63 protein-coding genes (1 of these 63 running past the window's edge) are annotated in these 50693 nt (G+C 71.7%); 18 read left to right on the forward strand and 45 right to left on the reverse strand.

Annotated elements, in window-relative coordinates; genetic code table 11:
• Positions 1 to 1712 (forward strand): DUF2637 domain-containing protein (locus tag ACSIH6_RS08920; protein WP_435107752.1); only part of this gene is annotated, 1712 nt, incomplete at its 5' end.
• Positions 1713 to 2095: 383 nt separating this feature from the next.
• Here ACSIH6_RS08920 and ACSIH6_RS08925 read toward each other — a convergent pair.
• Complete coding sequence (locus ACSIH6_RS08925) at positions 2096 to 2899, reverse strand: SDR family oxidoreductase (protein ID WP_435107753.1); 804 nt, start codon at positions 2897 to 2899, stop codon at positions 2096 to 2098.
• 86 nt (positions 2900 to 2985) lie between these two features.
• Between ACSIH6_RS08925 and ACSIH6_RS08930 the strand changes: the two genes are divergently transcribed.
• Positions 2986 to 3759, forward strand: coding sequence for a helix-turn-helix transcriptional regulator (locus ACSIH6_RS08930; protein ID WP_435107754.1), 774 nt, complete (start codon positions 2986 to 2988; stop codon positions 3757 to 3759).
• Between the two features lie 18 nt (positions 3760 to 3777).
• Here the strand turns inward: ACSIH6_RS08930 and ispF are convergent, their stop codons facing one another.
• From ispF to phoU, 3 genes are all read right to left on the reverse strand, one after another.
• Positions 3778 to 4248, reverse strand: coding sequence for a 2-C-methyl-D-erythritol 2,4-cyclodiphosphate synthase (ispF, locus tag ACSIH6_RS08935; RefSeq protein ID WP_082768648.1), 471 nt, complete (start codon positions 4246 to 4248; stop codon positions 3778 to 3780).
• 33 nt (positions 4249 to 4281) lie between these two features.
• A complete protein-coding gene (locus tag ACSIH6_RS08940; RefSeq protein WP_013155315.1) occupies positions 4282 to 4764 on the reverse strand; it encodes a CarD family transcriptional regulator in 483 nt (160 codons plus the stop codon).
• A gap of 488 nt (positions 4765 to 5252) precedes the next feature.
• On the reverse strand, positions 5253 to 5915 hold the full coding sequence (gene phoU / locus ACSIH6_RS08945) for a phosphate signaling complex protein PhoU (protein WP_017563721.1): 663 nt from the start codon (positions 5913 to 5915) through the stop codon (positions 5253 to 5255).
• A 124-nt stretch (positions 5916 to 6039) separates the two neighbouring features.
• On the opposite strand from phoU, the gene ACSIH6_RS08950 reads away from it, so the two are divergent.
• Together ACSIH6_RS08950 and ACSIH6_RS08955 are read left to right on the forward strand one after the other, a co-directional pair.
• Positions 6040 to 7239, forward strand: a complete 1200-nt coding sequence (locus ACSIH6_RS08950; protein ID WP_435107755.1) for a sensor histidine kinase — start codon at positions 6040 to 6042, stop codon at positions 7237 to 7239.
• Positions 7236 to 7931, forward strand: coding sequence for a response regulator (locus ACSIH6_RS08955; RefSeq protein WP_013155318.1), 696 nt, complete (start codon positions 7236 to 7238; stop codon positions 7929 to 7931). Before ACSIH6_RS08950 ends, ACSIH6_RS08955 begins: the two co-directional genes overlap by 4 nt.
• A 119-nt stretch (positions 7932 to 8050) precedes the next feature.
• Here ACSIH6_RS08955 and dtd read toward each other — a convergent pair whose 3' ends face one another.
• Both dtd and ACSIH6_RS08965 read right to left on the reverse strand, forming a co-directional pair.
• Positions 8051 to 8476 carry a D-aminoacyl-tRNA deacylase gene (gene dtd, locus ACSIH6_RS08960; protein WP_435107756.1) on the reverse strand — a complete coding sequence of 142 codons (426 nt, stop codon included), beginning with the start codon at positions 8474 to 8476 and terminating at the stop codon, positions 8051 to 8053.
• 28 nt (positions 8477 to 8504) lie between these two features.
• Positions 8505 to 10346 (reverse strand): DUF2207 domain-containing protein, encoded by a 1842-nt coding sequence (locus ACSIH6_RS08965; protein ID WP_435107757.1) that lies wholly within the window; start codon positions 10344 to 10346, stop codon positions 8505 to 8507.
• Positions 10347 to 10499: 153 nt separating this feature from the next.
• Here ACSIH6_RS08965 and ACSIH6_RS08970 point away from each other — a divergent pair, with 153 nt between their 5' ends.
• The gene (locus tag ACSIH6_RS08970; RefSeq protein ID WP_435107897.1) at positions 10500 to 11393 is read left to right on the forward strand and encodes a neutral zinc metallopeptidase; all 894 of its coding nucleotides are present in this window, start codon (positions 10500 to 10502) and stop codon (positions 11391 to 11393) included.
• A 75-nt stretch (positions 11394 to 11468) separates the two neighbouring features.
• Positions 11469 to 12473 carry a neutral zinc metallopeptidase gene (locus tag ACSIH6_RS08975; RefSeq protein WP_435107758.1) on the forward strand — a complete coding sequence of 335 codons (1005 nt, stop codon included), beginning with the start codon at positions 11469 to 11471 and terminating at the stop codon, positions 12471 to 12473.
• Positions 12474 to 12558: 85 nt separating this feature from the next.
• Here the strand turns inward: ACSIH6_RS08975 and ACSIH6_RS08980 are convergent, their stop codons facing one another.
• Positions 12559 to 13521 (reverse strand): alpha/beta hydrolase family protein, encoded by a 963-nt coding sequence (locus tag ACSIH6_RS08980; protein ID WP_435107759.1) that lies wholly within the window; start codon positions 13519 to 13521, stop codon positions 12559 to 12561.
• A gap of 166 nt (positions 13522 to 13687) precedes the next feature.
• On the opposite strand from ACSIH6_RS08980, the gene ACSIH6_RS08985 reads away from it, so the two are divergent.
• Complete coding sequence (locus ACSIH6_RS08985) at positions 13688 to 14278, forward strand: TetR/AcrR family transcriptional regulator (RefSeq protein WP_435107760.1); 591 nt, start codon at positions 13688 to 13690, stop codon at positions 14276 to 14278.
• 250 nt (positions 14279 to 14528) lie between these two features.
• A complete protein-coding gene (locus tag ACSIH6_RS08990) occupies positions 14529 to 17027 on the forward strand; it encodes a hypothetical protein (RefSeq protein ID WP_435107761.1) in 2499 nt (832 codons plus the stop codon).
• Between the two features lie 13 nt (positions 17028 to 17040).
• Here the strand turns inward: ACSIH6_RS08990 and ACSIH6_RS08995 are convergent, their stop codons facing one another.
• The 3 genes from ACSIH6_RS08995 to ACSIH6_RS09005 form a co-directional block, all read right to left on the reverse strand.
• The gene (locus ACSIH6_RS08995) at positions 17041 to 17337 is read right to left on the reverse strand and encodes a DUF2516 family protein (protein ID WP_435107762.1); all 297 of its coding nucleotides are present in this window, start codon (positions 17335 to 17337) and stop codon (positions 17041 to 17043) included.
• Positions 17338 to 17503: 166 nt separating this feature from the next.
• Entirely contained in the window at positions 17504 to 18448 is a 945-nt protein-coding gene (locus ACSIH6_RS09000) for a M56 family metallopeptidase (RefSeq protein WP_435107763.1), read from the reverse strand.
• A gap of 5 nt (positions 18449 to 18453) precedes the next feature.
• A complete protein-coding gene (locus ACSIH6_RS09005; RefSeq protein ID WP_013155328.1) occupies positions 18454 to 18816 on the reverse strand; it encodes a BlaI/MecI/CopY family transcriptional regulator in 363 nt (120 codons plus the stop codon).
• Positions 18817 to 19051: 235 nt separating this feature from the next.
• Here ACSIH6_RS09005 and ACSIH6_RS09010 point away from each other — a divergent pair, with 235 nt between their 5' ends.
• Positions 19052 to 20443, forward strand: a complete 1392-nt coding sequence (locus ACSIH6_RS09010; RefSeq protein ID WP_435107764.1) for a winged helix-turn-helix domain-containing protein — start codon at positions 19052 to 19054, stop codon at positions 20441 to 20443.
• Between the two features lie 105 nt (positions 20444 to 20548).
• Here ACSIH6_RS09010 and ACSIH6_RS09015 read toward each other — a convergent pair whose 3' ends face one another.
• Both ACSIH6_RS09015 and ACSIH6_RS09020 read right to left on the reverse strand, forming a co-directional pair.
• Positions 20549 to 20740, reverse strand: a complete 192-nt coding sequence (locus tag ACSIH6_RS09015; RefSeq protein ID WP_435107765.1) for a DUF397 domain-containing protein — start codon at positions 20738 to 20740, stop codon at positions 20549 to 20551.
• Positions 20741 to 20751: 11 nt separating this feature from the next.
• Entirely contained in the window at positions 20752 to 21591 is an 840-nt protein-coding gene (locus ACSIH6_RS09020) for a helix-turn-helix domain-containing protein (protein WP_435107766.1), read from the reverse strand.
• Between the two features lie 168 nt (positions 21592 to 21759).
• Between ACSIH6_RS09020 and ACSIH6_RS09025 the strand changes: the two genes are divergently transcribed.
• Genes ACSIH6_RS09025 through ACSIH6_RS09035 form a run of 3 tightly spaced genes read left to right on the forward strand, consistent with a single transcriptional unit; the run spans position 21760 to position 22777 of the window.
• Positions 21760 to 21906, forward strand: coding sequence for a hypothetical protein (locus ACSIH6_RS09025; RefSeq protein ID WP_435107767.1), 147 nt, complete (start codon positions 21760 to 21762; stop codon positions 21904 to 21906).
• A complete protein-coding gene (locus ACSIH6_RS09030) occupies positions 21903 to 22343 on the forward strand; it encodes a hypothetical protein (RefSeq protein ID WP_435107768.1) in 441 nt (146 codons plus the stop codon). The genes ACSIH6_RS09025 and ACSIH6_RS09030 overlap by 4 nt, the downstream gene beginning before the upstream one ends.
• Positions 22340 to 22777 carry a hypothetical protein gene (locus ACSIH6_RS09035; protein ID WP_435107769.1) on the forward strand — a complete coding sequence of 146 codons (438 nt, stop codon included), beginning with the start codon at positions 22340 to 22342 and terminating at the stop codon, positions 22775 to 22777. The genes ACSIH6_RS09030 and ACSIH6_RS09035 overlap by 4 nt, the downstream gene beginning before the upstream one ends.
• A gap of 42 nt (positions 22778 to 22819) precedes the next feature.
• On the opposite strand, the gene ACSIH6_RS09040 is transcribed toward ACSIH6_RS09035, so the two are convergent.
• Positions 22820 to 23116, reverse strand: coding sequence for a hypothetical protein (locus ACSIH6_RS09040; RefSeq protein WP_435107770.1), 297 nt, complete (start codon positions 23114 to 23116; stop codon positions 22820 to 22822).
• Between the two features lie 47 nt (positions 23117 to 23163).
• Here ACSIH6_RS09040 and ACSIH6_RS09045 point away from each other — a divergent pair, with 47 nt between their 5' ends.
• The 5 genes from ACSIH6_RS09045 to ACSIH6_RS09065 all read left to right on the forward strand — a co-directional run bounded on the left by ACSIH6_RS09045 (position 23164) and on the right by ACSIH6_RS09065 (position 25890).
• Complete coding sequence (locus ACSIH6_RS09045; protein ID WP_435107898.1) at positions 23164 to 23298, forward strand: DUF7577 domain-containing protein; 135 nt, start codon at positions 23164 to 23166, stop codon at positions 23296 to 23298.
• A 213-nt stretch (positions 23299 to 23511) separates the two neighbouring features.
• Positions 23512 to 23700, forward strand: a complete 189-nt coding sequence (locus ACSIH6_RS09050; RefSeq protein ID WP_435107771.1) for a hypothetical protein — start codon at positions 23512 to 23514, stop codon at positions 23698 to 23700.
• A 172-nt stretch (positions 23701 to 23872) separates the two neighbouring features.
• Positions 23873 to 24634, forward strand: coding sequence for a helix-turn-helix domain-containing protein (locus ACSIH6_RS09055; protein WP_435107773.1), 762 nt, complete (start codon positions 23873 to 23875; stop codon positions 24632 to 24634).
• A gap of 66 nt (positions 24635 to 24700) precedes the next feature.
• A complete protein-coding gene (locus ACSIH6_RS09060; protein ID WP_435107775.1) occupies positions 24701 to 25321 on the forward strand; it encodes a hypothetical protein in 621 nt (206 codons plus the stop codon).
• Positions 25322 to 25404: 83 nt separating this feature from the next.
• A complete protein-coding gene (locus tag ACSIH6_RS09065) occupies positions 25405 to 25890 on the forward strand; it encodes a ribbon-helix-helix domain-containing protein (RefSeq protein WP_435107777.1) in 486 nt (161 codons plus the stop codon).
• A 398-nt stretch (positions 25891 to 26288) separates the two neighbouring features.
• On the opposite strand, the gene ACSIH6_RS09070 is transcribed toward ACSIH6_RS09065, so the two are convergent.
• The 24 genes from ACSIH6_RS09070 to ACSIH6_RS09185 all read right to left on the reverse strand — a co-directional run bounded on the left by ACSIH6_RS09070 (position 26289) and on the right by ACSIH6_RS09185 (position 45696).
• A complete protein-coding gene (locus tag ACSIH6_RS09070) occupies positions 26289 to 26534 on the reverse strand; it encodes a hypothetical protein (protein ID WP_435107778.1) in 246 nt (81 codons plus the stop codon).
• Between the two features lie 3 nt (positions 26535 to 26537).
• Positions 26538 to 27395, reverse strand: coding sequence for a peptidoglycan recognition protein family protein (locus ACSIH6_RS09075; RefSeq protein WP_435107780.1), 858 nt, complete (start codon positions 27393 to 27395; stop codon positions 26538 to 26540).
• Positions 27396 to 27456: 61 nt separating this feature from the next.
• The gene (locus tag ACSIH6_RS09080; RefSeq protein ID WP_435107781.1) at positions 27457 to 27831 is read right to left on the reverse strand and encodes a hypothetical protein; all 375 of its coding nucleotides are present in this window, start codon (positions 27829 to 27831) and stop codon (positions 27457 to 27459) included.
• The gene (locus ACSIH6_RS09085; RefSeq protein WP_435107783.1) at positions 27828 to 28076 is read right to left on the reverse strand and encodes a hypothetical protein; all 249 of its coding nucleotides are present in this window, start codon (positions 28074 to 28076) and stop codon (positions 27828 to 27830) included. Before ACSIH6_RS09085 ends, ACSIH6_RS09080 begins: the two co-directional genes overlap by 4 nt.
• Positions 28077 to 28089: 13 nt before the next feature.
• Complete coding sequence (locus ACSIH6_RS09090) at positions 28090 to 28563, reverse strand: hypothetical protein (RefSeq protein ID WP_435107785.1); 474 nt, start codon at positions 28561 to 28563, stop codon at positions 28090 to 28092.
• 19 nt (positions 28564 to 28582) lie between these two features.
• Complete coding sequence (locus ACSIH6_RS09095; protein WP_435107786.1) at positions 28583 to 32293, reverse strand: hypothetical protein; 3711 nt, start codon at positions 32291 to 32293, stop codon at positions 28583 to 28585.
• A 14-nt stretch (positions 32294 to 32307) separates the two neighbouring features.
• Positions 32308 to 32688, reverse strand: coding sequence for a phage tail fiber protein (locus tag ACSIH6_RS09100; RefSeq protein ID WP_435107787.1), 381 nt, complete (start codon positions 32686 to 32688; stop codon positions 32308 to 32310).
• A 27-nt stretch (positions 32689 to 32715) separates the two neighbouring features.
• A complete protein-coding gene (locus ACSIH6_RS09105) occupies positions 32716 to 34944 on the reverse strand; it encodes a phage tail tape measure protein (RefSeq protein WP_435107788.1) in 2229 nt (742 codons plus the stop codon).
• A 20-nt stretch (positions 34945 to 34964) separates the two neighbouring features.
• On the reverse strand, positions 34965 to 35294 hold the full coding sequence (locus tag ACSIH6_RS09110) for a phage tail assembly protein T (RefSeq protein WP_435107789.1): 330 nt from the start codon (positions 35292 to 35294) through the stop codon (positions 34965 to 34967).
• Between the two features lie 41 nt (positions 35295 to 35335).
• Positions 35336 to 35737 (reverse strand): phage tail assembly chaperone, encoded by a 402-nt coding sequence (locus ACSIH6_RS09115; protein WP_435107790.1) that lies wholly within the window; start codon positions 35735 to 35737, stop codon positions 35336 to 35338.
• Positions 35721 to 35936, reverse strand: coding sequence for a hypothetical protein (locus ACSIH6_RS09120; protein WP_435107791.1), 216 nt, complete (start codon positions 35934 to 35936; stop codon positions 35721 to 35723). Before ACSIH6_RS09120 ends, ACSIH6_RS09115 begins: the two co-directional genes overlap by 17 nt.
• Entirely contained in the window at positions 35936 to 36364 is a 429-nt protein-coding gene (locus ACSIH6_RS09125) for a phage tail tube protein (protein WP_435107792.1), read from the reverse strand. The genes ACSIH6_RS09120 and ACSIH6_RS09125 overlap by 1 nt, the downstream gene beginning before the upstream one ends.
• Before the next feature lie 2 nt (positions 36365 to 36366).
• Complete coding sequence (locus ACSIH6_RS09130) at positions 36367 to 36765, reverse strand: DUF3168 domain-containing protein (protein WP_435107793.1); 399 nt, start codon at positions 36763 to 36765, stop codon at positions 36367 to 36369.
• 10 nt (positions 36766 to 36775) lie between these two features.
• Positions 36776 to 37147 carry an HK97-gp10 family putative phage morphogenesis protein gene (locus tag ACSIH6_RS09135; RefSeq protein ID WP_435107794.1) on the reverse strand — a complete coding sequence of 124 codons (372 nt, stop codon included), beginning with the start codon at positions 37145 to 37147 and terminating at the stop codon, positions 36776 to 36778.
• Complete coding sequence (locus tag ACSIH6_RS09140; protein ID WP_435107795.1) at positions 37147 to 37488, reverse strand: head-tail adaptor protein; 342 nt, start codon at positions 37486 to 37488, stop codon at positions 37147 to 37149. The genes ACSIH6_RS09135 and ACSIH6_RS09140 overlap by 1 nt, the downstream gene beginning before the upstream one ends.
• Entirely contained in the window at positions 37485 to 37817 is a 333-nt protein-coding gene (locus tag ACSIH6_RS09145; protein WP_435107796.1) for a hypothetical protein, read from the reverse strand. Before ACSIH6_RS09145 ends, ACSIH6_RS09140 begins: the two co-directional genes overlap by 4 nt.
• Positions 37818 to 37831: 14 nt before the next feature.
• Positions 37832 to 38425: a head-tail connector protein gene (locus ACSIH6_RS09150; protein WP_435107797.1), complete on the reverse strand. Its 594-nt coding sequence runs from the start codon at positions 38423 to 38425 to the stop codon at positions 37832 to 37834.
• A 10-nt stretch (positions 38426 to 38435) separates the two neighbouring features.
• The gene (locus ACSIH6_RS09155; protein ID WP_435107798.1) at positions 38436 to 39674 is read right to left on the reverse strand and encodes an SU10 major capsid protein; all 1239 of its coding nucleotides are present in this window, start codon (positions 39672 to 39674) and stop codon (positions 38436 to 38438) included.
• A gap of 43 nt (positions 39675 to 39717) precedes the next feature.
• Positions 39718 to 40506: a hypothetical protein gene (locus tag ACSIH6_RS09160; protein ID WP_435107799.1), complete on the reverse strand. Its 789-nt coding sequence runs from the start codon at positions 40504 to 40506 to the stop codon at positions 39718 to 39720.
• On the reverse strand, positions 40503 to 41513 hold the full coding sequence (locus ACSIH6_RS09165; RefSeq protein ID WP_435107800.1) for a VG15 protein: 1011 nt from the start codon (positions 41511 to 41513) through the stop codon (positions 40503 to 40505). The genes ACSIH6_RS09160 and ACSIH6_RS09165 overlap by 4 nt, the downstream gene beginning before the upstream one ends.
• Positions 41510 to 43036, reverse strand: a complete 1527-nt coding sequence (locus tag ACSIH6_RS09170) for a phage portal protein (protein WP_435107801.1) — start codon at positions 43034 to 43036, stop codon at positions 41510 to 41512. The genes ACSIH6_RS09165 and ACSIH6_RS09170 overlap by 4 nt, the downstream gene beginning before the upstream one ends.
• 6 nt (positions 43037 to 43042) lie before the next feature.
• On the reverse strand, positions 43043 to 44704 hold the full coding sequence (locus tag ACSIH6_RS09175; protein ID WP_435107802.1) for a terminase large subunit domain-containing protein: 1662 nt from the start codon (positions 44702 to 44704) through the stop codon (positions 43043 to 43045).
• Entirely contained in the window at positions 44688 to 45176 is a 489-nt protein-coding gene (locus tag ACSIH6_RS09180; protein WP_435107803.1) for a phage terminase small subunit, read from the reverse strand. Before ACSIH6_RS09180 ends, ACSIH6_RS09175 begins: the two co-directional genes overlap by 17 nt.
• A 148-nt stretch (positions 45177 to 45324) precedes the next feature.
• Positions 45325 to 45696, reverse strand: a complete 372-nt coding sequence (locus tag ACSIH6_RS09185; RefSeq protein ID WP_435107804.1) for an HNH endonuclease signature motif containing protein — start codon at positions 45694 to 45696, stop codon at positions 45325 to 45327.
• A gap of 134 nt (positions 45697 to 45830) precedes the next feature.
• Here ACSIH6_RS09185 and ACSIH6_RS09190 point away from each other — a divergent pair, with 134 nt between their 5' ends.
• On the forward strand, positions 45831 to 46211 hold the full coding sequence (locus ACSIH6_RS09190; protein WP_435107805.1) for a hypothetical protein: 381 nt from the start codon (positions 45831 to 45833) through the stop codon (positions 46209 to 46211).
• A gap of 12 nt (positions 46212 to 46223) precedes the next feature.
• On the opposite strand, the gene ACSIH6_RS09195 is transcribed toward ACSIH6_RS09190, so the two are convergent.
• The 8 genes from ACSIH6_RS09195 to ACSIH6_RS09230 form a co-directional block, all read right to left on the reverse strand.
• The gene (locus tag ACSIH6_RS09195; RefSeq protein ID WP_435107806.1) at positions 46224 to 46391 is read right to left on the reverse strand and encodes a hypothetical protein; all 168 of its coding nucleotides are present in this window, start codon (positions 46389 to 46391) and stop codon (positions 46224 to 46226) included.
• A gap of 122 nt (positions 46392 to 46513) precedes the next feature.
• Positions 46514 to 47050 (reverse strand): hypothetical protein, encoded by a 537-nt coding sequence (locus ACSIH6_RS09200; protein ID WP_435107807.1) that lies wholly within the window; start codon positions 47048 to 47050, stop codon positions 46514 to 46516.
• 313 nt (positions 47051 to 47363) lie between these two features.
• Complete coding sequence (locus ACSIH6_RS09205; RefSeq protein WP_435107808.1) at positions 47364 to 48092, reverse strand: hypothetical protein; 729 nt, start codon at positions 48090 to 48092, stop codon at positions 47364 to 47366.
• Between the two features lie 82 nt (positions 48093 to 48174).
• Positions 48175 to 48423 carry a hypothetical protein gene (locus ACSIH6_RS09210; protein WP_435107809.1) on the reverse strand — a complete coding sequence of 83 codons (249 nt, stop codon included), beginning with the start codon at positions 48421 to 48423 and terminating at the stop codon, positions 48175 to 48177.
• Between the two features lie 61 nt (positions 48424 to 48484).
• Positions 48485 to 48904, reverse strand: coding sequence for a DUF6248 family natural product biosynthesis protein (locus tag ACSIH6_RS09215; protein ID WP_435107810.1), 420 nt, complete (start codon positions 48902 to 48904; stop codon positions 48485 to 48487).
• Complete coding sequence (locus tag ACSIH6_RS09220; protein WP_435107811.1) at positions 48901 to 49635, reverse strand: hypothetical protein; 735 nt, start codon at positions 49633 to 49635, stop codon at positions 48901 to 48903. Before ACSIH6_RS09220 ends, ACSIH6_RS09215 begins: the two co-directional genes overlap by 4 nt.
• Entirely contained in the window at positions 49628 to 49915 is a 288-nt protein-coding gene (locus ACSIH6_RS09225; RefSeq protein WP_435107812.1) for a hypothetical protein, read from the reverse strand. Before ACSIH6_RS09225 ends, ACSIH6_RS09220 begins: the two co-directional genes overlap by 8 nt.
• Positions 49912 to 50693, reverse strand: the 3' portion of a protein-coding gene (locus ACSIH6_RS09230) for a helix-turn-helix domain-containing protein (protein WP_435107813.1). Its footprint extends 547 nt past the window's final position; 782 of the gene's 1329 nt are visible here — the last part of the coding sequence; its start codon lies off the right edge, out of view; it ends in the stop codon at positions 49912 to 49914. Before ACSIH6_RS09230 ends, ACSIH6_RS09225 begins: the two co-directional genes overlap by 4 nt.

Consider the following 50693-nt stretch of genomic DNA (forward strand, 5'->3'; position numbering starts at 1 on the left):
CGTGGGGGAACCCCGCTCCCCTGTCCGCCTCGGAGGGCGGCGCGCTCAAGGCGCGGCTGCTGCGCCTGGGTTCCGACGACCGGGACGAGGAGGAGACCGAGGCGTTCGCGCCGGTCGCCCGTCCTGGCCGGGACGAGGACGGGGGCGGCGAGGACCCGAGGCCCGCCGGGGACCCGGAGACCTCCGGAAGGTCGGAGGCGTTCGGGGTGCCGGAGGCGTTCGAGGAGCGGCGGGCGCGCGAGAGGGATCCGGAACCCGGCGGCGTCTGGGACCGGGACGAGCCGGGCCGGGACGAGGACGGCTGGGACGACGAGGAGTTCGCCGCCGAGCCGCTGCCCGGCGCGGACACCGACGCTCCGGAATCCGACACGGAGGACGACGGGGACGGGGTCGAGGCTTCCGTTCCGACGCTGCGCCTGCCCCGGCGCTCGCGGGACGGGCACAACCCGATCAAGCGGGCCGCCGAGGAGGCCCCGGTGGTGCCCGGTGCGGCGTCACCCGCCGACGTCGAGCCGGAGCCGGAAGCGGAGCCGGAAGCGGAGCCGGTCGCGGTGGTCCCCGACCACCTGGCCGACGAGGGTTTCGAGCACGAGCCGCCCTTCGGCGACCCGGTGTCGGACGAGGCCGACGCCCCGCCGGTGGCCGCCGAGCCCGCGGCGGAGCCCGAGCCCCACGTGGAGCCCGATCCCCACGTGGAACCGGAACCGGAACCGGGAACCGGGGCCGTCACGGCCTTCGGGCCGGAGCCCGGACCGTTGGAGGAACCCGCGGAGTTCCGGCGGGAGTCCGCTCCCGTCGTGGCACCCGGACCGGAGCCCGCGGCTGGGTCAGAGGACGCGGTGACCGGGTCCGTCCCGGAGCCCACCCCCATGTCGGCGTTCCGGAGTACGCCGTCCGAGCCGGACCCTGAGCCCGAACCCGGACCGGCCACAGAACCCGAACCCGTGGCGGCGTACGTCCCCGTCGGCGCCCCGACGGCCGAGGAGCCCCGGGAGGCGCAGCCCTCCACAGCGGCCGCCGAAAGCCGCACGTCCGGGCACGGCACGGGGCACGGGGCACCGGCCGCCACCGCGTCCGACCGGGCGGACGACCCGGACACCGCGCACTGGGAGCCGCCCGAGGACGACTCGGGCGCCCACGCCCTCGCGGACTACGTACCGCCGGTGTGGACGCCGCCGGAGGACGACGCCTCCCCCTTCGCGGAGGAGCCGGAACCGGAACCGACACCCGTGCTGGACCACGACACCGGTCCCACGGTGCGGGCGGCGTTCCGGATCAGCGACGTGCCTCCGGAGGCGGCGCGCCCCTCGGACGAACCCGTGGAGCCCGCGCCGGGGTTGGAGGAGGCCCGGGCCCGCCACGAGGCCGACGAGGACCGGTTCCAGGAGGAGGACCCGCTCCAGGAACCGGAACCGCTCGGGGGGCCCGAGCCCTCCGTGCCCGACGCCGACCTCCCGCCCGAGGCGGAGGACCTGCCCCCGACCGTCCAGGAGGAGAGCGGGGACGGGCAGGCCCCCTCTTCCCCGGCGCACCCGGCCGAACCCGTGCCCGCGCCCGATGCCGGGCGTCCCGCGCCGGAGCGACGCGGGCCCCTCACACCGGTGGAGAAGCGCCCCATGGTGCTCAAGCCGCCGCGGCCGCCGATGCCGGACTTCGCGTCGGGTCCGCCCTCGCGGCGCGTGCGCAGCGAGCCGCTCCGCCCAGATGAATAGACACTGTGAATAGGCACCGTGAGTAGACACGGCGAGTAGGCAGGACGAGCAGACACACCCAGCAGACAAGCTGAGTGGACACACGACGGGGCTGTGCACGAGTTGTGCACAGCCCCGAAGTCGTTCTGGTGCCCCGTGGCCTCCGCGGCCTAGCCTGAAGACAAGGGGGCCCTCGGACGCCGCCGACACCGTGCTGCCCCGGACCCCGGCCCCGGACTCGCTGCCCTCGGACCCGCAGGCCCCGGACTCTCCGTGCTCCACCGGAGCGCGCCTGACGGCGGCGGATGTCGGCGGACGGCGCCTGACGGCGGCGGGCGGCAGCGGACCGCGCCTGACGGCGGCGAACCACGGCGGTCCTCCCCCTCCACCGCGGGCGTCCGCCGTCAGATGATCTGCTCGGTCGGCAGGATCGTGATCTCGGTCAGGTTGACGTGCCTCGGCACAGCCGCGACGAAGGAGACCGTCTCAGCGACGTCCTCGGACCGCAGTACGTCGATCTGCTCGATGAGGTCCGCCATGAGCTTCGAGGCGTCCGGGTCGGTGACGTGGTCGGGCAGCTCGGTGTCGACCATGCCGGGCTCGATGGTGCACACGCGGACCCGCTTGCGCCCGAGCTCCGTGCGCAGCAACCGCGACAGCTGGGTGACGTAGGCCTTGGTCGCCGAGTAGACCTGGAACTTCTCCAGGACCCGCACCGCGGCGATCGAGGAGGTCGTGATCAGGTCGGCGGGCCGTCCAGCCTCCGCCGCGGCCTCCAACGAGCCGACGAAGGCCTGGATGGTGTTCATGACGCCGACGACGTTGGTGTTGAGCTGGGTGTCCCAGTCGTCCACCGCCAGGTCGGTGATCTCCGCGATGAGCTGGACTCCCGCGTTGGCGAAGACCAGGTCGACGGGCCCGAGCTCGTCCTCGACCCGCCGGGCGGCGGCGAGAACGGCCGCGCGGTCCGTGACGTCGGTCGGCAGCGCCAGGGCCGTGCCGCCGTTCGCGCGAACACGGTCCCGGAGCGCTTCGAGCCGGTCGCCGCGGCGGGCGATCAGCGCGACCTTCGCTCCCAACTCGGCGAACCGGAGCGCGGTCGCCTCACCGATGCCGCTGGAGGCACCCGTGACGACGGCGACCCGTCCGGTGAGCGGCGTGCCGGAGACGACCTGTGCTGTGGGCAGAGTGTTCGGTGTGGTGTTCATGGACACCATGCTCAGGCCGGGGCGCCGGATGAGGGAGGCCGTGACGCGGCCCCCCTTGTCCGGCGCCCGGCTTCTAGACTCCACCCATGGCGAAGACGGATTTGGGCGAGTTCCTGCGCACCCGCCGCGCGAAGGTCACGCCGGACTCCCTCGGTCTCCCCTCGGGCGGCCACCGCCGGGTCCCGGGGCTGCGGCGTGAGGAGGTCGCCCAGGACGCCGGCCTCAGCATCGACTACTACCGGCGCCTCGAACAGGGGAAGGAGCCACACCCCTCGGAACCGGTGCTGGCGGCGCTGTCGGCGACCCTGCGGCTGAGCCAGGCCGAGGAGAGGCACCTGTACGCACTCGCCGGTGTGGCGCGGCGGCTGGACGAGGAGGCGACGGTACGCCCCGTCCCGACCGAACTGCTCACCCTTCTCGACTCCTGGCACGAGGCCGGGGCCATCGTGCTCGACCCCGTGCTCGACGTCATCGCCATGAACACCGAGGCACGCGACCTGTTCAGCGGGTTCGCCGACACCGCGAACCTGCTGGAGATGGTCATGCTCGACCCCGAGGGCCCGCGCTTCTTCGTCGAGTGGGAGGCGTCGGCGGAGGCCACCGTGGCGAACCTGCGCGCCAGTGCCGACTTCAGCCGCACACCGGCGAGACTCGCCGAACTCCTGGAGACGCTCCGACACGGCAGCCCCGCGTTCCCCGGCCTCTGGGCCAGACACGACGTACAGCCGAAGACCCACGAGACCAAACTGCTCCGCCACCCGGAACGGAGCCTGCTGACGGTGGACTTCCACGCCTTCAACGTCGCCAGCGCCCCCGGCTACCAGCTGCTCGTCTACCAGGAGCGCGGACGCGCGTCGTGACGGGGGCCTCTCCGGCCTTCAGTCCACTGCCGCGCACAGGGCCGTGGCCACGGCCGCGATGCCCTCTCCGCGGCCGGTGAGGCCCAGGCCGTCGGTCGTGGTCGCCGAGATGCTCACGGGCGCCCCCACGACCTCCGAGAGCGTCTTCTCCGCCTCCGCGCGGCGCGGCGCGAACTTGGGGCGGTTGCTGATGATCTGGACGGCCACGTTGCCGATCTCGAAACCGGCCGCGCGCACGCGCGCCGCGGTCTCGGTGAGCAGGGCGGCCCCGGAGGCGCCTTTCCAGCGCGGCTCCGAGGTGCCGAAGTTGGATCCCAGATCGCCCAGCCCGCAGGCGGACAACAGCGCGTCGCACGCCGCGTGGGCGGCGACATCGCCGTCGGAATGGCCGCTGACGCCGTCTTCTCCCGGCCATTCCAAACCGGCCAGGAAAAGGGTGCGCCCAGGAGAAAACGGGTGGACGTCCGTTCCGACGCCCACCCGAGGCATATTCGTCATCAATTACGTGTTTTCAGAACCAGGTCAGGTCGTGAGAACCTCGTCGAGGAGGGCCTCGGCCTTGTCCTCGTTGGTCTTTTCGGCGAGGGCGAGTTCGCTGACGAGGATCTGCCGCGCCTTGGCGAGCATCCGCTTCTCGCCGGCGGACAGGCCGCGCTCCTTGTCCCGGCGCCAGAGGTCCCGAACCACCTCGGCGACCTTGTTCACGTCACCCGAGGCCAGCTTCTCCAGGTTGGCCTTGTAGCGCCTGGACCAGTTGGTGGGCTCCTCGGTGTGCGGCGCGCGAAGCACCTCGAAGACCTTGTCCAGGCCCTCCTGCCCCACCACGTCGCGAACGCCGACGTCCTCGGCATTCGCGGCGGGCACGCGCACCGTCAGATCGCCCTTGTCGACCCTCAGAACGAGGTAGATTCTGTCCTCGCCCTTAATGTTGCGCGTCTCGATCGCTTCAATACGAGCAGCCCCATGATGGGGGTAGACAACAGTGTCGCCGACCTTGAAAGCCATGTGACAGGTACCCCTTCCGCTACCACAAGGATACCACGAATCTGTGACTTAACGTACCTATTAGGTTTGCGAACACGCAGGTCAAGCCCCACTTTTCAGGGCTTGACAAAGTGTACCCGAGGCCTGCTGCGTACCTGGTCAGACCCCGTACGGAAGGGCTTGCGGACGCCGTGCCCGCACCTTCACCAGGACTTGGGCACAGCGTTACGGACACGCCCGCGAAGCCTTCCGAGAGGGACCGGAGCGACGGATCTCACGATGCCGCGTCGACTGGCGCACGTCGTCCGAAAGGGGTGCCCGGCACCCCGCGGGAACGGCCGCCGCACGGCCCGTCTCCGGCCGCGGCGTGATCCCTTCCGACCGGCCAGCCCCCGCCTCCCGGCTCCCCGGCGCTCGTCCCTGCGGCACCGCGCGCTCTGCACGGCACCGCAGGGGGGCACAGCCGGAGGGGCGCCCGCGACGCGTTCGGTGAGGGGCCCTCGTCGGACTCAGCTCTCGGGGTCGTAGTCCTCGCGCTTCTCCCCCGTCACCATGTAGACGAGGTTGTCGGCGACGTGCACCGCGTGGTCACCGAAGCGTTCGTAGAACCGGCCGACCAGGGTGACGTCCATGGTCGCCTCCACCCCGTACTCCCACCCCGGGGCGAGGATGCGCTGCAACAGCTTGCGCCGCAGCCGGTCCATCGTGTCGTCGTCCTTGTCCAGCTCCAGGGCGGTGTCCGGGTCGCGGTCCATGATGACCTCGCCCGCCTTGGTGACCAGCAACTCCGCCTGGTGGCCCATCTCCAGCACGATCGACCGCACCGGCTTGGGGATCGCCGAGTCGGGGTGGCGCCGCCGCGCGACCTTGGCCAGGTGGACGGCGTGGTCGCCCATCCGCTCCAGGTCGCCGCGCATGTACAGCGAGGTGATGATGGTCCGCAGGTCGGAGGCGACCGGCTGCTGCCGGGCCATCAGGCTGAACGCGGTGTCCTCGATGTCCTGGTCGAGCCGGTTGATCTGCTCGTCACCGGAGATGACCTCCTGCGCCGCGTTGAGGTCACTGTCCAGCAGCGCCGTGGTCGCACGAGCGACGGCGTGCCGGGCGAGCCGCGTCATCTCGACGAGGCGTTCACTCAGGCTGTCAAGGTCCTCGTGGTAGGTATCGCGCATGGCGTCAATGCTCCCAGTGGTTGTTTGAAGAGTCGGCCAAGAATTGGTGAACGATGCAAGAACCTCGGTTGTGTCACATGCCCTGACCGGGTAAAGCCCCAGCCCGCACGTTTACGATCGAACCGTGCAAGGGGAACTTCTCGCCGCGGTGACCGGCATCATCGGACTCGTCACAGGCGTCGTCATCGGCGTCCTGGCCGGTCCTTTCTTCCGTACGGGTACCGCCGCACGGCAGCGGCAGGATCCGGAGCCGCAGAACCGCGAAGGCGGCGTGCTGCCGTCAGGCATAGCCGAGGTGCTCTCCGCGATCCCCTCCTCCGCCGTCGTACTGGACTCGGCCGACAGGGTCCTGCGCGCCTCGTCCGCCGCACGCGCCTTCGGCATCGTCCGGGGCGAGGAACTGGTCATAGGCGAGCTCCTCACCCTGGCCCGGCAGGTGCGGCGGGACGGCGTCATCCGGGAGACGGACATCGAGGTCGCCGTGCGCAAGTTCGGCCCCGACGCCACGTCCTTCGCCGTGCGGGTGGCCCCCCTCGGAGGGACCGGGCTGGTGCTGGTGCTGGCCGAGGACCAAACCGAGCACCGACGCCTGGAGGCAGTCCGCCGCGACTTCGTCGCGAACATCTCGCACGAGCTGAAGACTCCGGTGGGCGCTTTGTCCCTGTTGGCGGAAACCGTACAGGACGCCAGTGACGACCCGGAAGCGGTGCGTCGCTTCACCGAGCGCATGCAGATCGAGGCCTCCCGGCTGACCGCGGTGATCCAGGACCTCATCACGCTCTCGCGTATCCAGGGCGCCGAGCCGATGGCCGAACCCGCCCGGGTCGACCTCGGCCCCGTCGTGGAGGAGGCGCTGGACTCGGTGCGCATGCCCGCGGACGCCAAGGGGATCGAGCTGGTCGGCAGCGGCGCCGAGGGCGTCACGGTCATGGGCGACGGTGGGCTGCTGGGCACGGCCCTGCGCAACCTGGTCGCCAACGCCGTGGCCTACAGTCCCAAGAACACCCGGGTCGCCGTGTCCGTGGTGCTGTCCAGGTCGAGTGTGGACATCAGCGTCGCCGACCAGGGCATCGGGATCCCTCAACAGGATCTGGAAAGGATCTTCGAGCGGTTCTACCGTGTGGACGCCGCTCGGAGCCGGGCCACCGGAGGTACCGGTCTGGGCCTGGCGATCGTCAAGCACATCATGACCCACCACCGTGGAGAAGTGACCGTGTGGAGCAAGGAGGGGTCGGGGTCGACGTTCACTCTGCGTCTGCCCCGTTCCGAGAGCCGGGGGCCCGAGGCCGCCCGGAACACCGACCGTCAGGAGGCGGCACAGTGACGCGCGTACTCGTTGTCGAGGACGAGGAATCCTACAGCGACGCCCTGTCGTACATGCTGCGCAAGGAGGGCTTCGAGGTCGCCGTGGCGCCCACCGGGACCGTGGCGTTGGAGACCTTCGACCGTACCGGGGCCGACCTGGTGCTGCTTGACCTGATGCTGCCGGGGCTGTCGGGCACCGAGGTGTGCCGGACGCTGCGGCAGAAGTCCAACGTCCCCGTGATCATGCTCACCGCCAAGGACTCCGAGATCGACAAGGTCGTCGGTCTGGAACTGGGTGCCGACGACTACGTGACCAAGCCCTTCTCCTCACGCGAGCTCGTGGCCCGCATCCGCGCGGTGCTGCGCCGCCGCGGCGAGGACGAGGTCGTGCTGCCCGCCGCCCTGGAGGCCGGTCCCGTCCGGATGGACGTGGAGCGGCACGTGGTGACGGTGCGCGGCGACAACGTGCAGCTCCCCCTCAAGGAGTTCGAGCTGCTGGAGGTGCTCCTGCGCAACGCCGGACGGGTGCTCACCAGGATGCAGCTCATCGACCGCGTGTGGGGCGCCGACTACGTCGGCGACACCAAGACCCTCGACGTGCACGTCAAGAGGCTGCGCGCCAAGATCGAGGAGGACCCCGGCAGCCCGCGCTACATCGTGACCGTCCGCGGTCTGGGATACAAGTTCGAGCCGGTGACCGTCGACGTCTGAGGAGTACGGAATCTCTCCGGGGATTCCCCCTCCCGCGTCGTCTCCCGTGCCCCGGGCCGTGGCGGCGTCCACAGCCCGGGGCGGCGCCGTGCGCGGGGACCGGCCCGCACCAGGCCCTCTCAGGCCTCCAGGACGACCGTGAACGGCCCCTCGTTGGTGAGGGAGACCGACATCCTCGCGCCGAACACCCCCGTGGCCACCACGGCGCCGAGCGAGCGCAGATCCTCGACGACCGCGTCCACGAGGGGCTCGGCGACGGGACCGGGCGCGGCGGCCTGCCAGGTGGGGCGGCGGCCCTTGCGCGCGTCGCCGTAGAGCGTGAACTGGCTGACGACGAGCAGCGGCGCGCCGGTGTCGGAGCAGGACTGCTCGTCCTCCAGGATCCTCAGCGTCCACAGCTTCCTGGCGATCCTGGCCGCCTCGGCGGCGGTGTCGGTGTGGGTCACCCCCACCAGCGCCATCAGGCCCGGTTCGGTGATCCGTCCGACCACCTCGCCGTCCACCGTCACCGACGCGTGCGACACGCGCTGCACGACCGCGCGCATGGTGCCTCCCCTCGTGGTCCGCCGCGGCCTACCGCCGCTGGAACTGGTTGAGCGCCCGCAGCCGCCGGGCGTTGGTGATGATGCCGGTCAGCGTCACCACGAACGTGGTGATGGAGTCCGCGAAGTCCTCGATCCGCCACTCCCTGGGCCCCGTGTACCAGGCCAGGCCGTCACCGGTCAGCTCCTCGGGGGTCAGGTCGGTGAGCGCGGCCGAGGCCAGGATGTTGGCCCAGTGGTCGACGTCGTCGAAGATCACCGCGTAGGGCAGGTAGCGCGAGTACAGCTCCACCCGCTGCCCCGGGGGCGCGGTCGCCGAGCGCGGGCTCAGCAGGTAGTCGCGGAAGCCCACCGTGTGGGCGTACACCGAGCTGCCCAGGGCGGTCTTGGCGGGCATGTACTGCGCCCCCGCCGTGACGGCGGCGCCCGCGATGATGACGGCCAGCCCGGTGAACGCCGCGCTGGTGAAGACCGCCAGGACCCCGGTCAGGACCACGCCCGCGGCCGTCACCGCCATGCCGACGGCGCTCCAGCGGGTGCGCACCTTGCTGGGCGAGCGGGCGAACCACTTCAGCCGCACCATGTCCCGGTACAGCTCCTCGCGCACCCGGTCGATGCGCGCCGGGAAGTCGGCGGAGGTGCGGGGCGACCCCACTTGGGACAGGCGCACGGTCCGGCGCCCGCCGAAGAGCGCGTCCAGCAGCAGCCACTCGTAGGAGCGGAGGGTGTCCTCCGGCGGACCGTCCAGCCGCACCAGCCGCCAGTCGACGGACGTGAAGTGCTCGTGCGGCAGTTCCTCCAGGCGCACGTAGCCGCGCACCGCCAGGTCGACCACGGCGCCGGTGAGGTCGGTGATGTCCACGGTCTCGTTGACGAGCGTGCCGATCTGGCCGGGGTGCACGTCGTCCGGCGGGGCGAACCGCAGGCGCCCGTGCTCGCCCTCGGCCACCGGCGCGTGGTCCCCGGCCGAGGCCTCGTCGCGCAGCGCCCGCTCGTCGCGGCCCCGGACGCGGATCAGCACCACCAGGCCGCCCAGCAGCACCGCCAGCAGAAGCCCGAACACGCTGGCGGTGGCCGGGGTGACCGCGAACGCGGAGGCCAGCGACCAGCGGCGGGTGAGGATGGGCTCGCCCTCGGCGGTGCCGGGCGGGTAGTTGACGACGATGTCGAGCCGGTCGCTGGGCTCCATGTCGGCCTGGAGGAAGTGGGCCACGCCCGCGTCGGCTCCCATGTCGGAGGCCGTGCAGTACATGGCGCTGCGCGGCTCCCCGGCCAGGCAGGACAGCGCCCCGGGCGGCAGGGGCGCGGTGACGGTCACGTCGGTGGTCTCCACGGTGTGGCTGTAGGCGCCGACGGCCCGCCACTCCATCTGGACGCCCTGGGAGACCTCGCTCACGGTCCCGCTCACCCGGTAGGAGAGCACGACCCCGGAGGTGGCCTCGGTGGGGATCTCCACGGACAGGGACCCGTCGTCCCTGCTCACCCGGGCGTCCAGGGTGTCGCCGTCCAGGTCGGTGGCCCGCACACCGGTGACCTCGAACTTCCGGTCGTACTCGGTGTCGTAGATCATCGTCTCGGTCAGGGAGCGGGTGAAGGTGGCCGGGGCGCCGCCGGAGAAGGAGATGGTCTCCTCGCCGTGGAGGACGCCCGCGTGGTCGAGTTCGAGGCGGACGTCGTTGGTGATCACCGGGCCCGACCGGTCGCTGGCGGCCGCCATGGAGCCCCCCGGTACTGTGGGGACCGGTGCCGCTGCCGTCGCGGCGTGGGCCTCCCCACCCGGCCACGCGACGACAAGCGCCGTGACCAGTGAGGACAACACGAAGACGGCCGTCGCGACCGCGACGGCCGGGCGCCAGGAGCCAACCCACCACATGTCGCGAGAGCCTATCCGGTCCCCCGGTGCGCCGTTCCCCCCGGGCACGGCGGCCGACGTCGTGCGCCGGCGCCGCGAGGAGCTGCCGTGGTGAGCCGCGGACCCGTCAGGGGGCATGATTTCTGGCCCGAGGACCCCGGATTCCTCCAGCGGTTGGGGCTCGGGGTCTCGCTCACACTGGGCACCGGGGTCGCCGCGGTGGGGTTCACCGGTTTCCTGGCGATCTCGGCGGCCCTGCACCCCGAGGAGCCCGCGTGGTCGCACCCGGTGGCGTCCGCGGACCTCGCGACGGGCGGGGTGGCCGAGGTCTCACCGGCCGAGGAGCCGCTGACCGCCTCGGGGCAGGGCGACACGCTCGCCGACAACCCGCTGTACCGGATCGGCGAGCTGGGCGAGATCACCTGTGAGCTGCCCGAGCTGGACGAGAAGGACGCGGAGTCGGTGGAGGCGTTCGTCCACGAGATCGCCGACTGCCTGGACACGGCGTGGGGGGCCTACTTCGCCGATGCGGGGCTGGAGTTCACCTCCCCCAACCGCGTGTACTGGCACACCGCCGGGAACAGCCCGTGCGGCGCGTTCCCCAGCGAGGGCACGGCGGCCTTCTACTGCCAGGCCAACCAGGGCCTGTACCTGGGCGTGGAGGACATCGTGGCGGCCTCCGGCGGCAGCGACAAGCCCGAGGCGTACACGTTCCTGCTCAGCCACGAGTACGGGCACCACGTGCAGGGGCAGTCGCGCATCCTGGCGCAGTTCCACAGCGAGCGGGCGGGCGCCGACGAAGCGGAGGCCGACGAGCTGACCAGGCGCAACGAGCTCCAGGCCAACTGCCTGGGCGGGGTCTTCCTGGGCGCCTCGCGCGAGGACCTGGGCCTCGGCGGGTCCGAGCGGGAAAATATCCTCGACGACGTCGGGCTGCGCTCCGACTGGGGCGACGAGCACACCCACGGTTCGGCGGCCAACGGCCGCCTGTGGACGGCGCACGGCATGGACCGCAGGGATCCGGCCGCGTGCAACACGTGGAACGCTCCTGAGGAGCTGGTGCGGTGACGCGCTTCCGGGGGCACGGTCAGGCGCCGGGCGGGTCCGGCCCGGCCACGGTGACGACAGGGCGGGCGGACAGGGGTGTACGCAGGGTTCGGTAGGTCGCCGGCGTCCGCGGCTCGCCGCGCCGACCGCCGGGTGTTCGGTCTGGTGACCGCCCTCATGGTGGTGCTGCTCGCGCTGGCGCTGCTGTCGTGGACCACCGCCGGTGAGGACGGCCCCCCGCCCGGGGCCGCGTCGGACGGGGCCGTCCCCGAGGCGGACGCCGACTCCGACGACAAGCCCGGCCAGGCCCCCTCCGGCATGGCGGACGGGCAGGGACAGACGGGGCTGTCGGAGCGGTTCGGCCCCCGGGAGCGCCCGTCGGGGTACCAGGCCCTGGTCGCCAACCCGCTGTACGAGACCGGGCGGCTGAGCCCGCGCCCGTGTCCGGTGCCGGAGCTGGACGTGGAGGACCCGGAGTCGATGGAGGACTTCCTGCACACGGTCGCGGACTGCCTGGACGACGCCTGGCGGACCCAGTTCCTGCGCGCGGGCATTCCCTTCACCCCTCCGGAGCGGGTGTTCTGGGACGAACCCGGGATCAGCCCGTGCCGCGCCTACCCGTCGCGTGCGGGCGCGTTCTACTGCCGGGCGAGCACGAGCATCTACATCGGCACCGCGGACGTGGTGGACAAGTGGAACGGTGCCACGGACAGCGTGGTGTACGCGTCCCTGCTGGCCCACGAGTACGGCCACCACGTGCAGGGGGAGTCGGGGCTGCTGGAGTACTACCACGGGCAGCGCCAACTGGAGGACGACGTGCTGGAGCGCAACGCGTGGACGCGCCGCGGCGAGCTCCAGGCGAACTGCCTGGCGGGCGTGTTCATGGGGTCGGTCCAGGTGAGCTACCCCATGGACGAGGGGGACGTGGAGACGCTGCTGGACGACGCCGCCGCCACCGCCGACCGCGAGGACGGCGAGGAGGAGGACCGCACGCACGGGTCGGTGGGGAACAGCGTGGCGTGGACCCGGTCCGGTCTGGAGGAGCAGAGGCCGGGGGCGTGCAACACCTGGGACGTGGCGGACGAGTCGCTGGTGCACTAGGTGGCTCCTCCGCGGAGGGTGTACCGCGCCCTCCGCGGAGGAGTCACCGGTCCGGCTCGGCCGCCGCCGGTCCGCCGCGAAGGCCCTACCTGGACTCGACCCGTCCGAGCGGGTCGGGGCCGCTCGTCAGCGCGTCGCACGCCGCCTGCCAGGCGGGGTCACCGGGGTGGAACTCGTTGCGGAGGTAGGCCCAGGTGAGCCGCTGGACCGCGGACACCCGCTCGGGGCTCTCGTCCGTGGTCTCGGCCACGTCGTACCCGGAGACCCCGCCGAGCCCGTGCTCCGCGCCGAACAGGGTGAACAGGGTCTTGGGGCCCGGGGCGAGGAGGTACGGGTCGGCGTGCCACTCCGGACCCCGGACCGTCAGGTGGGCGGAGACGTCCTTCTCCCCGGCGACCACGAGGGCGGGCGTCGTCATCGTGGAGAAGTCCGTGGTCGAGAGGAAGGGGTAGGCGCGGGCCGTGGACTCGGTGAGGGCGTCACCGCCCCTGCCGGTCGTGGCGAGCAGCACGCCCGCCGTGATCCGGGGCTCGGACAGGTCCACCTCCGTCCCGTCGTGCGGGTCGGTGAGCCGGGCGCCCAACAGCAGGCTCGCGGTGTGCCCGCCCATCGAGTGCCCGGCCACGGCGACCCTGCTCCGGTCCAGGCGCCCGGAGAGCCGCGGGACGGCGGCCTCGATCTCGTCGAGCCGGTCCAGGACGCGCTTCATGTCCTCGGCCCGCGACCGCCAGTACAGCGGCGCCTCAGGGGTGTCGGGGTCCAGGTTCAGCGTCCTCGAACTCAGGTGGGTGGGCTGGATCACGGCGAAGCCGTGCGCCGCCCAGAAGTCGGCGAGGGGGGCGTAGCCGTTCAGCGAGGAGAGGTGGTGGGAGTGGCCATGGCCGTGTGAGAGGAGGACGACCGGCAGTTCGCCTCCGGTCACGGGCGCGGAGACCCGCACCTCCAGGTCCACGGCGCGGTCGGGCGTCGGCAGCACCACCGGGCTGACCGAGAGGACGGGGGCGGGAGGGCTGACAGCGTCGGCCGTGTGCGTCGGTGCGCTGCTCATGGTGCGTTTTCCCTTCGATGGCCCTCCGCCGCCGGTCTCGTCGGGCCGGCGGCGGGCAGGGCGGGCAGAAGTGTCCCGTCGCAGCTAGACTGCAAGCGGAGCACTGTTCCTCTTAATATACGGAGCAGTGTTCCGTTTTGCAAAGTCCGCCGGAAGGAGAGCGTGTATGCCCAGCACAGGCCAGTCGGGGGAGGTACCGGCCCGAGGCAGGCGGGCCGACGCGCTGCGCAACCAGCAGAAGCTGCTCACCGCCGCCGCCGCGGTGTTCGTCACCTCCGGCGTCGACGCGCCGATCCGTGAGATCGCGGCCCGGGCGGGCGTCGGGATGGGGACGATCTACCGCCACTTCCCGACGCGGGCGGACCTGGTCGTCGCCGTCTACCGCCACCAGGTCGAGGCCTGCGCCGAGGCGGGTCCGAGGCTGCTGGCCGAGGCCGAGTCCCCGTTCACCGCGCTCCGCGAGTGGGTCGACCTCTTCGTCGACTTCCTGGTCACGAAGCACGGACTGGCCAGTGCGATGCAGTCGGACAGCGGCGGTTTCGAGGCTCTGCACGCCTACTTCCTCGACCGCCTGGTGCCCGTCTGCACGCGGTTGCTCGACGCCGCGGTCGAGGCCGACGAGATCAGGCCCGGCACGCGGGCCTACGAGCTGATGCGCGGCATCGGCAACCTCTGCGTCGGAAGCGACCCCCGCTACGACCCCCGCCGACTGGTCGAGCTGCTCCTGCGGGGACTACGGCTGTCGCAACCCTCCTGAGGTCGGCGGACAGCCCGTGGGCGGGTGTGCCCGGGGGCGGGTCGCACGTGGGTGCGCCCGTGGGTGGGGCTCCCGTACACGCCGCGTCCTCGTGGGCGGCGCTCCCCCGTGTGCGGCGCCTCCCCGTACACCGCTCTCCGTGTGCGGTCCCCCTACCCGGACGGGGGCCGTACGCGGAGTTCCCCCGGCGTTGTCCACAGGTTCGAAGTACCGCTGTCGCCCGGATACGGAGCGTGGCAGGATGCTTGATATGTCGGACCTCGCAGAACCCCTCAGCCCCTACGAGCCCGAACCGACCGCCCCCGCTCCCCGCTCCCCCGGGGCCTCCCCCGACGACGCCTCTCCACCGCCCGTCCCGACCGGACCTGGCTCCCCCGTGTGCGAGCGGGTCGAGCTGCGCGTGCACGGCGTCAGCGGCGGCCAGGCCGAGGAACTGCTGGACGTGGAACCCGCGATGCGCGTGGGCGGCGACCGGCTGGCGGGGTTCTTCCGCTGGCGCCGCGAGTCCGACACCGAGACCGTCCCGGGTGTGCGCCGGGAGATCTTCGCCTGGGGCAACCTCACCTCCGGGCGCTCCTCCCGGGCGTTCTGGCTGCTGCTGCTGCCGTTCATGCTCGTCAACGTGGCGTACTGGATGCGGCCCGGGCGGATGGACCGCGACCCCACGGGGGCACGGCGGCTGGCCAACAACGCCTACGGCGCGGGCGTGCGGCTGCTGGCGCTGTCCCTGACCGTGCTCATCACCCTGGCCGCGGCGGGGATCGGCATGGACCTGGTGGCCTGGCAGTGCGCCTCCGGGCAGGGTGAGGAGTGCGTCCGGGCCCGCCCCTGGCTGGCCTTCCTGGGCTCGCCCTCGTCGGTGCTGTCCGCGCCGGGTCCGGCCCTGCTGGTGGGCGCGGTGCTGCCGGTGGCGCTGATCGTGGTGCTGTGGCTGCTGTCGCGGCGCACGGCGGCCGACTACGAGGTCGTGGAAAGTCCGATACCGCCCCGCCCCAGCGCGGCCGCCCCGTTGAGCCACAAGGGCTTCTGGCGCAACAGCGAGACCATGGCCCGGCTGCGCTCGGCGCACATCTCGGCGGCTTTGGGCACGGTGACCGCCCTGCTGGTCGTACCGGCGCTGCGGCACGACCTGGATCCAACGTCGGCGGGACCACCCGACGGACCGGGGCCGTGGATGGTCGGCGCCCTCCTGTCGGCCCTGCTGGCGGCGGTGGTCACGTTGAGCACCCTGAGCGTGCTGGTCCCGGGCACCGACCCGCGCTGGAACGCCCGGGCCGACCTGGTCTGCCGCCTGCTGCGCGACGCCACCCTGGTCCTGGGGCTGGCGGTGGCCGCGTACGCGCTCTGGCCCCGCCCGGAGTGGACGGCCTCGGGGCGGCTGCCCGGCAACGGGGCGATCCTCAACACGCTGTTCGCGGCCCAAGCGGCCCTGGTCCTGGTGATGCTGGCGGCGGCGCTGTTCCTGTTCGCCTCCGACCGCTCCCACGGCGGCGCGGCGATGCGCGGCCTGGCGGGCCCGGCCACGGCGGCCCTGGGCGCCCTGCTCGGCGGCGGCTTCTCGGCCGCGCTCGTCTACCAGGGGTCGCTGGCGCTGAGCGGCTGCGGCACCCTGGCCACCCCCGAGGTGGACTGTCTGCCGCTGTCGGTGCCGGCCGCCTACTCCTGGCTCCAGCTGGCGTTCGCGTTGGAGGCGGCCATCGCGCTGGTCGTGGTGGGGGTACTCGCCCTGCGGCTGCGCCGCGACACCCGGTCGCACCTGGAGGGGGTCACCGAGGACTACGCGCGCAGCGTGCGCGACCGCCGAACCTGGGACATCGCCCACGCGCGGGCGGCGGGCCGGATGACGGAGGCGCTGCCGTGGGTACTGGCGGCCTTCCTGCTCCCGGTGGCGGCGCTGGCCGTGCTCGTGCTGTACTCCACACTGTCGGGGCACCTGGCGGCTGGGGCGGCCTCGGCGACGACGGCCGTGTCGGCTGCGTCCTCCGTCCCCGGAGAGGTGCGGGGGCTGGCCCAGGGGACGGTGTCGGGGCTGATCGGCGTCGGCTCCCTGCTGGGCGGCGCCGCCTTGGTGGCGCTGGCGTGGATCGGACGCAGCGCCTACCGCGACCGGCCCACGCGGCAGGCCGTCGGCTCGGTGTGGGACGTGGGCACGTTCTGGCCCCGGGCGGCCCACCCGCTGGCGCCGCCCTCCTACGCGGAACGGGCCGTGCCCCAGCTGTGCGCCCGGGTGGCCCTGTTGTGCAGAGAGGACACGGACGTGGTGCTCTCGGGGCACTCGCAGGGCTCGGTGCTGGCGGCGGCCACCGTCTGGCAGCTGCCCACCGACTGCCTGGGCCGGATCGCGCTCATCACACACGGCTCACCGCTGGACCGCCTGTACGCCCGCTACTTCCCGGCCTACTTCGGGCCGGGGCCGTTCGCGGACCTGCGGGAGCGGGTGACGGACTGGCGCAACCTGTGGCGGGTCACCGACGCGATCGCCGGACCGGTGCGGACGCTCGACTCCTCCGGCGGTCCCCAGACCGCACGCGTCGTGGAGCGGGCCGAACCGCTGCCGGACCCGCGCTCCTACGACGCCCTGCCCGGCGAGGCCAGACGCCCGGAGATCCTGGGCCACTCCTACTACACGGGCGACCCCGCCTACTCCGCGGAGCTGCGGCGGGTGCTGGACGCCATGGAGGCGCAGGCGCGACGTGAGGCCTCCGCCGGGAGCGCGGGTTCCGAGGCCTCCGCGAAGAGCGCGGGATGAGATCGCGGGAGGCCTACCAGGGGCCGTAGGGGCCGTTGTTGTTGCCACCCACGCCCTTGACGGCCGGGCGCACGTCCAGCAGGAAGATGAGGGTGGCGACCAGGCCGAGGATGACGAACATCCCGCTGCCGGAGAACACGGCCAGCAGGGAGAGGCCCGAGGCGACACCGGTGAGGATGACCCACAGCTTCTTGGTCTGCTTGTCCATCAGCTCGAAGGCCGCGGCCGGCGTGCGGATCGCCTCGATCAGCGCGTACAGACTCGCCACGAAGGTGACCAGGTAGATGACCTGCCAGATCAGTCCGAACAAAACGCACACTCCCGACGACGTTCCGAGCGGGGAGTCCGCCCGCTCTCCACCGTAAACGGATGGGACGCGTTGATCGTGCCCGCGGAGGCCCGTGTCACACACGCGCCGGGGCGGCGGTCGGCGGCGGCCGTGGGACGCGGGGACGTGCGACCGGCGACCGCGCGGGTCACAGCGGGATGTGCCAGAGGCAGGTGACCGCGGCCAGCAGGAAGGCGGAACCGCCCATGATGAAGGCGCCCGCGTGGTAGGGCAGCTCGTTGTCGGGGTGCAGGAGGCGGTTGACTCGCCGCATCACGCCGGGCTCGGCATCGGGCACGGCCGCCATCGCCCCGGCGGGCACCGGGGCCGGTCCGGCGGCGCCGAAGCGCAGCAGCGCCATGGCCAGCTCGCGCGGGGAGCTCTTGCGCCTGGCCTGATCGTCGGCGCACATCTCGATGAGCAGCGCGACGCTCTCGTAGTAGGTGCGGACCAGGCGGAACCGAGGGAAGGCGCGCTTGAGCGATGAGAACGGCAGCAGCACGAGGTCGTGGCGCTGGCGCAGGTGGGCGTGCTCGTGGGCCAGGACGGCGGCCAGCTCGCGGTTGTCGAGGACCGCCAGGGCCCCGGCGCTGATGACCACCTGCGAGCGCAGCACGCCCGGAAGGCAGTACGCGGCGGCCGCCGGGTGGTCGAGCACACGGGCGCCGGGCACGTCGGGGTGCTCGCTGGCGATGAGTTCGAGGAGGTCGTGGTGGCGGCGGCGGACGCGGACCACGTGCACGAAGGAGGAGACCAGGCCGTAGAAGAGCACCAGGGTCAGCACGACGGCCAGGACCACGGCCGCGATGTGGCTGACACCCTCAAGCCCCTGGGAGAGCTCGGCGAGCAGCAGTTCGCCGGTCACGATGTCCTTGGCCAGGGCCATGGAGCCCCCGGCCGCGCCGAGCTGGTAGGAGGAGAGCCCGAAGGCCAGCAGCGCGCCGATGGTGGACACACCCCAGGCGAGACCGAGCGCCTGCCACGTGATCACGGCCGTGTAGGGCCCCCGCGAGGGCCACTTGGCCCGGTGGAGGCCTTCCATCGCGATGAGACAGCAGACCGCGACGAGGGTGAGAAGGGCGGCACTGACCATACGGACTAGTTCCTTGGCTGCTCGGTTTCCGCGAGTGCGCGCCGAAGCGCTTCAGCCTGCTCGCCGTCCATGGACTGGACGAAGGCGGCCAGGGCGGCGTCGCGGTCCCCGGTCTGTCCGAGCGCGTCGAACATCAACTCGGAGACGTATGCCTCACGGCTGGCTGCCGGACGGTAACGCCACGCACGACCCTCACGTGCCCGGGTGACGACCTTCTTCTTGGCGAGCCTGTCGAGCACGGTCATGACGGTCGTGTGCGCCAGGTCGCGCTCGGCCAGAGCCTTGCCGACCTCACGAACCGTCATTGGTTCGTTCCGTGACCACAGTACATCCATCACCGCGCGCTCAAGTTCGCCAAGCCGATTCATACCTGTGATTCTACTTGGGGTCGTACTACCCGTTGTCGTAGGGGCCCATGCTTCTGTGCGACCTGGGAAAACACCACGTAAAGCGATGCCTCTGTGCGACCGATAGTACGACCTGAGACGCCAGCGCGAAAGTGACTCGCGGGATACAGTCCCCACACACGAAGACGCCCCCGGGGCGGCGCTCCAACGCCACCCCGGGGGCTGGTCCACCACCTGAACCCCTCAGGAGATGAACGTGACCACCACCCTACCGAGCCGCGTCCAGGCCGCCGTCCAGGTCGCCCAGGACATCCAGGCCATCGACGGCCGCGAGCTGCTGGCGGACCCGGCCACCACGTCCGACCCGGCCGTGGTCCGGATGCGCGACCGCCTCCAGCGCCGACGCCAGCGAGCCACCCTCCGGCACCAGCACCGCGCCGCCCGACGCCGAGAGCGCGCCGCCGACCACGATGCCGAGACCGCCGACCGAGGCCGCCGCGCCCTCCGCGCCCGCCAGCTCGCCACCAGCCCGGCCCGGCGGGCGGCGGCCCTCCAGCACCTCCAGACCACGGTCATCCTCGTGGCCCTGCCGGTGATCGTGCTCCTGGGCTCCGCGTCCACGGCCGGGGTGCACGCCTTCATGGTCACCTACGCCGCGGCCTCAGCGGCGGTCGCCTGGGCAGTGGAGCCCGGCATCATCACGCTCGTCTCCGGCATCATCATCACCCGCGCCCTGATGCGCCGCTACGGGGCGCCCGTCCCCCCGGCGCTCGCCTGGATCGAACGCGGCGCCCTGGCGGCCTCGGTGGTGATGTGCCTCCTCGGCTCCGGCCCCGGCGCCATCGTCGCCCCCATCGGCGCGGCCGTCGTCGCCCTGGCCGTAGAGCGCATCACGGACGGCATCGCAGCGGCAGACCTCGGCGGCACGGAGGAGACGGTGCTCCTCGATGAGGGCCAGGGCGACCGCCCCGATGAGGACCACGCCCCGCCCGCGCGCACGCGCGCCCCGTTCCCCCCGGCGTGGGTGACGGTGGACGCGCGGAAGCAGGTGCGCGTCGGTGGCGAGCGCGCGGAAGGCCTCCTCACGCCGGGCACGCGCACACTGCTGCCGGTCCGGTGCGCGCCACGCGCCCAGGTCCAGGACGCGCACGCGCGCGGGGACGCGGCCGTGGCGGCGTTGCGCGGGTGGGACGCGGACAGCGCGCGTGCGCGCATCACTCCCGCGCGTCCTGCCGTCCCCACGCCGCCCCGTGCGCGCGCACCGCGCGTACAGGATGACCAGCCCACCCCGGCCCCGGCGCGCACGGACGCGCACGCAGACGCGCACCAGGAGCAGCAGGACGCGCGCCCCGGGCCGGTGGATGCGTGGATCACCGAGCAGGCCGCGCGCGGAATGCGCGACTTCGAGCAGCTCCTGGACCGCGGGGACGACGACGGCCAGGGCGACGCGCGTCCCGAGCCGAAGCCGGAGCCGCCCGCGCCCACGGGTGCGGTGCGCGCGGCCAAGACGCGCGGGGAGAAGGCACGCGCGCGCATCCTGGAGCACCTGGACGCGCACCCGAAGGCGACCGCCGAGGAGATCGGTGGGGAGGTGGGGTTGTCCGCGTCCCAGGTCCGTCGGCACCTGCGCATCCTCGCGGGCAAGTAGGGGCCTTCGTCCTTCCCCACCATCATCCGGCCGGGGTAGAGTGTCCCTCGGATGAATGCGAAGAAGGCCCCGCCGGGAGACCGGTCGGGGCCTTCTTGCTTCGGTCTACGCCTGGTCGCGGCGGGCGACGGCGAGCAAGGCCTGCCACTCGCGCGCGTCGGCGAACGTGATGTGGCCCAGCTCGCGGTGCTGGGTGTCCCGGACGGCCGCGCCCGCGGGCAGGTCGGCGACCTCCACGCAGTTGTCGCCACGGCCGCTGTAGCTGGACTTGCGGAAGCTCAAGGTGGATGAATGCATGGGCGTCCTTGCTAGATGAGTGATTCCAGGTAGCGCACCGACGCCTCGGGAGACTCCGCTGCGCTACAGATGTGACTGAAGATGCTGACGTAAGCCTGGATTGCCTCCGGCTCCTCCAGGTAGAGATCCTCGGTCGCAGTCTCTATGTACACCAGAGGCAGGTCAGCGGGGTCGGGGAAGTCCAAGAGCATGAACGCCCCCTCCATGGCGGCGTGGCTGCCCTGGGCATCGCGGAGGACCTGGATGTCGACGGTCGGTCGCTCGGCCATGGTGATCAGGTGCCTGATCTGGGCGGCCATCACCTCGGGTCCGCCAACGCGCTTGCGCAGGGCGGCCTCGTCCACCACGGCCCACACCCGGGGAGGGTCGTCCGACGCGAGGATCTCCTGGCGGCGAAGTCGCCCCTGGACCTTCCGGTCGATGTCCTCGTCGCTGAGCACCCGGCTTCCGCGCAGGACCGCGGCGGCGTAGTCCGGGGTCTGGAACAGGCCGGGGACGAGCAGGGCTTCGAAGGTGCGGATCATGGACGCGCCGGACTCGAAGTCGGCCAGGCCGCCGCGAAGGACGTCCTTGAAGTCGACCCACCAGCCGCGCACACGGGACTCACGGGCGAGAGACATGAGCGCCTCCCGCATATCGTCGGGCAGCTCGTAGACCTCGGCCAGATCGCGCATGTCGCGCGGAGACGGCAACTTCCACTCGTTGCGTTCCATGCGCGAGAGCTTGCCGGATGCCCAGCCCAGCTCGCGGTTGACGCCGTCGATGGTCTTCCCACGCTCTTCGCGCAGACGTCGCAGCACGGCGGAGAGCCGTCTCCGTCGCGCGCTCGGGCTGTATCTGCTGTCGGCCACCCTGTGTCACCTCCTGGCCAGCTTGATCATAGGGCCACGCACGGGATTCAGACATATCACCCACATGTGATTCGCATCTTGTGAAAAGCATCGCACGTATCGCATGATGGGTCCACGCATTCATCCGAGCCGCCCTCATCCAGCGGCACCCGATAACGGAGGTACGCCATGCGCTACCTGACCGAAGAACGCTGGCGCCGACCGCGCCGCGCCGCCCGAATCCGAGGCTTCCTCGTCGGCCGCCACCGTCGCGGCCCCAGCCTCGACGTCCTGTACCGCGTACTCGCCGGACTCCAGCGGCTGGAGGTGGCATGAGCCTGGTCTGCGACCTTCACAAGCTGCCCACCCGTGACGCCCTCGGCCGATGGGCCCGCGACCACGGCACCCGAGTGGCCTACCTCGGACCGTCCCTCGAAGGCCACGCCGTGTACGGCGCGATCGACGGACCCTTCGTGCGGCTGGTCGTGGACACCACCCGTCCCGACCCGCACCCCCACCCCCTGTCCTGGGAGAGCCCGCTTGAACACCTGGAGGAGGTCATGGCGCCCCTCGATGAGGAGCTGGAGGAGCTGATCGCGGGCCAGTGGACCCTCACCCTGGAGCGCACCCGAGACGGCCGGAGCACGGAGGTCGTGGCCTACCGGCCGCTGGGGTGGACCGGACCTGGCGACCCCCACGAGCGGATCGCCGCTCCCACCCGCGAGCAGATGCGCACCGCGCTGATGCGCCGACAGACCCAGGAGACACCGTGACAGACGACGACATGACCCCCACAGAGCGCGAGATCCTCGCCCTGAAGGGCGCCGCCGAGCAGGCCGGGCTGAACCCGGTGGTCGAGCTGCCGGAGAACGGCCCCCCGCATTCCGTGGACCTGCGCATCGTCCGCGACGGCCAGGTGGTCGCGGCCATCCGGGTGAGCATCGAGGCGGGGTCGTGGCGGTACGAGATCCCCGCGCGTCCTGGCGGGCGTCGGCTGTACTCCTGGCGCACCCGCCACCTGGCGAGCCTCGGCGAGGTCACCCCGGACACGTTTCGGATGCTGGACCACTACTTCGCTGGGGTTCCCGGGACCGGCCGGGAGCCTGTGCCTGCCCCGCCCGTGGTGCGCGAGGACACCCCGGGGTGGATGCGGCACGGCTACTGGCAGAAGCGTCTCGGCAAGCCGATCGGCGGCGGTGTCCGATGAGCCCCGTGCGCCCGGGGAGGTCGAACCCGGGCGCACGGACCCCTACATGTGCCCTCGGGCGCGGAGGGGCACGAGGAGGGCGTCCCTGACCCGACGCCAGTCGACGTCATCGAGGGTGCGGTGGCCGAGGTCCTCGCGGACAGCGGCGATGCTCCGGAGGTCGAAGGGGTCGGTGAGGGCCTGGTCCCCGTCGCGGTGGTCGTGGACGAGTCCGGCCGCGTACCTGCGGACGGCGTCCGCGCTGGTGATCGCGGCGGACCGCGCGGCCTCGTGCCACCTCGCGTCGTGCGGGAGCCACGCGGCGAAGACCTCGGTGGGGGTCGGCATTTCGTTTCTCATAATCGCAAGCTAGCAGAAAGGAAAGCGCAATGGGAAAGCTTTTGGAAATGGTGTTTTCGCAGCTTAGGCCGCAGGCGAAAAGCTGCCCCTCGTGCGGCACGAGCAACCCGAGCAGTGCCGACTACTGCCGCTCGTGCGGTAACGCGTTGAGCCCCGGCGGCGACCCCTGGCCGCGTAAGTAGCTCAGACCCCCGTGCGCCCGGAGTTCCGTCCCGGGCGCACGGGATCCAGACGGCCGCCCTCACAGGGGGAGGGCGGCTTACCTGGCCCGATGCGGGCCGGACACCCGGGGCCACTAGCAGGGGGCTGGTGGCCTCTCTTCTACCCTCAGTCCGTCACAACCTGTGGCGGACCTGCACATATCCGCACACAGCACAGCAAGATCCGGGGGGATCATGATCACCACGTACCGGCTCGGCACTCTCAGTGTCGACGTCAGCCCGACCCAGGACCGCACGATCCGAGCGGCCCGCGGGCTGGGCCCGGACGAGCCGCTACTGGAGGCGCTCCGCACCGAGGCGTGGGAGGCGCTCACTACGGCCGGGGACGAGTCTGAGCACTGGGGGCGTGTGCGGGTGAGCTGATCGCGGGGAAGGAGCCCCTGCTGCCCGTGAGGGCGGTGGGGGTTTTCGCATGTCGGGGGTCTTCCCACCATCATCTCATCACAAGATGATAACGGAGTCTGGGTTTTCGACCCACGCAACCACATCCATGGGTTATGTTTTGGGGGTCGGAAACAACCGGGAAGGGGCCACGATGAACACCACCACCGCCGCCAAGCAGGCCGGAATCACCCGCGGCACCCTCTACACCTGGCTCCGCATGGGCGCCGTCAAGGCCACCAAGCGCGCCGGCCGGTGGGTCATCGACCCCGTCTCCCTCCGACGCCGCATCACCCTCGGGGCCAAGCCCGCCCCCCAGACCACGAAGAAGGTGACCATGAAGGCGACCGACATCGACATCAGCGTCGAAGAGGGCAATCTGTTCCTGACCGCCCCCTACAACCCCGCTGCGAACGGCAGCTACAAGGACCTCGGCGCCCGGTGGGACGCCGGTCGTAAGGCGTGGCGGTTCGCGGCCCGCGACATCGAGCTGGTCCGCGCCGCCGTCCAGAAGCACTTCGGCTACGACGACCGCCCCGTCGAGGTCGTGGACGTGCGCATCAACGCCGCCGAGTGCTTCGACGAGGACAACCAGGCGTGGGTCTTCGGTGGCCGCCGCATCGTCCACCGCCCCGGCCGCGACGAGGACGTGCGCCTGGGCAAGGACGTCCTCCTCCTGGAGGGCCGCTTCCCCGGCTCCGGTGGCAGCGTGCGCTACCCGCGCATCGACACCGACGAGGTGGTCCTGGAGGTGCGCGACGTGCCCGCCACCCACGCCGACCTTAAGGAAGACGGCGTCACCATCATCGAGACCCCGGCCCCCGCCGAGGACACCGCCGAGCGGGCCGCCCTGGAGGCCGAGCGCGCCCAGCTGCTCGCCCGCCTCGCCGAGATCGACGCCCAGCTCGCCCAGTAGACCACCACCCAACCCCGGGGCCCGTCCACGCCGGGCGGCCCCACAACCCCCTCGAAGGAGAACAGCATGTTCCACATCGGCGGATTCGACGGCGGCAGCCCGACCCGACTGCTCGCACGCCACCTCGGCAACTGGCGGCCCCGCATCGACGGCCCCACCTACGCGGACCTGGTCGTGTACCCGGTCAGGGACTACGAGCGCAACGCGGACCGGTGGTACGACGTGTACTACACCCACCAGACGGTGCAGGCCGAGACCGACATCGCGGGCGACGCTTTGGACCCGGTGGTCAACAAGAAGATCGCCAAGGCCGCGACCCTGCCCGCCCCGCCCCGCATCCCCTGGGAGCAGCGGCTGGCCGACGCCCCCGAGCCGACCGTGGACCACCTGACCGAAGAGCAGATCCGGATCTGGTTCGGCGACCGGGACAAGGCTCTGGAGTCGGCGCGCACCCGGCAGGAGATCGCGATCCGGGAGGACAGGACGGCGGAGACCTGGGACTGGGAGGCGGCGGCCGAGATCTACCGGCCGATCCTGGACGCCATCGAGCCGCGCAAGCTCACCGCGGCCCAGCGGGTACACGTGGCCCGCGTCCGGGTGCTGGAGGCCGAGAACGAGCTGGCGTCGGCGCGCGCGTCGCTGGAGGCCCTGGAGGCCAACGCCGCCCGCCCCGCGGCCAAGGCCTGACCCCTGTACGCGACGGTGCCCCCGCCTCAGTCCGCGAGGCGGGGGCACCCCCCATCAGCATAGACACGCACGTGGAGGACACGATGACCCGCATCATGGTCAGAGACGCAGACGGCACCGTTCAGGGCTGGTTCGACCAGGAATCGGCTACCCGCTTCGAGGGCGTCCGCGAGTTCGACGGCGACAACATGGCGTGCGTCCACCTCAAGGACGGCACCCGCCACCAGCACCTGTACCGCACCAAGGGCGGCCGGTGGGTGCGCCTCACCCAGTCGCAGTGGCGGGGCGAAGAACCCATCTGGGAGTACGTCACCGACGAAGAGGCCCGTGAGTGGCTGATCATCAACGGCGACGACAACGCGGTCGAGCAGTACTGGGGGCCGGTGGAGGAGGAGCGCGCCCCCGGCGGCCGCCCCTCCACCGGCGACCCGGTCAAGGTGAACCTGCCCCCCGAGCACATCGGCCGCCTGGACGTGCTGGCCGAGGAGCGGGGCACCTCGCGCGCAGAGCTGATCCGCGCGGCGGTGGCCTCCTACCTGCTCGACGCGGGGGTTTCCCAGAGCGGCTGACGGCGGGGCGCCCGGTGCGGTACGGTCCTCGTACCGGGCGCCCCCAGGGGCAGCAGATGGGCGGGTAGTTCATCGCCTGGTTCCCCGCCTCGTGCGGGGGTGGCCCTTGTGCGTGTTTGTTTTGAGGGCAAGGCTCCGCGCAGGCGGAGGTGGTCCCATAGGTGGTGACGGCTCAGGTCGTGTACGCCGAAGCCCCGCGCACGCGGGGATGGGCCGGTCGTGGTCGTTGACGAGGCACAAGCCCCGCGCACGCGGGGGTGACCCTGATGTGGGTAGCAGAGTAGTGACTAGCGTCGAGTGCTCCCGGCGCACGCGGGGATGGTCCTTCCAGGACACAGCAAAGAACGCCCCGCCTCTCCCGGACTGGGAGGGGCGGGGCGTTCCGTGTGTGCGGAGGCCTACCGGCCGAGGCGGCGCTGCACCCAGGCCGCCACAGCGGTGAGCGCAGCAGTCCCCGCGGCCGCGGCCAGCGTCGGCCAGTCGATGACCTCACCGGGGACGACCACGTCGGCGACGACGGCGGCGACCGCCACCAGGATGGCGGCCAGGGCGCCCTGTGCGGCGGTGCGCCACCCGCGCGAGCGCGCGTCCTGGCGGGTCTCGGCGGCGCTGCCCGGGGTCGGGGAAGAAGCGGCGTGCGTCATGGGTCAGGCTCCCTTCAGCTTCACGGTGCCGGAGATGGTGGCCTCCGCGGGCAGCTCCCCGCCACCACCACCGGTGATCCCTGCCAGCGCGCGCTTGGTGACGGCGGCCTCCACCTGGTCGCAGGCGTGCGCGGTCATCTTGTCGCCGTACCCGGCCAGCGCCTTGCTGCCCACGTACTTCCGGCACAGGCGGACGGCCTCGGCGGTGCCTTCCCCGTAGACGCCATCGGCCCCGGCCGACCCGAGGGCGTCGCCGAAGCCCGCCCGGATGGTCCTGAGCTGAAGCAGCTTGACCGCCTCCCCTTCGCTGCCGATCGCGAGTCCAAGCATGTCGTTTACCTCCGTAATCGCCCCGGGGGGCTGTTCGAATGTGCCGTCCTCGACGAGCGCGTAGGCGCGATCGCCGGGGCAGCTGGTCGAGATGAAGTCGCGGTGGCCGAGCACCGTTCCGGCGATCGAGGTGTCCGGTTCCATCAGCCACTGGCGGAGCGCCCGCACCGCGTTGATCTGCTCCGGGGTGATGACGTCGGTCGGGCCGGTGGCCAGCGTCACCGAGTAGTGCGAGGTGTTGCCCCCCGGCTGCGCGGCCTGGGTCTTGTACAGCCCCCGGCCTTCCAGGACGTAGCCGTGGGCGCAGCCCATGAACGAATAGGCGATGTCGGCCCAGCCGCGGGAGGGGCCGGTGTGGAAGGAGCGGGTGTCGCGCCAGTACTTCAGGCAGGCCGCGTGGTCCTTGCGGGCCAGCCCCTGGTCGGCGCTGTCGTAGTGGATGACCAGTCCGGATCGGGGATTGGCCCGGGTCGCGGGCGAGGACCCCCATCCCAGATCGGACCGGGACACGTACTTCGGTGGTCGGGGCAAAGGTGCCTCCAGGCATGCGAAAGCCCCGGCATGAAACCGGGGCCCAGGGGTGTGGTTTAGGTCAGGTGGTCAGCGTGATGATCACGGTGGTCAACGTGCCGACCAGGATGCCGATGCCGGTCACGACCAGGGCGACGATGCTGATCGTCCGACGCCCGCGAGCGTCCATGTCCGTGTGGGTCACGGCGGTCTGCTCCAGCGCGCTGACCCGGGTCGTGACCCTGTCGATGTCCTCGCGGGTGGCCATGGCCCGGTCGATGCCGTCGAGCCGGGTATCGAGCACGGCCAGCGCCGCCTCGTGCTGGTCGGCCCGGCGGTCCTGGTGCTCCAGGCGCTCGATGATGACGTCCAGCCGACCGTTCACGGCGGTCAGACCGACCTCGACCACGCGGTGGATGTCGGCCAGGGCGCTGCCCCCTTCCTCTGCGGGGCTCATTCTTCGACGAGGGTGTACGTGCCGGAGTAGCCCCGAACGACCTGCACGTCGGTGAACCCGGCCGAGGCGAGGACGTCCTGGATGGCCACGACGATCTGCGTGGGGTCGCCAATGCCACCCAGCTTCACGTCCACCTCTCCGCGGTCCACTCCGTTCGGGTGCTGACCGGAGACGGTGTACTCGCCGTCGTAGAACGGAGGCGTGTTGTTGTAGTCCAGAGGCTGCAACTGCCACGTGTGCGACATGGTGTCTCGCTTTCTAGGTAACTTCGTACCGACCCGAGAGCAACAGCAGGTCGCCGTCTCCCCATGGGTGGCCGTCGTGTCCGACGTTCTGGGCGGAGTTGTTGCCCAGGCCGGAGGTGCTGCTGTCCGCGACACGCACAAGGCCGGTGGAGAACAGAAGCACCCCGAACCCGTACCGGTGGTTGTCGATCTGGATCACGCACTGTCCCACCGCGCCGAGGTTGGACCCGGCGCCCCAGCTCCTCGGCGGGACGGGTAGGCCGAAGTCGTAGGGGCCGTTGCCGAAGGACGTGGTGGACCCCGCCACGATGCGGAGCATGAAGTCCACGGTCGTGCCGACCTGCATCCAGCGGCCGATGATCTGCCCGTTGCCGATGCTCGGGTTGGTGGTCGCGGCCGTCCAGGACGGGGTGTAGGGCTGCCACACTCCCTGTCCGGCTCGGAGCCTCTCGGCGGTGATGCGCTGCCCGGCGAGCCAGTCGGCCACGGGCGATCACCTCCTCTCTCTACAGGGCCACGATCGCGGGCTGGGCCAGGCGCACGCCCGTGCCCGCCGCGTGCGGCTTGACGATTCCGTTGACGGAGCGCTGGCAGATCAGCGACTGCGGGAACCCGGTGCTGCCATCGCCGACGACCTGGGTGACCCGCATGACCTCGCCCCCGCACGTGATGTCGAACGGGCAGTCCTCCGCGCTGGTGGTCCACGGCGGGCCGGAGGTGGTGGACACCGGCAGGTGCGTCTCCTCCTGGTCGATGTCGAACGCCAGCACGGAGCCGCTGGTGTCGGCGCGGTCCGGGGCGGACGGGTCCACCTCGGCCGGGGCCGACTCGGCGACCACACCCACCGTCCACGCCGAGGCCGGTGTGCAGGTGAGCGTCAAGTCCCACGCGAACGCGCCGATCCTCTCCTCGTAGCCCTGCACGATCAGGTCCAGGTCCTGGGCCTGGGTCCAGTGCGGGGGGTTGAGGATGCGGATGCGGTCTCCGGCGTCGAGTCCGAGCAGGGCGGGGATGTGCTCGCGCATGCGGGGGTTGGCGAGGTTGACCCGGATGGTCGGCCAGCGCAGTTCATCGACCGTCCCGAGGTGGAGGCGCCACCCGGCCTGGTCGGCGAGCTGGCCGTCCGAGGCCAGGGACAGGGTCACGGACTCGTCGTAGCGGCCGACCGTGTTCACGCCCAGGGGGCCGTCCTCGTCCACCACGTGGAAGCTGCTGCCGTGGTCGCGTTTGACCTCGATGTCGTTCCTGAGCTGCTGGTCGTCGTCCACGGGCTCGACCGGATCCGAGATGTGCCCGGCGGTGTAGTCCAAGGTGATGACCGGCTGGCGGTTGTACAGGTCCTTGCGGGCCCGGTACAGCAGACCCAGCGCGTCCCTCGGCTCACCCGGCACGCCCAGGTCCGCGTCCATCGCCGCCCCGACCCCGTCCAGGAACGTGCCCTCCGGCTCCGGTCCCAGCTCCGTGTCGGCGTCCCCGACCACCAGGACCGGCACCTGCTCGCCCACCGACAGCCGAGAGAGCCGGTCCGCAGCCGTCTCCCCCGCATACCCGTTGCCAGCCAGGAAGTACGCCGTCGCCAGGTGGCTGCCCCACACGGTGATGTGCCCGATCGACAGGTCGCCCAGCTCCGTCCCGAACCGGGTGTCGATCCGGGCCGGTGATCCCACGCCGGGCCCGTGCGTGTAGGTACGCCACCCGCCCCGGTAGGCCCCGGTGGACCTGCTCAAGTCGAGCACCTGGGCCTCAGTGGTGCACTCCGACCCGGTCGTGTAGGAGCGCAGGCGGAGCCGGTTCCACTGGCCCAGCACCACCGGGGGCTGCGTCGCGTCGATGTAGAACGACGCGGGGGTGGCCAACTCGGCGCCGTCCAGGTCGCGGATGTTCAGCACCATGATGGGGCGCCCATCAGTCCACCGGCGGGTGATCACCCACGCCCGCATCGTGGACGTGGTGACGTCGAGCAGCATCTGGTCCGTGGTGGATTCGGTGGCCTCCTCCAGCCGGAACAGCATGTCGACCTCCCACGCGCCGCTGTCGACGGACGGGATGGGGCCGGACAGCAGACGAGCGCCGGGGCGCACCTTGGGCAGCGGCCCGGACGAGATGAGCGTGTCGTCCTCCGCGTAGGTCAGCCCGCTGGTGGTCAGCGGCCCGGTGTGCCCGGTGACCTCGGCGGCCTGGGTGGACAGCTGGCCGTCCTCCAGCGGCCAGTACGCCAGCGGCCGGTACCCGGGGATGCCCCGCCGGAGCGAGGACTGCAAGGGTTTCGCCCCTTGGCCCAGGCGCCGGCCGATCCCCGACGCCTGGATCGGCACCCACACGTCCGAGTCGGACAGGTCCCACCGGGGCGGCCAGCTGCTGATCTCGCCGACGAACCGCACCCCTGTGTCCTCGGGGACCGGGGTGCGGATGGTCAGGTCCCGCACCGCCACGACGGTGGGCATCGGGGTGGTGTCCGCACCCGCGGTGACGAAGCCTCCGAAGGAGATCGGGCCGGGCCCGGTGATCGCGGTGGTGTAGGCCTGCCCCAGCCACGGCTCCGGCTCCAGATCACCATCCGCCCACACCTTCAGCTTGACCTCGGGTCCCACCGCCAGCAGACGGCAGCGCACCCACTCGCCCACGGCGTAGGACACGGGGGCGATCGTGTCGGGCGGCGTCAGCTGGGTGTCCTGGCCGCCGAGCCGCTGACGTACATCCCCGCTGACGTAGCACCGGCCGTCCGGCGAGCCGGAGAAAGCCCTCACGGCCACGCCCACGTACAGCGCGTCCAGGCCCTCCTGGTGGCGGAGGCCGAGGTTGCAGTACGTGGCGCCCGACAGGGCCCCGGTGGGCAGCTCGGACAGCTGGAACGACCAGGTGACATCCATGTCCCCGGGGATGGTGTTGGTGGTGATCGTGCGGACGTTGACGGCGACGCTGTCGGCCTTCATGTAGCCCGCGCCGGGGGTGGTCCAGAAGTCGTCAGGGCCGCCGCTGGAGCGGACCCAGGTCTGGCCAGTGTCGGCCGTGCCCCACGTCTCCGTGGTGGCCCGGTCGAAGCTGTCGCGGACCAGGGTGACGCCGGGGTCGGGCAGGTCGGCCGCCCTCACCCGCACGGGGGTGTTGCGGCCGATGAGCCCGTAGTACGGCGAGAGCGGGTTCCTCGGCGAGTAGCGGCCGTGGCGGTTGTTGAGCAGCAGCGACAGCGACGACGGGTCCGCGCGCGCCGCCTCATCGGCCCGACCCCGGCGGATCAGCAAATCCTCGGACACGCGCACGTCCCCCGTGACCGGCACCCACTCGCCGTCGACCCCCAGCTCGACCGTGAGCAGGGGCGGGAACGTCGGCGGCCTGGAGGCGGCGATCTCCACCGGCGGGGCCGCCAGCGGCAGCGTCGCCGACACCGGCAGGAGAGCGTTGCGCACCACCCCGGCGTCGCCCGACTCCACGGCCAGGGCCCCGGCGGCAGACACGGTGGCGTGCCGGGAGAGCGTCGCGGCTCCGGCCACCGCCAGCGTCCCCTCGGCGACGATCGTGCCGGGGGCCAGGTCCGCGGTCACGTCCGCCGTGCCCGCCAGCGGCAGCACCCCTGCGGCGGACAGCTGGTGGTGGGTCGGCCAGGGGCCCAGCCACTCGCCCTCACCGACACGGATCTGGTCGACGTAGGGGGTGGGCGCGGAGGAGATCCCGGCGCCCTGGGTGTACAGCTGGCCGACCGTGCTGCCCGCCGCCCGCTGTTCGGAGTACTCGTAGTCGGGCGCGCCCTGGCCGTGGATGTCGGTCCAGTACAGCCGGTACGCCATCCGCTCCAGGGTCGCGCTGATCTCCACCCGCACCCAGTTGCCGACCACGTTGTCCTCGATCACCGCGGCCGGGATGGCGTGGGTGCCCAGCAGGTACTGGCGGGACTCGGTGGCCAGGTAAAACTCGGTGATGACGTTCGCGTCGCGGACCCGGTACCAGGTGCCTTGGCGGAGCAGCAGGTAGAACGAGATCGAGTAGGCGTTCACGGCGGCGGCCGGGTTGTACAGCCACACGTCGCCGTGCGGGCTGCCGGTGTCCGTGCCCAGGCGCAGGGACGACCGCCCCATCACGGCCTGGTCGCCGTAGCGCACGGCGTTCGCGGGGGCGTTGTTGCGGATCCCCGCGATGGGGTCGCCGTAGGCCGCCGAGTTGGCGACCGTGACCGAGGTCCCCGGCGTGCCGTCGAAGCTATTGGCCCAGACCACGGCCATGGCGTGCCCCCTTCCTACTCGGAGCTGATGGACGCGGCCAGAACCCCGGTCGCCATGTCCAGCGTCAGCGGCTCCACGGTGGCCGTGCCGGGGCTGGGGTAGGGCTGCGGAACCGCCGCCGGGATGCCGCCCAGCCACGCCCCGGCTGAGGACCACAGGCCGACGTGGGTGATCTCCCCGCTGCCGAGGCTGGGCACGTCGAACACGATCGCGTCCGTCGCCCGGATGGCCCCGTCAGCGGGGGGCTGCCACGCCACCGGCTGTCGGGCGTAGCCGCCGCCGGTCACCTCCGAAGCTCCGGTGCTGCCGGGGTCAGCGATGTGCAGGGAGGCCTCCACGGCGGTCGTCGCGGCGGCGGACAGCATCGGGTGATACAAGGCGTTGGTGAAGGCCACGACGGGCCCTCCTCTCTGGTCGTGCGGCTACTGGCCGAAGGCGGCCTGGACGGAGCCGCCGCCGTTGGTGCGGACCATCTTGCGCATGAGCTTCTTCCACTCCTCGTCGGCGCCGGTGACGTCGAGCGTGAGGGTCTGACCGCCCTGCCCACCGCGCTGAGTGGCCGCCACCGTCGACGCGGACAAGGACGGCAGGGACGGGGCCCGGGTCGCCGTAGCGGTCACCCGGTCATCGAACGGGAACATCAACTGGTCGGCGATGCGGTCGATGCGCGCCAGCTCGCCGAGGATGCCGTCCCCGATGTTCTCCGCGATCTTCGCGCCGGACAGCTCCGGAGCACCCGACCCGGACAGCGGGCCCTCCTTCGCCGGGGAGAACGGCAACTTGTTCCGGATGGTCGATGCCATCTCCGACGCGGTCCCCGACAGCGACCCGAGCATCGACTTGATGCCGTTGATCAGCCCTTGGATGACGTTCTTACCGGCGTTGAACAGGAGCGACCCGAGGTTGCCCAAGGCAGACCGGATCCGGCCCGGGATGGACCGCACGAACCCGATCATCCCGGCGATCGTGGACACCACCCGCTTGTGCATGCCCATCACGGCGTTGATCGCGAGGTTCTTCGCGGTGTTGAAGCCTGTGGAGATCGTCGACTTCACGAACTCGATGGCGCCGGTGACCTTCGAGGTGATGGCCTCCCACGCGCCGCTGATCTTGCCGGTGATCCAGTCCCACGCCGAGGCGACACCGGACTTGATGGACTCCCACAGCCCCACGAAGAACGACTTGATGGCCTCCCACACGGTGGCGGCGGTCGACTTGATCCACGCCCAGGCCGTGGCCAGCGCGCTCTTGATCCACTCCCAGGCGAAGAGCGTGGCGGCCACGATCTCGTCCCAGTACACGATGATCAGCACGACCACGGCGATGAGCGCGATGATCCCAGCGATGATCCACGTGATCGGGTTCGCCCAGAACGCGGCGTTCAGCAACCACTGCACGCCGGTCCACACCAGGGTGGCGACGCGGACGGCGAGCATGATGCCCTGGTAGATCTTCAGGGCGGCGGTCGCCGCGGCTGCCGCTCCGGCGATGAGCAGGATCGCGGTGGCCATCCCAGCGATCGCGCCCTGGTTGTCGGACACCCACCCGGCCACGTCGGACAGGGCTGGGCCGAGCCCGGCGGCCAGGTCCGTGGTCAGGGACCGGATCGACGAAGAGAACTGCTGGGCGGGGTCATCGGCCAGGGTGTCGGCCATGCCCTGGGCGGACCCGGACACGTTGTCGAGGCTGGCCGTGGACGGGTCCAGGGCGTACAAGGCGTCCGCCAGATCCTCGGCCTTGGTGCCGAACAGCTCGGTTGCGATGGCGTCGCGCTGCATCGGGTCCTCGACGTCGCGCAGGGCGTCCAGGGTGATGTCCAGGGCCTCGGTCGCGGAGTCTCCGCCCTCGCTGATCTTCGCGAAAAGCTCGTCCGCAGGTAGGCCCAGGGACTCGAAGCCACCGCGGACCCGGTCTGACCCGGCCACTGCCTCGATCGAGAATTCCTTGATGGCGTCCGCGACGGTGTCGGCGTCGCGGGCACCGGCCTGGAGGCCCTGGGAGATGAGCCCCATCGCTTGCTCGCCGGACAGGCCCATGGACCGGAACTGGGTGGAGTACTCGGTGACGGTGTCGAGCAGGTCCCCGGACCGGTCCGCGCCCGACTGGAACCCAGCGGTGAGGATGTCGAAGGCCTCGGTGGCGTCGGCCGCGAGCCCGGTCTTCATGAGCTGCCCGGCGGCGACGGTGGCCTGGTTGACGTCCTGGTCAAAGGTGGTGGCCAACGCGAGCGCGCTGGTAGACATCTCTTCCAGCTCGCCGGTGGTGAAGGTGGACAGGCCGCCGATGTTGGTGTGCACGCCCTGCAAGGCGGTGTTGACCTCGCCGATGGAGGACCCGAACCCGTCGGAGTAGACGGCGCCGGCGACCTCCCCGGCCCGTGCGGCTTCGTCCGCGGTGAGGCCGAGCTGGGCGGTCAGCTTCGCGTTGGCCGACCCGATGTCCAGGGCCGCGGTGATGCCACCGCCCAGGGCGGCGCCGGTGACGAGTCCGGCGGTGGTGCCGATTCCCTCCAGCGTGACGCCGAGCTGCTCCGCGTCACGCTGGACGTCATCGAACGCGGACTTCACGGCGCGGGTGGCCTGCTGGGCGCCGGACTCCACGCCCTTGGCGTCCACCCCGATCTCCACCATCAGCTCCTGGAGGGTGGCCATGGGACACCCCCTTTCAGGAGTTACCGCCGACGTCGGCGGATACGGTTCGGCTGGTCAGCTTTGTGTGAGGCGATGCGGGTAGTGCGGCCGTCCGCGTGCCGGATTTCCTCTTCGCCGCCCAGGGCGCGGTTGGCGTCGCGGACGGCGGCCAGCTGCTCCTCCCAGGAGGTGCCGCGTTCGCGGTCCCAGTCGGGCAGGAAGTCCTTCGGCTTGGCCTTGCGGCCCTTGCCGCGGTTGGCGTTGGACACGACGGCGGCCAGCAGTGCGAAGAGCTGGTCGTCGCGCTGCTGGCCGATCGGTCCGCTGATCTGCTCCCAGGCCATCCACCGGGTCAGCTCCGCCGAGGACATGCTGCGCAGCGTCTCGGCGACGGACTTGCCCAGGTAGCCCGCTAGTCGGTGTTGGAAGGCGAGTTCTGGGCGCTGTCGGAGGGCTCTTTTCCCTCCTCCACCGCGTCCTTGCCGATGCCGGACAGGCGGCGCACGTGGCCGAAAAGCTCGTCGATGACCTTGCCGGACTTCTTACCGAGGTCCTTGGCGTCGGAGTCGGCGAAGACCCGCTCACCCTTGTCGTCCACGATGGCCTTGACCACGAGCTTCGCGCGGAAGTTCTGGAGGCGGGTGAGTGCGGCGGCGTCGCCCTTGGTGGCGGCGCTGACCATGGTCTCGTAGGCGTCGCGGTCGACGGCGGACAGGCCGACGACGCGCACCGTGCCGCCCCATTCGGGCACCGGGACGTCCTCGTGCTGTACGTCCTGGGCGCCGAGGATGGCGTCTTTACCGAGCAGTGCCATGAGGGGTGTCTCCTTCGCTGGTGTTGGTGGCCTGCGCGTTGCGGGCCATCAGGGTGAGGGTGACGGTCGGGATCTCGTCGGGGTCGACGGGGACGACCACGGAGTCGCGGCGGATCGCGGCACCGGGGATCTCCACCCCGTCCACGACCACGCTCGCGTGCAGACCCTGACGGGTCACGGTGATGCGGTCGGCGGGCATCAGACCGCTTCCAGGCTGGACAGGGTCGGCTTGCCCGATACCTTCCACGTCAGGGACGCGGCCAGCTTGTCGTCGTGGGGCGCTTCCGGCTCGAAGCCGGTGAGCCCGGCCTGGAACGTCCAGGTGGTCGCGGCCGGGTCGGGGAAGGTCACCCGGTACCCGCGCGGGTCGGAGTACTCGTAGTCCTCGGTGAGCGGGTCGTGCATGACGGGGTCGTAGTTGATGTCCGCGGACACCTCGCCGCCGTCCTTCAGGCCGAAGATGAACTCCCGCCACCCGTCCGGGCTGTCGTGGGCGGTGACGTCGATCTCCTCCCGGCTGGTGCCGGGGCCGGAAAGGTTGGTCATGGAGCCGACCGGTTCGTAGTCCTCCAGGCCCGGCGTCGCTTCGCGTTCGAGCTTGACGCCGAAGCCATCGCGTCCTGCCATGGCTACTCCTGTTCGTGTTCTGTGTTGATGCGGAACCGCAGGACGACGTGGCGTATCTGCGGATTCTCGTCTCGGATGTTCTGGCCGAACTCGAAGCGCACGCTGACCGTGTGGTGGCCGTCGACGGTGAGCGGCTGGTGGTCCACGAGCGTGGTCGCCTCGTCCGCGATCCCGTTGGCCTGGGACCACCCGCGCTCTTTCGACCACACGTGCAGGTAGATGGTGGTGTCCCGGCCCAGCCCGTCGTGAGTGTTGTCGGCGGACTCGGTGGAGATCTCACCGATCGTCACGTAGGGGTGGGCGGCCGTCTCGTCCACGTAGTCGTAGACCGGGCACGACAGGCCGCCGGCCAGGCGCTCGTACAGGGCGCGTTGGATCCCCGCGGCGGGGCGCACTCCCACGGGTCACCCCCTATCTGAGCTTGTCCAGGGCGGAGCCGACGTGGCGTCGGAGCCGCTTGGGGTACTCGGGGGCTTCGGCTTCGGCGGCCGGGAGCGCGAACGGCTGGGCGGCGGTGCGGCTGGTGCCGAACTCGACCAGGGCGGCCCACCAGGCACGGGCGGCACCCATCACACCGACCCTGCCGCGTAGCGCCCCGATGACCCGGCGGCCGATCGCGCCGTGCAGCATCCCGGACGCGCGCGGCACACGGGAGCGCATGCCGTTGTACACGGCCGTCACGGACTCGGTGGTGGCGTCCCGGCACCCGTCGTAGATCTGATCAGGCAGATACCGCAGCTGCTTCTCCAGGCGCTTGAGGCCCTTCACGGTGACCTTCGCCATCAGCCACCGCCTTCGGGTTGGATCAGCTCACAGTCGGCTCGCAGGTACACCGCCTCGGACGGCACCACCGTGGCGGCCACCCGCCAAACCTGCCCGCCCCGGCGAAGCTCGTCCCCGCGCTGGACGTCCGCCCCGGGGTTGAAGTACACCGGCTGGGTGTGGTCGGCCCCGGCCTGGCGGGCGGCCACCCGCTCCGCAGCGGACGGCTGGGAGAGACGGCACCGGATCGGGCCGACCTCTGTCCAGGTGGTGGTCTGCCCGCCGGACCCGTCCGGCACCGACGTGCGCCGCCACAGGGCCAGCCGGGCGTTGAGCCGGTGGCCGATGGTGCGGCGTCTCATCGGGGCAGTCGCACCACGGCGACGTCCACCGACGTCACCCCGTCCCAGGACAGGGCCGCCCGGCGAAGGGCCGGGTTCCGGTACACCGACGACAGCGGCACCACCGCGACCTCCCCGGCCGGGATGGTGACGTCGACGTCCTGCACCGGGATACCGCGGACCGTGCCCGGGGTGGCCAGGGTGAGCGTGTGCGCGGACGCGTCGTCGTTGCGCACGAGCAGCACCATGCCGGTGCCGGTGGGTGCTTCGTCGCCACCGGCCGACGCCGGGGTCCAGGAGACCGTGTCCAGTCCGGCGACCGGGGCGTCCTGTGCTGTGAGTACAGCCATGGGTCAGTCCTTCCTCATTGGGGGCGGACGACGTGGGCGCCGCCGCCGAAGCGCGACCGCAGCCGGGCGCGCAGGTAGTCGGGTAGCTCCATCTCGGTGATGAGCCCGTCGTCTCCGTAGGCCACGGAGTAGTCGCCGATGCGCTCGGACCGCACGTCCCCGGCGGCCAGGCCGCCGCCGTCGTCCTCGGACCGGTAGGCGATGAGCGCCGACGTGGCGATGCGGCACACCAGGTCCACGATGTCGGTCGGCACCACGGGCAGGCCGTGGGTGTAGGTGACCTCCACCTCGGTGCGGTCGGTGCCCCACCCACAGGTGCGGTACAGGGACGCGCGGGGGCGGGAGAGCCGCCACCCGGCCGCGTCCTCGCCGTCGAGCAGGACGGCGTCCACGGCGGTGATGGGCGGGCCGGGCAGCGGTAGGCGTTCCTCCCGCTGCCCGGCCAGCACCACCGTGTCCGTGGTCTGGCTGATGGAGCATCCGGCCGCGGCCCTGACCGCACCGGAGGCCACGACCAGGTACCGCTCCACGACCTGGGTTTCGTCGGTGGCGACCGTGACGCCGAGCGCTTCCATGTCGGCGATGGTCGCCAGCGGGTCCAGCGCCACAGTGCCCCCTCTACTCCGCGGCCAGTTCCTGGAGCTGGGCCTTGGTCATGTCGGCGACCTCGGACGGGTCGACGTCGTAGGTGGCCAGGATGTAGGCCTCCCAGTCCTCGCGGCGCGCGGTCTTGGCCGGGCGCTTGGGGGCGCCGTCGCCCTGGTCCTGCTCGACGTCGGCGTCGCCCTGGTCGCTCTGGTCCTGGTCGGTGTTGGGGAAGCCGGTGACGGCGAAGGACCTGGACGCCAGGGTTCCGGCAGCGGCAGCGGCAGCGGTGGTGGCCAGGCCGGTGATCTTGCCGTGGGCGCGCTCGTTGCCGTACTCCAGGCCGATCTCGCCGTAGATCTGGGTGCGCTCGGCGGAGCCGGTCTTGGCCAACTCCTCCTGGAACAAGAAGCCCTTGCCCGGGATCGGCAAAAACCTCGGCGCGCACTGCTCCAGGGAGGCCACGGCCAGCGAGTTCGCGGGCATGTACCGGTGGAGCATGATGTTCAGGCGGCCGAAGTCCGTCTCGATGGTCTGGAGGTTCACCCCGCCCACGTTGCGGGTCTGCTCCTGGAAGCCCCGGTCCGTGATGAAGATCTTCGTGAGCTGACGCTTCTGCCAGGCGTTCGCCATGATCGTGGCGGTCTCGGACTCGCTGATACCGCCCGAGGTCCACACGTCCTGCATCAGGTTCAGGACCATGTCCTCGGTGAGCGGCTGGTCGGCGGTGCCGTCGTTGGCGTCAACGGCGTTGGTGGTGATGGCCTCCAGCAGGCCGCGGGTGCGGCGCGGGGTGGCGTTCGTGGTCGGGTCCTGGAACGTCCCGGCAACGAAAGTCGCCTCGACGTCCCTCGCGATCTGCTTCAGGGCCTGGGTGACCTGCCAGCCGTGCTCGTTGGTGACGGCGTTGGCGCCGGACACGCCCTGCACGTTGGGGTTGGCGGCGCCGATGTCACCGAACTGGCCGGTCGCGGCCTGCTTCGTGTAGCTGGTGGAGACGGTCTCCTGGTGGATCTCCACGACGTTCATCACCGCGAAACGGGCGCGGGCCTCGGCGGTGGGGGCGTCGGCTCCCTCGACGCGCTGCCGGTCGGTGGCGGCGTCGCGCAGGTCGTACCCGGACCAGGTGAAGTGCGTGGCGTTGGCCGGGCGGCCGCCGGTCAGCCCGCCGATCGCGGACAGGAACGGGGTGTCCTCGGGGGTGACGGCGAAGAGTTCGCCGACGTAGTTGGGGAGGTTGTACGTGGTGCCCATGCCGGTGATTCCGGGCATCGGGGTCTCCTCTTCTCATTGGTCCCGGCACAGGCCGGGCGGGTTACTTGCTCTTCTTGGCGGCCTGGGCGAGCTTGACCTGCTTCAGTCGCACGGAGGTGGCGATGTCGCCCTTGGCCTCGGCCTCGCGGATCTGGGCGTCGATGCTCTTGGCCTGGGAACCGCGGCCCTGTCCTCCGTCGCCGCCGCCCTGGAACCGCTTGCGCGGCTGGGCGTCGGCGGCCAGGTAGGGCTTGCGGGCGATCAGGTCAGCGATGGCGTCGGCGATCTCGTCCGCGTCGACCTCGCCGTCGTCCCCGACCTCGAAGCCGTCCAGGTCCAGGAAGGACAGTGCGTCCTTGGGGTCGGCGAGTTTGCCCGCGGCCGCCGCGCGCACCTCCGCACGCACGATCCTGCTGTTCGCCTTGGCCATCGCGGCCTGCTCGGCGGCCACCGCCGGGTCCGGGCCGTCGCCGTCCTTCTTGGCGGTGGCTTCGGCGAGCTGGCGTTCCACCTCCCGGCGCTTGTCGCGTTCGGCCTTCCACTTCGCCTTGGTGGCGTCCAGCGCCTTCTTGCCTGCGTCGCCGAGCTGGTCGGCGCCTTCCGGGTCGGCGTCGGTGTCGTCGGCGTCGCCCTGGCCGTCGTTGTCGTCGTGGGACGTTGCGTCCCCGTCGTCGCTGTCGGCGTCGCCCTGGTCGTTGCCCTGGTCGCCCTGGTCGCCGTTGCCGGGGGCGTCGTTGGTGCCGTCGCCGCCCATGACGGGCCAGACGATGCGGCCGGAGGGCAGCACCGCCAGCGCGGTCAGGCCGGTGTAGGGGTGGACGGGCAGGGCCTCGGTGGTGTCGTGCATCATCGGTCTCCCGTTGCGGGTGTTGCCGCCCTCGTTGCGGGGGCGGGCGGGTCCATCAGATAGCCGTGCTCGTACAGCAGCTCCAGGGCGTGCTGGCGGTCACGGGAATCGCGCATGATCGCCTCCGGTGTGAGCCGGGGACGGCGCGAAGTCGCGTAGCGCTGCCCGGGGGCGCGGGCGATGTCGCCCAGTCGCTGCCCGGCCAGACCGCGGCGGGTCGTGCCCTCGGTGGTGTAGCGGCGGCCAGCCCTACGGTCGCCGGGCGCGATCATGCCCCGCCTCGCGTTGACGACCTGGCCGATGTCGGCTCCGGCGCGGATCGCTGCGGCGTTGTGCACCCCGAAGGACCGGTTCTGCTGCTCGCGCGACATGGCGTTGAAGGCCTCGGCCGGGTCGGTGCCGGTCAGGTGCTGGCCGGGGCGGAGCGGCACCGTCTGGCACGCGCACCGGGGATGGCGGGCGAACCCCTCGGACCAGGCGTACTCGCGGCCCGCGAGGACCACGCACCGGCCGCACGCCCCGGACGAGACCACCCGCGTGTACGCCACCACCCGGGGCCGGGCGGCCGTGCCCACCTGCTCGGCGGCGCGTCCGGCGTCCAGGACCTGGGTGCGCACCAGGGTGTCCAGCTGCCAGCGCCCGGCGGCCAGGGCCCGGGTCGGGGTGTCGCCCTGGCGGATGCGGCCCAGGGTGGTGATCGCGGGCAGGGTGAGCAGGGTCGGCAGGTCGCGGCCGTCCGAGGCCACACCGGAGAACGCGTCCGCGTTGACGGCGGCCACCGCGGGGGCGGCCACGCCGAGGAGTTCGTCCAGGTACTCGGCCGACCCGAGTGCGGCGGTCAGCTGGAGCGTGGCCAGCAGTGTGGTCGCGTTGGGCAGCAGCCGCGTCCAGGACTCGCCGATGTTGTTCGGGTCGACCTGGCGCCACAGCCGGTCCGTGGCGCGTCCGGCCTGGGAGGCCAGGCGTTCCTGGTGGGCGCGTTGGGCCAGGGCGGCGGCTGGGGCGGTCACTCCTCCAGCTCCTCGCCGTCCGGCTCCTCGGCCGGGGCGGGCCCGGTCGGGGCGGCGGGGATGTCCGTGCGGGCCAGGGTGTCAGCGAACCCGCCGAGCGGGTCCATCGCCAGCTCCCGATCGCGCATGCCCATGACCCGGGACACCTCGGACGGCTCCAGGCCGTACTCCTCCAGGATCCACTCCAGCGGCATGCCGATCTGGCGAAGCTTCACCAGGCTGTCGACCTTCTGGGCCAGGCCCCGGAACTGGGGGTCCTTCCACACGATGCGCGCGGACAGGGCGGCGCGGGCGCGGGCGGGGTCGTTCTGGGCGGCGGCCACCAGCGAGAAGATGCGGCGGATGCCCGGGGTGAAGTAGGTGATGCGCTCCTGGGCCTTGGACACCAGCCCGGTCTCGGCGGCGGTCAGCGCCTCCGCGGACAGGTTGCTCACCTTGCCGATGAGGTAGTGCGGCGGGGTGCGGGTCTGGGCCGCGATGTGCTCGATAGCGCGCTCGATCACCGCGGAGAAGACGTCCAGGCGGGCGGCGGACCACTCGCCGATGGTCGCGGTTTCGTCGGGCACCCACAGGATCCGCTCCTTCATCAGCCCGTTCAGGTCCACCGGGCGTTCGCCGACGACCTCGCCTTCGGCGTTGAGGATCGGCAGCATGGGGGCTTCGGCGCCGGTGACGACCCGCTGCGGCAGCGACGCGAAGTCCAGCGCGTTCATCAGGTAGGACCAGATGAGGTTGATCGCGCCCTGCATGGCGATGACCCCGTCGATGTCCGACAGGGGCGCGTCGTCCAGCAGGGTCTGGTTGCGCAGCTCCACCAGCGGCACAGCACCCATGGGGTTGGTGATGGGCCAGGTGTCGTCACTGGCCGGGTGGCGGGGCTCCCACCCGCCGGTGGGGTCCACCGGTAGCCGCGGCTCGTTCTGCACAGCGAGCTGAGAGCCCTTGCGCTGGAACTTCCACACGCGGTCGCGGGTGTACAGGGTCGCGTACTCGAACCCAGCGTCCTGGTCGTCCCACAGCTTCAGTCCGGCGATGGGGCGGCGGGTGTCGGGCTTGTAGGACACGATGGCCTGTTCGGCGCGCTCCCAGGTGATGACGGGGGTTTCGGGGTCGTCGTCGTCCCCCCACACCAGCGCGAACGCACGGGACGCGGCCAGGCCGACCACGAACGCCTCCGAGGAATCGCGTTCGCATTCGTTGGTGCGCCACACCCGCCCCATCTCCGCGTCGGGGCGCAGCTGGTCGCCGTCCAATCGGATACCGAGGACGTCCATGCGCTCAGCCGGGGTGGACACGATGACGGGGCACCAGTTGTCGGAGAACCCCTGGAAGCGGTCGCCCATGTACTCGGCGAACTGCTCCGACGCGAAGAGCATCGGCTGCTCGCCCCGGAAGTGGGACATGCGGTTCTCGATGCGGGGCTGACGCAACCGGAGTTCGGAGGCGAGCCGCTGCATCGTCAGCAGCGCCTGCCTCGCGTCGTCGGTCATGAGCACGTCGAGTTCGACGGCCGTCTCGGTCACAGCTGCTCACCTCCTGGTCATGGATCCGGTGTAGATGTAGTTCTTCTTCTTGCGGGCCTTACCTGCGGCGATGGCGTCACCGGCCGCTTCGTGAGCGAGGATGCTGGTCACGCAGACGTCGATCTTTTGGTGCTCCGAGGCCTTGCGGAGCACGTACCGGTCACCCGGCCTCGCGGCCGCGCGGGCGTTCGCGACGTGGTCGGCGGTGATCTCGCACCCGTCGTGCCAAAAGTCGGAGTCCTTCTTCAGCACGTCGGTCTTCAGGCGCTCGCACGCGGCGTGCATCTGCACGATCCGGCGGGTCTGCCACCGGATGACCTTGCGTTCGCCGTACTTGTCGACCCAGGCATCCACCTCGGTCTCCCAGTACGGCGGGTCCGCATACAGCAGGACGACGTCGTAGCGGCGCATGATCTCGTCCAGGGCGGCGTCGACCTCCAGGCGCGGCACCTGCCCGTCCGGGTAGGTGGCCGGGTTCCAGATGGTCGGCAGCTTGTCCGGCCCATACGTCGGGGTGAACTGGTAGCCGGACAGGGTCTCCGCCCGAAACGCCGTCCAGTCGTCGATGTCGGACCCGTCGAAGCCGAGCACGATCCGTTCGCGGTACCGGAGCGGCCGCGGTTTGGCCCGCTTCGCCCAGGCCTCCCCGGCCAGCCACGCCCCGGTGCCGGACACGGACCGGTTCCCGAAGAACCTCTCCGCCTGGGAGGGGTCCTTCTCCAGGAGTTCAGCGGCCTCGGCCTCGATGGCGTCCAGGTCCACATGGTCAGACCCGGCGTACACGTACCGGTGGATCCGGCGGCGTTCCCGCTTGTTGGCGTAGCTCAAGCCCTTCGGGGCTTGCGGGTGGTAGCGGAAGATGTCGCGTTGCCGGGACTCGGCGGTGCGCCTGGCCGTGGAGTCCTCGGACGGGTCCCACGCGTTTGTGGTCTCCAGTGCCCGACCCGACATGCCGGCGAGGCCGCGGCGCTGGGCTTCGGCGACGCCGATCATCTTGTTCGGGACCGTGTACGTGCCGGTCTCGTCCTGGAGGGCGAACACGATCGGGTTGCCGAGACGGCTCCGTGCGGAGCTGGTGACGACGTCGGCGCGGCCTCCACCGTCGCCGGTCAGGATGCGGGTGAACTCCTCGCCCACGGTCAGTAGGTCCGCCAGCGGTCCGCCCCGCACCATCGCTTTCAGGTGCCCGTACACGTTCGTTTCGACCTGGTCCGAGGAGGACCCGAGCATCTGCACGAGCGGGTCGTGCCAGGGCATGCCCATGGGTTCGCCCGGCTGGTAGGGGTACCACCATCCGCACTCGCACCCGTGGTCGGAGCACCGGTAGCGTTCGCCGCCCTTAGCCCACCCGGCGAAAACGGCCGGGCCCACCATCTCGTTCAGGGTCATCCCAGCCGACCACGGGCCCTTGCCGGTCTTCTGCGGGGCCACGATCTGGCTGCGGCGGTAGTGGAACGCGGTGGACCGCTGCCCCCAGGTCGCGCCCGGCTTGACCCGGTAGTGGTTGACGGTGCACCACAGCTGCCACGGGTACAGCTCCATGGGCTCACCGGCCCGGAACCCGCCCGGCACCGGCAGGTGGGACTCCATCCAGTCCGGCACGACCCACAGGGTGGGGAAGTCGACAACGAAAGCGTCCGCGGCGGTCCGGCTAGGCCCCTTCGCCATGGGGCACGACCTTCAGCCGGTCCCGCGCGGACTTGCGGCGCGGCGCGGGCTTCTTCGGCTGCTCCACGGTCTCCTCGGCGGGGGTCTCCTGCTCGACGGGGCCGATCCGCCACCGCAGCCGGAGCAGGCCGGGGCCGGTCAGACCGAGCGACTCCATGTACTGCTTGGTGAGCTTGGCGGCGTCCGCGCGCGGCTGGGGCATCTCGGCCTCGGCCAGGGTCCGGACGAACAGGGCCACCTCGATGTCGAGACCGAGGCGCTCCCACATCACCGCCTGGGGGCGGGCCCACACCTCACGCCACAGGTCCCACTCGCGTGGTTCGACGTCGACCAGCGGCCAGTCCGGCACGGGGCCGGTGCGGCCCGCGGCGGGGAGTGTGGACCATCCGGACTTGTCTTCCTTGCGGTTGCGCCGGAGCGCGGCCGGGTCCGGCGGCGGCCCAGGGTTGGCGCGGGCTCCTCCACTCGGCATGCTGTCACCCCCTGTCACCGCGTTGCGCGGCATCCGATGCCCGTCACCGTGCGTGAGGGCGGGGACCTTTTGAACTTGACCGACTTCTCGGCGCCCTCCCCGGCGCCCCGGAGCACCCACCCCCCCAGGGGGTCACCCCCCGGGGGTTTCACTCTCTGTCGTTCCACCCGCCCGGTTGTTCGCGTGCGGTGATGCGCGCGTGGCACCTTTTGGTGAGTGCGAGCAAGTTGTCTGGGTCGTGGCCGCGCGGTCCGAGCGGTCCGAGCCCGTCCTTGTGGTGCACTTCGGTGGCGCGTGGTCGCATGACCCACGGCTGCTGGCTGTGTTCGACGCACTCACACCACGGGTTCGCGCGAAGGTAGGCACGTTGCGTGCGGTACCAGCGGGCGTCGTATCCGGCCTGTGCTGAGGTGCGGCGGGCCCGCTTGCGCTTGGCCTGGCAGGAGGGGCAGGGGCCGGAGGGGGTGAGGGTGGGGCACCCGGGGGTGGGGCACACCTGGAGTGCTCGGCGTTTGGGCATGGGGGTGGGGGCCTCCTGACGCGCAAACAGGGCGCACGGTTCACGTGGTGGCCTGTGCTGGCCACATGGGCGTGTGTGGTGCGCGGGGTGGGGTGTACTGGCGGCGTCTATCCCCTGTGGCGTGGAGGTGCCCCGTGCGGCGTGGTCTGGTGTGTGTGGTGTCCGTGGTGGCCCTGGCCGTGGCCGGGTGCGGCAGCCAGGAGGAGACGGCGCCCGAGGCGGACGCTCCCGCCTATGAGGTGCTCGCGCAGGAAGGCCGGATGACGGAGGTGCTGTCCGAGGGCGTGGACGCGGCCGGGGCGGAAGCCATCATCGACCAGGTCATCGCGGAGGAGTCGGACGGCTGGGAAGGCGAGCACAACGTCCAGGTCGTCGCCGAGGCGGACGCGGGGACGGTGGTGTGCCGGGCCCGGTGGGTGGAGGACGAGCAGTCGTCCCAGGCGCTCACGGGCGGGTCGGTCGTGCCGGAGGACGGCGAGGACTGGCCTGCGGTGGACCTGGAGTGCTTCGAGTAGCGCGCGCCCGGGTCAGTCGTCGTGGAGGCTGGCGAGGTTGATCCAGGTCTGGGCGAGGTCATCGAACTGGCCCATCTTGGCCAGGTCGGTCTCGGCTTCGGCCCAGCGCAGGAGGCGGGCGGCGGAGGCCATGCACTCGTCACGGGTGGGTGCGGTCTCGGCGGTCTGGGGCTCGGCCACGGCGTCCTCCTGGGTGTTGGGGTGCCCCGTTCTGGCCCGCGCGTCTACCCCCCAGCGAAGCGCGGACCAGAACGGGACGTGGGGAAGCCCAGCAGCGGGAAGGGGCGCCGCTGGGCTGGTCTTCAGGCCCGGTGAGGTGGACCGACGATGTCGAAGGTCTCCCGCGTGAGGTCGGCGGGGGCCCGCTTGGCGTCGACGCGGCGCAACTCCTCCTCGATGCGGGCTTTGCCTTCGTGGTCGTCGGGGAGGGCCACGTATTCGGGGGTGCGGACGACAACGGGGCTGATCAGTCCCGGCGGGAGGCTGGGCGGAAGGCCGGGGAGGCGCGCAACAGCAAGGATGCACACCTCCAATTCGTCCTTCGTTACCTGCTGAATCTGGTCCGCCAGAGAACTGGCGTCGATGGAGGTCCGGCCGAGCACGAGCACGATGCGGGCGTCCTGGTCGGGCTTGCGGGTCGGCATGACCCACCGGGCGGGGTCCACGCCGGGCAGGTCGACGTCGAACCCGAACGCGAGAATCGGCGGGAAGCCGTCGTGCGTCTCGAAGTCGTGCTGGAGCTGGTCGGGTGTGAGCCCGTCGAGGACGAGGATGTGCTGGTCCTCGGTGACGTCGCCGACCGTGCGGGTGCCGACGTGCAGGGTACGCAGGCGTGCCATGGGTTCCTCCAGGAGGGCATGAGGGGGTGGAAGTGCCCCGGCCGACCGTCACCCTCATGTCGGTCGGCCGGGGCTGGCCCTGCCCCGTGTCAGCGCGACCCCCCAGCAGCGCGGACGTTAGGGGCGGGCGGTGCCCTCGCGGGTCCAGGCGGCGTGTGCGGGCTGGAGCGGCAGAGGGCACGTGGGGCGCCCGGCGGCTGAGCGTGGACCGCCGGGCGGGTCTGAACATGACGAAGGCCCCGCACCTGTTGGTGTCGGGGCCTGGCGTCTTCGGAAAGCTCTCGCCATCCTGCACCGAAGGATTCCAGGTTTGTCAAGTCCGCGCAAGTCGGGCGGCCACCCGGGCGGCGCGTCGCCTCGCCTTCTGCTCGACCTCGGTCGTGGTCGTGTGGTCCCGGGACACGGCGCAGCGAACCTGCCCGTCGATCGGCAGGCCCGGGGCGACCACGGCACGCAGGGCCCCACCGCACACGCGCGGGGTCTCGCCGTCCAGAGTGGTCATGCGGCAGGCGTCGGGGAGCGGCACGTACCGGATGGGCCGGTCGACGGCACGGGTCGCCTGCTCGACGGCCGAGATGATCTCGTCCACCAGGTCGGCGCCCCACGGTGCGGCGCGGAGCTGGGTGACGACGGGGGCGAGCCAGGCCGCCATAGCGGCGGTGGTGTCGTTGGGCAGGTGGGCGATGCGGGCGGCCCGGCAGGTGCGGTGCGTGCAGGTGCGGCAGGCGGGCCCGGCGATGGGTCGGGCAGCGGCGTGGACGAGACGCACCCAGGTGGACAGGGTGGACCGCAGCACGGCGGCGGCCTCGCTGGCGCGGAGGTCGATGGGCATGGGGGCCTCGCTGGCCTTGGTGGGCTTGCCGCCGGACTGGCCGGTGCCGAGGGTGACCTGCTTCGCGGTGGCGGTCACCAGGTCGCTGGCGAGCCAGTCGGCGACCTGTCCGAGTGCCTTCACGGCGCGGGCGGCGCACGTGGTGCAGCAGGGGGCGTTGTCGCCGCTGGGGCGTCCGCAGAGGTTGCACGGGTGGTGGCGGTTGGTCATCGGTCCCCCGGGTCGGTGATGGTGGTCGGCGGGTGGGGCCCGGGTTCCGTCAGCGCTCGTGACGGAACCCGAGCAGGGCGGGTCAGCCTTCGCGGTACATGACGGGCCCCCTGGTGGTCCACGCCCGGGCGTACTCGTCCTCGTGCTTGCCGCGGTGGCCCTTGGCGCGCAGGCAGGTGGCGGTGGCGGGGATGCTGATCCCCGGGGTGGCCTCGGTGGTGTGGCCGCACGCGCCGGTGCGCTCGCGTTCGGCGTCGAGCTGGCCTCGGCGGATGCTGGCGACTGTGGCGGTCAGGCCAGCGAGGGACTGGAGGAGAGGGTCGGTGCTCATCGGGTGGTGCTCCTGTCGGTGGGCCCGGGGCCGGGCGGTCCGGCCCCGGGGATGGGGGCGATCAGACGGCAGAGAACAGGTCCGGCTGCTCCCAGCCGGGCATGACGGGTGCGACCGGGTCCGGAGGCGGTGGGGCGGGCGCGCGGCGGGGCTCCGGTGCAGCCGGTGCGGGCACTGCCGGGCAGACACACTCGCATTCCCGGGGCGGCGTCCACACCCGGCAGTGGGAACCGGGCGCCCAGTACAGGTCCGAACCGTGCGAGTCCAAGATCCAGGTCTCTTCCAGGCGCGGCCACGAGACGCCCATGCAGGTCCCGTGGTAGCCCGCCCGGCACTGGTCACACGCCGGGGTGGCCAGGTGCAGGCATTCAGCCTGGCCGATGCGGCGGGGCTGCATGAGGCGTCGCCCGTGCTGCGGCCTCCAGGCGGTCTGTCTGATCCACGCGGCCTGGTCGTCGGTCAACGGTGGCGGAGCGCTCACTGCCCGCTCCTCTCGGTGGTGGGGTGGGCGTCGGCGTCGAGCTGGCGGGCGGCGCGGCCGGGGTTCGTGGCGGCGGCCAGCTGCTCATTCAGCTCGCGGATGATCTGGTCGTCCCGGGCGCTCTCCTCCTCCAGCTCCGCGATGCGCCGGTCCCGCGCGGCCAGGGCCGGGGCGACGTCGTCCATGACCGCGTCGGTGCGGTGCTGGCCGGGGGTGCCGCCGAGGGCGCTGTTCCACTCTCCGCACGAGCAGGAGCGGTGCCCGGCAAGGTCGACGTCGTCGGGGTCGGTCTCGTGGTCGGCGAGTGCCTGGGCGATCCGGTCGCGGAGGCTGGCGTGGTCCTCGGCGGCCGCCACCTCTTCGCCGTCCTCGGTGCCCAGGAGCGACCCGGCCAGCGCTTCGGCGTGCTCCTCATCGAGGGCCAGGGCGACGGGCTGCCCGGGGTCCGTCGTGCACAGGACCCAGGTCGTGCCGTCCTCGTCCCGGGTGACGATCCGGTCCCAGCGGGCGGCCACGGGGTCAGCGTGCTGCTGGTAGGCGCGGATGCCGAGGGAGAGGGCGGCCAGGAGCGCGCCGATCTGGCGTCCGGTCAGCGGGTGGTCGCCGTAGTGGGCGGCGACGGCGTTGAGGTGGTCGCCGGTGGCGCACAGGGCGGCCTCCAGTCCGACGTGGTCCAGGCCGTGCTGGGCGTCGGCGGCGGCGGTGGCCGTGGTGGTGATCTGCTCAGTCATCGGGGTCGGTCTCCTGTCGGGTGAGGGCGGCGCGGGCGGCCTGGGCGTGGCGGTGGACGGCGTCCGGGGCGGCGGGGCGGCCGGTGGAGGGCATCCACGGCGTGGTGGCCTGGGTGGCGATGGGGCGCCAGCCGCGCGCCCAGAGGGCCTGGACGACGGCGGCGGCCTCGATGTCGGCGTCGGCACGGTCCGAGCGGGGGGTCTGGTCCCGTTGGGCGATGTACCAGGCGACGGCGTCGATGGCCTCGGCGCGGGCGGCGCTGGTCGTGGACGGGCTCATGCGGCGTCCTCCTGTGCGTGGTCGGGGTGGCAGCGGGGGCAGGGGCCAAGGTCGTCGTGAGCGCCGGTGGCGGGGTTGAACCGGATGATGTGGCGGCGGTGCTGGTGGCACTCGCGGGCTCCGCAGTGGTCCGGCATGTCCGGCTCGGGGTCGGCGGTCATGGCGTCGGCGATGACGTCGGCCAGATCGGCGGGGTCCGGCGCGGGGACGTCAGCGACGGGGGCCGGTTCGGGGGCGTTCGGGGCCTCGCAGGCGCGGCAGCGGGTCAGGGCGCCGGTGGTGTCAGGGGTGAGGGTGACGTCGGGGTGCACGCGGCAGGTGCGGGGCGGCTTCCACCCGGGGGTGAACGGCTCGGGGTCCGGGGCCGGGGCGGCGTCCCGTTCGCGGCGGGGGCGGGGCGCGGCGGGCTTCGCAGGGGCGGGCAGGCCGCCGGGGGTGCGGGTCCGGGCCACCCACACCGGCAGGGCCTCGCGGAGGTAGTCCGGGGTGCACCGGCGGGACAGGATCGCGTAGAGCGACATGGTGGTGTCGTGGTCGGCGCGCAGCCACTCCACCAGCTCCGTGCCGCTGACGGCCGGGTCGCCGAGGGCCTTGACGGCGTCCAGGGCGGCGGGCAGGTGCTCCAGGACGAGACGGCGGTGCTGCCACGGCTCCAGGCCCAGCCCGGTGTCCTCCGCGATCTGGGTGACGACCGTGCGGGCGAACAGAGTGCCCTGCTCCGGCGTCGGGCGCTCGGTGGGGGCGATGCCCCACCCGTCGTCGGAGTTGTCCACAGGGT

The organism is Nocardiopsis synnemataformans (genome assembly GCF_965343085.1).
Taxonomy (GTDB): Bacteria; Actinomycetota; Actinomycetes; order Streptosporangiales; family Streptosporangiaceae; genus Nocardiopsis; species Nocardiopsis alborubida.

Bases quoted from the DNA above. Each gene is read 5' to 3' on its own strand.
- ACSIH6_RS09105 (WP_435107788.1), bottom strand. From the start codon at position 34,944: ATGGCCACCCTCCAGGAGCTGATGGTGGAGATCGGGGTGGACGCCAAG.
- ACSIH6_RS09065 (WP_435107777.1), top strand. From the start codon at position 25,405: ATGACCCGCATCATGGTCAGAGACGCAGACGGCACCGTTCAGGGCTGG.
- ACSIH6_RS09055 (WP_435107773.1), top strand. From the start codon at position 23,873: ATGAACACCACCACCGCCGCCAAGCAGGCCGGAATCACCCGCGGCACC.
- ACSIH6_RS09025 (WP_435107767.1), top strand. From the start codon at position 21,760: ATGCGCTACCTGACCGAAGAACGCTGGCGCCGACCGCGCCGCGCCGCC.
- ACSIH6_RS09210 (WP_435107809.1), bottom strand. From the start codon at position 48,423: ATGAGCACCGACCCTCTCCTCCAGTCCCTCGCTGGCCTGACCGCCACA.
- ACSIH6_RS08930 (WP_435107754.1), top strand. From the start codon at position 2,986: ATGGCGAAGACGGATTTGGGCGAGTTCCTGCGCACCCGCCGCGCGAAG.
- ACSIH6_RS08965 (WP_435107757.1), bottom strand. From the start codon at position 10,346: ATGTGGTGGGTTGGCTCCTGGCGCCCGGCCGTCGCGGTCGCGACGGCC.
- ACSIH6_RS09140 (WP_435107795.1), bottom strand. From the start codon at position 37,488: ATGAGACGCCGCACCATCGGCCACCGGCTCAACGCCCGGCTGGCCCTG.
- ACSIH6_RS09030 (WP_435107768.1), top strand. From the start codon at position 21,903: ATGAGCCTGGTCTGCGACCTTCACAAGCTGCCCACCCGTGACGCCCTC.
- ACSIH6_RS09185 (WP_435107804.1), bottom strand. From the start codon at position 45,696: ATGCCCAAACGCCGAGCACTCCAGGTGTGCCCCACCCCCGGGTGCCCC.
- ACSIH6_RS09180 (WP_435107803.1), bottom strand. From the start codon at position 45,176: ATGCCGAGTGGAGGAGCCCGCGCCAACCCTGGGCCGCCGCCGGACCCG.
- ispF (WP_082768648.1), bottom strand. From the start codon at position 4,248: ATGCCTCGGGTGGGCGTCGGAACGGACGTCCACCCGTTTTCTCCTGGG.
- ACSIH6_RS09225 (WP_435107812.1), bottom strand. From the start codon at position 49,915: ATGAGCCCGTCCACGACCAGCGCCGCCCGCGCCGAGGCCATCGACGCC.
- ACSIH6_RS08925 (WP_435107753.1), bottom strand. From the start codon at position 2,899: ATGAACACCACACCGAACACTCTGCCCACAGCACAGGTCGTCTCCGGC.
- ACSIH6_RS09085 (WP_435107783.1), bottom strand. From the start codon at position 28,076: ATGTCGCACACGTGGCAGTTGCAGCCTCTGGACTACAACAACACGCCT.
- ACSIH6_RS09120 (WP_435107791.1), bottom strand. From the start codon at position 35,936: ATGCCCGCCGACCGCATCACCGTGACCCGTCAGGGTCTGCACGCGAGC.
- ACSIH6_RS09110 (WP_435107789.1), bottom strand. From the start codon at position 35,294: ATGTCCTCGGCGGAGCTGACCCGGTGGATGGCCTGGGAGCAGATCAGC.
- ACSIH6_RS09135 (WP_435107794.1), bottom strand. From the start codon at position 37,147: ATGGCGAAGGTCACCGTGAAGGGCCTCAAGCGCCTGGAGAAGCAGCTG.
- ACSIH6_RS09015 (WP_435107765.1), bottom strand. From the start codon at position 20,740: ATGCATTCATCCACCTTGAGCTTCCGCAAGTCCAGCTACAGCGGCCGT.
- ACSIH6_RS09125 (WP_435107792.1), bottom strand. From the start codon at position 36,364: ATGGCAGGACGCGATGGCTTCGGCGTCAAGCTCGAACGCGAAGCGACG.
- ACSIH6_RS08985 (WP_435107760.1), top strand. From the start codon at position 13,688: ATGCCCAGCACAGGCCAGTCGGGGGAGGTACCGGCCCGAGGCAGGCGG.
- ACSIH6_RS09095 (WP_435107786.1), bottom strand. From the start codon at position 32,293: ATGGCCGTGGTCTGGGCCAATAGCTTCGACGGCACGCCGGGGACCTCG.
- ACSIH6_RS09200 (WP_435107807.1), bottom strand. From the start codon at position 47,050: ATGGCACGCCTGCGTACCCTGCACGTCGGCACCCGCACGGTCGGCGAC.
- ACSIH6_RS09050 (WP_435107771.1), top strand. From the start codon at position 23,512: ATGATCACCACGTACCGGCTCGGCACTCTCAGTGTCGACGTCAGCCCG.
- ACSIH6_RS09160 (WP_435107799.1), bottom strand. From the start codon at position 40,506: ATGATGCACGACACCACCGAGGCCCTGCCCGTCCACCCCTACACCGGC.
- ACSIH6_RS09005 (WP_013155328.1), bottom strand. From the start codon at position 18,816: ATGAATCGGCTTGGCGAACTTGAGCGCGCGGTGATGGATGTACTGTGG.
- ACSIH6_RS09045 (WP_435107898.1), top strand. From the start codon at position 23,164: ATGGTGTTTTCGCAGCTTAGGCCGCAGGCGAAAAGCTGCCCCTCGTGC.
- ACSIH6_RS08940 (WP_013155315.1), bottom strand. From the start codon at position 4,764: ATGGCTTTCAAGGTCGGCGACACTGTTGTCTACCCCCATCATGGGGCT.
- ACSIH6_RS09040 (WP_435107770.1), bottom strand. From the start codon at position 23,116: ATGAGAAACGAAATGCCGACCCCCACCGAGGTCTTCGCCGCGTGGCTC.
- ACSIH6_RS09115 (WP_435107790.1), bottom strand. From the start codon at position 35,737: ATGGCACTGCTCGGTAAAGACGCCATCCTCGGCGCCCAGGACGTACAG.
- ACSIH6_RS09155 (WP_435107798.1), bottom strand. From the start codon at position 39,674: ATGCCCGGAATCACCGGCATGGGCACCACGTACAACCTCCCCAACTAC.
- ACSIH6_RS09220 (WP_435107811.1), bottom strand. From the start codon at position 49,635: ATGACTGAGCAGATCACCACCACGGCCACCGCCGCCGCCGACGCCCAG.
- ACSIH6_RS08980 (WP_435107759.1), bottom strand. From the start codon at position 13,521: ATGAGCAGCGCACCGACGCACACGGCCGACGCTGTCAGCCCTCCCGCC.
- ACSIH6_RS09145 (WP_435107796.1), bottom strand. From the start codon at position 37,817: ATGGCTGTACTCACAGCACAGGACGCCCCGGTCGCCGGACTGGACACG.
- phoU (WP_017563721.1), bottom strand. From the start codon at position 5,915: ATGCGCGATACCTACCACGAGGACCTTGACAGCCTGAGTGAACGCCTC.
- ACSIH6_RS09070 (WP_435107778.1), bottom strand. From the start codon at position 26,534: ATGACGCACGCCGCTTCTTCCCCGACCCCGGGCAGCGCCGCCGAGACC.
- ACSIH6_RS09000 (WP_435107763.1), bottom strand. From the start codon at position 18,448: ATGGTCAGTGCCGCCCTTCTCACCCTCGTCGCGGTCTGCTGTCTCATC.
- ACSIH6_RS09175 (WP_435107802.1), bottom strand. From the start codon at position 44,704: ATGGCGAAGGGGCCTAGCCGGACCGCCGCGGACGCTTTCGTTGTCGAC.
- ACSIH6_RS09205 (WP_435107808.1), bottom strand. From the start codon at position 48,092: ATGACCAACCGCCACCACCCGTGCAACCTCTGCGGACGCCCCAGCGGC.
- ACSIH6_RS08990 (WP_435107761.1), top strand. From the start codon at position 14,529: ATGTCGGACCTCGCAGAACCCCTCAGCCCCTACGAGCCCGAACCGACC.
- dtd (WP_435107756.1), bottom strand. From the start codon at position 8,476: ATGCGCGCGGTCGTGCAGCGCGTGTCGCACGCGTCGGTGACGGTGGAC.
- ACSIH6_RS09060 (WP_435107775.1), top strand. From the start codon at position 24,701: ATGTTCCACATCGGCGGATTCGACGGCGGCAGCCCGACCCGACTGCTC.
- ACSIH6_RS09080 (WP_435107781.1), bottom strand. From the start codon at position 27,831: ATGAGCCCCGCAGAGGAAGGGGGCAGCGCCCTGGCCGACATCCACCGC.